We start from the raw sequence: 57,671 nt of genomic DNA, 5'->3' as shown, positions 1-57,671 counted from the left end.
TCCCAATAGGGTGCCCCCATTCCGACAAAAGCGGGTACAAGATAAACCCCGTCGTTCTCCGGTACACTTTCAACGAGTTCCTGCATTTCCCCAAAGGTTGAGAAAAGCCCTAAATTATCCTGCATCCATTTGATGCTGTCGCCTGTGGTCCGGATGACGGCTTCAAGCGCATACGTAACCTTTCCCCCGGCACCCCAGGCGATAGCAGTTACAAGCCCGTCACCGCCATCGATCGGATGGTCGCCTACATTCATCAACACAGAGGTACCGGTACCAAAGGTGGCCTTGGCAGTTCCTGGCATAAAGCAGAGATGCCCGTACAACGCGCCCTGGGAATCCCCGATCACACCTGAGATCGGCACCCTTTCCTCAAAAAGGCTGCTGTCCGCCGTATATCCGAATATGGCATCGGACGGCTTAACCTCGGGCAGCAGGGAAGAAGGGACGGCGAACATCCGGGCCAGCTCTTCATCCCATTCCAGGGTATGGATATTGAACAGCGAGGTGCGGCTGGCGTTCGTATAGTCGGTAGCATGTGTGCCGCCGCCGGTCAGCTTCCAGATCAGCCAGCTGTCCATGGTTCCTGCGAGCAGCTTTCCTTCGGCCAGCAGCTCTGCAGCTCCTTTGGCATGCCTAATAATCCAGCCCCATTTGGCGGCGGAGAAATAAGGATCGAGCATAAGTCCTGTTTTGGCGCGGATGGTGTTTTCGTGACCCGCTTGCTTCAGCCCGGCGCATAGGTCCGCAGTACGCTGGCATTGCCAGACGATGGCATTATAAACCGGCTGGCCGGTTGTCTTATCCCACATCAGCGCGGTTTCCCGCTGATTGGTAAGGGTCAGGGCGGCCAGCTCCGCCGGGTGGATGCCGGTTTGCTCCAGCACGCTGCGGGCCGCCTTTATGACATTATCATAAATTTCGAGCGGATCATGCTCTACCCAGCCGGGCTGGGGGAAGTGCTGTTGATGCGCCATTCCGCTGCGGGCGATGACTGCTCCTTCAGAGTTTACCAGGAGTGCTTTGGTGCCTGAAGTGCTCTGGTCAATGGCCAAGATATATTTCTGGTTGTGGTCCATATGCTTCGCCCTTTACTTGTTGATCAATTCGAGCGCAACCTGCTTGATATTGTCGCCCGTAAGGCCATAGTGGCGGAAGACCTCCGCTGTTGTGCCGGCAATGGCCGGTTCATCCGGGATGCCGATTACCTTCATCGGAACGGGATGATGCTGTACGACAACCTCAGCCACGGCAGCGCCAAGACCGCCGTAAATGCTGTGCTCTTCAACCGTAATAATGCGCCTCGTCTCCCGTGCCGCAGCAATAATGGCCTCTTCATCCAAAGGTTTAATCGTATGCATGTTGATGACCCGTGCGGATACGCCATGTTCGGCCAGCGCCTTGGCGGCATCGAGGGCAACACGTACGGTTTCACCGGCGGCAATGATCGTAATGTCGGAACCTTCCTGTACAATTACAGCCTTGCCTATTTCAAACGGATAATCGTCGGATTCGTATACGTCCTCGACCGGGTTGCGTCCGATCCGCACATATACGCCGCCGTCATATTTAACCAGCGCTTCGGTCAGCTTCTTCGTTTCGTGGCGGTCGGCAGGAAGCACAATGGCCAGTCCCGGTATGGCACGGGCCACCGCGATGTCCTGTACGGAGTGATGGGACATGCCGAGCGCACCGTAGCTTACGCCGCCGCTGATCCCGATCAGCTTCACATTGGTCCGCGAATAAGCGACGTCAACCTTGATTTGTTCAATGCTGCGCATGCTCAGGAAGCAGGCAGGTGAAGTGACAAAAGGTTTCTTGCCGCTATGTGCCAATCCGGCGGACATGCCTACAATGTTCTGCTCAGCAATACCGACCTCGACGAATTGCTCCGGAAATGTATCGGCAAAAGGAGCCATCGCGGCGGAACCGCGTGAATCACTGGCCAGTACCATAATATCGCGGTCGTCTTTGGCCAATTCCAGCAGTGTGTCACAGATGACTTGGCGGTTAGGAATCTTGTTCATTGTTATTGCACCTGACCTTCCTGTGTCAATTCCTCAATGGACGCGCTCAGCTCAGCCAGCGCCAGCGCCAGTTGCTCATCGTTCGGCACATGGTGGTGCCAGGCAGGAACATTCTCGGCGAAGGATACGCCCTTGCCCTTGGTCGTATTGGCCATAATCAGCGTGGGTTTGCCGGTTACTTCCGGGACGGCGCGGAATGCCTGCAGCAGTTCTTCCATATCGTTGCCGTTGATGGAAACAACGTTCCAGCCGAAGGCGGCCCATTTCTCTTCCAGCGGTTCCAGGCCCATGACTTCTTCGGTAGTTCCGCTGATTTGAAGCCGGTTGCGGTCGATAATGCCGACCAGATTATCCAGTTTATAATGGGCGCCAGCCATGGCGGCTTCCCAGTTGGAGCCTTCGGCCTGCTCACCGTCTCCCATCAGACAGAACACCCGGTAAGACCGTCCGTCCCGTTTGGCCGCCAGTGCCATGCCGACGGAAATGGGCAGACCATGGCCTAGGGCACCGGTATTCATCTCGATGCCGGGAACCTTGTTGTTCGGGTGGCCGATGAGCCGGGTGCCGAACTGGCTGTAGGTTTCCAGTTCTTCTTTGGGGAAGAAACCACGGTCGGCCAGAACACACCATAGTGATTCTACCGAATGGCCTTTGCTGGCAATGAAGCGGTCACGGTCTTCCCATTTCGAATTAGCGGGATCAATATTCATAATTTCATAATATAAAGCCGTTAAAATGTCAGTGTTACTCAAAGATCCCCCTGTATGGCCTGTTTTGGCACGGTGAATAATGGTCAGCAGATCCATCCGGATTTGTGCGGCTTTGACTTTCAATTCCTGGATTCCCATAATATCCTCCTCTGATAGATGTTAATAGAGTAGATCTATTCTTTACACTTGAAGACCTGACTGTTTAGTGCGGGCAAGATCAGAACCCCTGAGCCAGCTTTGGATTTCCTGTTCCGTAGGATCTACGGGGTCCGGCGTCAGCCCGGGGATATAATTGCAGGCCTCGTAGATGGCCGGAATAACATTGGCATGGATGCCTACGGAGTGGTGAACATAAGGACCTTTGACAAGCTTTTCTTCCCACAGCGGCCAGTCGTTCACTTCCACCCATACATAGGAGCCGCGGGTATAAGGGCCTTCGATGCCACGGGCCTTGCCAAGGAACATGGAGTATTCACCATGGTCGCCGTCGAACCGGGCAATGGTCATGCCGCCGCCGCGGATTTCGCCTTCATGGGTTCCTGGAGCGTGGTCGTCAAAGAGGAAATGCTTACGCAGCTTCGGCTTCTGCTCTACAGAAAGCGAGACAGGGAAATTTCCGCAGTGGAAAAGCAGCTCCCCGTTATCGTTTTCAGGATGGCGGATCGTAATATCCGCAAAAAAGGTTGGCAATTCATTCATTGCGGCCGCCTGCACCATAATGGAGGTAATGGCTCCATGGATGTCCGTTTCGCAGGTGACCGGAATTTGTTCATCCGTCAGAATCGCATTGGCCAGACACGGCATGATCGACATGGCCTCCTGCAGCGAAGACCAGCACTGGATAGCGATGGCGCTGCTTCCCGTCTCACGGGCAAAGGACTTCATAGCAACCTTTAAAGCGGCGATCCGTCTGATGTCATCTTCGGTCACTTCGCTGTAGTCGAGTTTTTCTTTAATGTAATCTATCGTATCCAGCAGCTCGGCGCTGCTGCCGGCAGCGATTTTCCGGGTACGGAGCTGAATATCGACAAGGGTAATCGGATGAATCTCAATGCCGAAGCGTTCAAGCAGCTCGCCCTCATTGCACATCATGGTCCAGAATGAAGCGGGACGCGGGCCGATCTGGAGAATGCGCAGGCTCTTGAACTGGCGCACGACGTTGGCTGCAGCGACAAAGTTGGTGAAGCCCCGCTCGAATACCGGATCATTCACCCGGCTGTTGGTTACATAAGTGAAGGGGACGTTGAATCTGCGCAGCACTTTGCCTGTGGCGAAAATACCGCATTGAGTGTCGCGAAGGCGCATGCCGTCCGCAAGCGGCGCTTCATCCCGCGGCCCCCAGAGCAGAACAGGCTTGCCTAGCGCTTTGCCGACCCGGGCTACCGTGTCTTCGGTACCGAAATTGCAGTGTGGAAAAAATACGGCATCGACTTCTTCTTCCTTGAACCGCTTGGCAATCAGATCCGCATTAATGTGGTCGTCGTACAGCAGACCTTCCTCGTTTAGGCCTTCGAGATCCACAATGTCAATATCCATACCAAAACTCTCAATTTGCTTGCGGATTTCTACTTTGTACTTAAAGGCATCTTCGGCGCTGAACGTAAACCGGCGCGTTGGAGCATAACCAAGCTTTAGCTTCTTCATCATCATATCTCCTCGGATTGGAATAATTCTGTCTTGCTGGAATGAGAGTGAATGCTAAACTAACAACTTTCCGTTCAGTTAAATGAACTAAACAGTAATATGATTTTCTATTACGAGGCCATAGTAACATTGGATTAAGGCAGTGTCAATGAGATATTTAGTTATTTTTAGTTAAAATTAATGAATGTTTAACTAAACTAAATGGGGTTTGTTTATAAAATTATTGCATCAAATTCTAATACGGTGTAAACTTCACGTATTCACATCGCTGTGTTTGTATCTAATTAAGAAATGGAGAATCAAGGCATGAAGATGGAGGATATCGCCAACCTGGCCAACGTATCCAAATCCGCCGTTTCGTTGGCCTTCAGCGGCAAGCCGGGAGTTGGCCCAGATACACGCGAACGTATTCTCCAGGTAGCCTATGAAGCGGGATACAGCCCCAAGAGCAGGGCGGCGGCGGTTACAAAAGCAGATAAATCGTTGCTGTTTCTTGTATGTACAAATTCGGGGATTGTCCTTGAAGAATATTATCAGCAGCCGTTTTTCAAAGAGTTGATTCAATTTATTGAAGAACGCTGCCGGCAGAAGGGGTATTCCCTGATTTTCTCGTCGGTTGATATAGAGTTTTTCCAGAGAGGTATCCAGGGGGTCGCCGATGAGAAACGCAGTACCGGAACTATTGTGCTCGGAACCAATCTGACCCGGGAGCAAATCAGGGATATTCATGCCAAGCTGCCGAATCTGATCGTGCTCGATACCTGTTTTGAGACGCTGCCTGTACAATTCATTCAGATTAATAATGTAATGGGTGCTTATAAGGCAGGGGCCTATTTGTGTGACAATGGACACACCTCGATTGGCTATGTCGCTTCCAATGTGCGGATTCATAATTTTGAGGAACGTAAACGCGGCTTTATGGCGGCACTTACGGAGCGGGGACTGAAGGTACCGGTGACAAGACAATTCTCCGTAGCGCCAACCATTCTTTCCTCTCAGGACGATCTGAAGAGGCAGCTGACCGCCTATCTGGAGAGCGGACACATTTTGCCTACGGCCTGGTTCTGCGAATGTGACTACATGGCTATCAGTGCCATGAAGACAATGAACGAGCTGGGCATCCGGGTGCCGCAAGATACTTCAGTCATCGGCTTTGATAATATTACGGAATCGCTGATTGTTACTCCGGAGCTAACGACTGTTCACGTGGATAAAGAAAAAATGGCTATTCTGGCAGTAGATCTGCTGACAGATACATTGGAGCAGGGTTCGCAGGGGACAACCAAAATTATAGTGGACACCATTTTTGTGGAACGGAATTCCTGCGCGGCAAATAGGGGGGACCTTGAATGAATTCACGCATGGTTTCGATTTTACAGCATCTGCTGGCTGCGGACACCCCTGTCAAGAGCGAGCATCTGGCAAAATTGATCCAGGTTACTTCACGCACCGTACGCAGTGACATCAGAGAGCTGGATGAGTTCCTGGCCAAGCATGGAGCATCGGTTCAACCTGTTCGCTCAAGAGGGTATGAACTGAAGATTACAGACGACAGCAGCTTTCGTATGCTGTTACAGCAATTGTTTATGAACAATGAACCGGAAGATTCGGGATCACCTGATTACCGGCAGCTTTATTTAATCAGGCGCCTTTTGCTTGCCGGAGAGTATTTGAAGCTGGAGGAGCTGGCAGATGAGCTTTATGTCAGCAAATCCACTGTTCAGAACGATTTCAAGGAGGTCAAGCAGACGTTGCTTGCCTGCGGGATTGGCATCGACAAGCGCCCGAACTATGGAGTTAAGCTGAGGGGCGATGAAGTCCGGCTACGTTTTTGCATGTCTGAATTTATCGTGAACCGCTCGGATGAAGAACGCGCCGGAGGCATAAACGATGCGCCGCGTATTGTCTCTCCCCGCGAGATGACGCTGATACGCAGCATTATTCTGGAACAGATTCAGAAGCTTGGCGTAAGCCTGTCGGATGTCGCCTTCAGCAATCTGTCCATTCACATCGCGATTGCCTGCAAGCGAATTCGTGACGGGAACCGGGTCGCGCTGCTTTCGGATGAGAAGGAAGAATTCCGGGCCGCCGGGGAATTCCGGGCCGCTGAACAGATTGTCGCGCGGATTGAACGAGAGCTGGATTTATCTTTTCCCGAAGATGAGGTGGCCTATATAGCCATGCATCTGGCCGGCAATAAGTGGTTTGCGGGGATAACCGGGGAAGAGACGGAAGAAACGGGTCCCGAGAAGCTGCTGGACCGCGGGATTTATGAGCTGGGGAAGGAGATCCTTGCTGAAATTGACAGAGGCCTGAACCTGAGAATCAGCAGGGATCAAGAGCTGTTGATGGGGATTTGCCTCCATTTGAAGCCGGCGCTGAACCGTGTCAGATACGGGATGAGTATCCGCAACCCGATGCTGGAGCATGTGAAGGGCAACTATCCCCTGGCTTTTCAGGCAGGGGTCATCGGAGCTAAGCTGATTGAGAGTAAACTCAATATTGTGATTCCCGAGGCGGAAATGGGGTACCTGGCTATTCATATCGGCGCAGCTATGGAAAGACAGCAGATGGATACCAGGCCCAAACGTTGCCTGGTCGTATGCACTTCGGGTGTAGGCAGCGCGCGTCTGCTTTATTACAAGCTAAGGAGCAAATTCGGCGAGAGACTGGAGGTTGTGGGGACGACCGAGTTTTACAAGCTGCAGCAGGTCCCCTTGCATAACATTGATTTTGTAGTAAGCACCGTCCCCATCCCACAGCCGTTGTCTGTTCCGGTGGTTGTCGTGCAGACACTCCTGGGCAGCGGGGATATGGATAACATTGATGCTTTGCTGAACGGCGAGAAGCCGTATTCCTTCCGCTACATTATGGAAGAACTTGTGTTTCTGAGACAGAGCTTCACCACGAAGGAAGAGATCATTACTTTTCTCGGGGACAAAATGTCTGAATTCGGGTTGATCCGTTCTTCCGAAGGTTTCATCGGCCTGGTTCTGGAACGGGAAAATGCCGCACCGACAGCCTATGGGAATCTGGTGGCCATTCCCCATCCGATCATTCCGCAGAGCAACCGTACGGTATGGGCGATATGTACACTGAAGTCTCCGATTGACTGGTCCGGCCGGCCGGTGCAATTTGTCTGCCTGCTCAGTATTGATAAGAGCGGCGAAGAACCACAGGCGAAAATGTATCAACATCTGATGGGGCTGGTCGACAATTCCGAGATTATCCAGCAAATGCTGGAATGCAAAACGTATGGGGAGTTTGCCCAAATTATTGTCAGACATAAGCTGTATTGATAGAACAAGGCTCTGCACCGACGATTGCCCGGATTTTCGGCCAGGCGGCGGTGCGGAGCCTTATTATTTTCCCCGGGGAATATTGGATTCTGCTGTGGGTGTTGAATACGTGCGGATGTAAGCATTTCCGCTTGTAGCGGAAAAGGATTGCGTTTAGATGTGAGTTGTAATCGTATACACTGATCTTGTAAGACAAAGAAATGAAATGTAAGAGGTGAACGTTATGGATGAGTATCAGGAAATTATTATGGGAATTATAACCAATGCAGGGTTCGCCAAGAGCAAGGCTATGGAAGCTATTGCCCTTGCCCAGAAAGGGCATTCAGAGCAGGCAGCAGAATGTCTCGAGGAATGCAAAAAGGAGCTGGTGGATGCGCATAAATCGCAAACACGGCTGATCCAGCAGGAAGCGGGCGGAACCGCACATGAAGTGACATTGCTGATGGTGCATGCACAGGATCATCTGATGTCGGCCATTACGACAAAAGACTTGGCAGGACACATTGTGGAGCTATATAGCAGATTGAACCGTTATGAAGCAGCGGTTGTCCAAAACACTACAAATAGGGAGGACTAAGAATGAAACAAATTACTTTGGTATGCGCAGCGGGAATGTCTACAAGTATGCTGGTACAGAAAATGCAGAAGGCTGCCCAGGCCCAAAATGTTGAGGTAGAGATCAGGGCCACCTCCGAAAGCTCCTTCAAGGAGTACGCGGACAAGACGGATGTGCTGCTGATTGGGCCGCAGGTCGGCTATCTGGAAGATGATTTTAAAAGCAAATATGAACCTAAGGGCATTAAAGTGAGCGTAATCGACCGAATGGACTATGGCATGATGAACGGCGAGAAAGTGCTTGCTGATGCTTTAAGCCTGTAAGTGCAGGGGCTGATGACATACCCTTTGCCAGAAGAAAAAGGAGATTAACATGAAGCATAACCACTTGAAGGGCTTTGAGCCGGATTTTAAATGGGGCGGATCAACCTCGGCTTATCAGTTTGAAGGAGCATGGGACGAGGACGGGAAAGGGCCATCTGTCATAGACAGCCGCCCCCCACGGGAAGGGATCACCGATTACAAGGTCGCAAGCGGCCATTACTATCACTATAAAGAAGATGTTGCATTGCTGGCGGAAATGGGCTTCAAGGCTTACCGCTTCTCGATTGCCTGGACCCGCATATACCCGCTGGGAACCGGGGAATTGAATCCGAAAGGCATACAATTTTACAGCCATTTGATTGATGAGCTGCTAAAATACGGGATCGAGCCTATCGTGACCATGTACCATTTTGATCTTCCGGCGGCTCTGGAGAAGGAGGGCGGTTGGTCAAACCGGCATACAATTGCCGCTTTTGAAGCGTATGCGAAGACCTTGTTCGAGCATTTTGGCGACCGGGTGAAGTATTGGCTGACCATCAACGAGCAGAATATGATGATTCTTCACGGCTCTGCCCTGGGAACACTGGACCCGAACCTGAAAGACCCGAAGAAGGAACTGTACCAGCAAAATCACCATATGCTGCTGGCTCAAGCCAAGGCGATGATTCTGTGCAAGGAACTGCTTCCGGGGGCAAAAATCGCACCGGCACCCAATATCTCCTGTGTGTACCCGGCCTCATCGCGGCCGGAAGATGTGGTGGCCGCGGACAATTTTGCGGCAATCCGGAATTGGCTATATCTCGATATAGCGGTATTCGGCCGCTACAATACGCTGGTCTGGAGCTACTTCGAAGAGAAAGGTTATACACCGGACATCCAGGAAGGGGACATGGAAATACTCGCCGCTGCGAAGCCGGACTTTATTGCTTTTAATTACTACAGTTCCGCCACCGTCAAAGCAAGCACCGGGGATTCGGCGGAAAAAGGCGGAATGGGCGATCAGCAAATTTCGGTTGGCGAAGCCGGGGTGTTTGCGGGCAGCGGGAACGAATATCTGGAACGGACGGAATTTGGCTGGGGCATTGATCCGGCAGGCCTGCGCGTAACCTTGCGGAGCATTTATGACCGTTATCAGCTGCCGATGATCATTACAGAGAATGGGCTGGGAGCTTTTGATGTGCTGGAAGAAGGAGATGTTGTAAGAGATGAATACCGCATCGATTACTTGCGCAAGCACATTGAACAATGCCGGTTGGCGATTACGGATGGCGTAGAATTGTTTGGTTACTGTCCATGGTCGGCAATCGATTTGATCAGCACACATCAGGGAATCAGCAAGCGTTACGGTTTCGTGTATGTTGACCGGGACGAGTACGATCTGAAGCAGCTACGGCGGATTCGCAAGAACAGCTTTTATTGGTACAAAAACGTAATTTCATCAAATGGAAGCGTTATCTAGATGATGGTTTATCAGATGAAATTCTAAAGCAGGAGTTGAACGGATATGGCAAATGAAAAAAAGCTATCCCACAAGCTGCAAAGATACGCAGGTAAAATTCAGCAAAACCGCTACATGAGCGCTATTTCGAACGGTCTGATGTCAACCCTCCCTTTTCTGATTGTCGGGGCGTTCTCGACGCTGTTCTCCGCGCTTGCCTGGGAGCCTTATCAGAACTTTATTGCACCGGTAAAGGGAATTATCGGATTGGCATCAACCATGACTACGGGGGTTATCGCCCTATATGCCGTATTCTTCATTGCTTACAGACTGGCACAGGCCTTTGACAAGGACCCGTTGGTCCCCGCTGCGACTGCGCTGCTCTCGTTCCTTATCCTCACGCCGGTAGAGACCTTCGACAAGGTACGGGCCTTGCCGCTCCAATGGCTTGGCGCACAGGGGTTGTTTGTAGCCATGTTTGTCGGCCTGATCGCCTCAAGATTGTATATATGGATTGTTGACCGCAACTGGACTATTAAAATGCCGGAGGGAGTTCCGCCTACGGTTGTCAAAACCTTTTCGGGTCTGATTCCGGCCATACTTGTAGCCGTCCTTTTCGTCGTAATCTCCGGATTGTTCATGCAGACCTCTTTCGTTACAGTTCATGAGTTTATTTATACCTATCTGCAAGTGCCGCTGGAAGGGCTTGGCGGATCGTTAGGGGCCATGATTATTGCCCTGATCATTATGCAGGCGCTCTGGATGTTCGGGATTCACGGAGCTATCGTGACTCTGGCTATTGTGAAGCCCATCTGGATGAGTCTGGATCTTGCGAACCTTGAAGCCTTTCAGGCCGGTGCACCGTTGCCGAACATTATTGGACTGGCGTTCTGGTACATCTTTGCCAATTATGCACCTATGCTCGGCTTCGCACTGCTGCTGGTCTTTCTGGCCAAGAGCAAGCAGCTGCGTACGATTGGGAAACTGGGCCTTCCGGGAACGTTCTTCTCGATACACGAGCCCCTGAACTTCGGCATACCGGTCGTTCTGAATCCGCTGCTGGCGGTTCCGTTTATCGCCTCCCCTATCGTTTGCGCGGTGCTGGGCTATTTTGCGACAACCATCGGTTTGCTGCCGGCACCGATCGGGATTTATCCTGCCTTTGGAACTCCGATCTTTGCTTTGGGATTCATTGAGGGCAGTTGGAGGCTTGCTGCTGCACAGCTTGTGCTCATTCCTGTTTGTATGCTGATCTATTATCCATTCTTTAGAATCCTCGACAGACAGGCGCTGGAGAGGGAACGCGAAGCACAGGAGAATTCGGAACAGGAGGGGACAGCCGGGATTAATGCCGGCGCAGTCACCTCATAAGCGGACCATAAACCCGGAAAACGGCGTATTCAGCGCCGTTTTCTTCATTATTCGAGAGGGAGGACACATTCTATGATCAAGCTTGGCATAGCGGAGAACAAACGTTATTTCGTCAGCGAAGGGGCTCCGTTTTTCTATCTGGCCGATACGGTCTGGAGCGCATTTACCAATATCCCGCTGGAGGAATGGAACTATTATCTGGACTACAGGAAAAGCCAGGGCTTTAATGTTCTGCAGATCAATCTGCTGCGGCAGTGGGATGCCAGCGGCAGTGATTTGAATCAGGAGCCGTTTGCCCGCTGTGAAGACGGTACGTATGATTTTTATACGCTAAATGAAGAGTATTTCGCAAGAGCCGAGCAAATGGTGGAAATAGCGGTGGGCAAAGGGTTTGTGCCGGCGCTGGTTCTGCTCTGGTGCAATTATATTCCGGATACCTGGGCGTCCAGAATCCGGGAAGATAAGAAGATGCCGCTGGATGCAGTGGAACCATACGTGCGTTATGCAGCGGACCGCTTCTCCAAATACTGCCCGATCTATGTCGTGAGCGGAGACACCGACTTTCCATCCGAACGGGCGAATGAATACTACCGGACTGCACTTCATGTTGTGAAAAGGCATAGCCCGGAGTGCTTGACCACCCTGCATATTCAAGGACGACTTGCGGAAGTGCCGGACGAATTCATAAACGATCCCGACCTGGACTTCTACATGTACCAGTCCGGCCACAACTCACAGTTTCAGCCTACGGCCTACACCTTAGCTATGGATTTCAGCAGCAAGCCGGTAACACGGCCGGTGTTGAACTCGGAGCCTTGCTACGAAATGATGGGGTACAGCCGCCAGGTTTACGGCCGGTTCAGCCGTGCCGATGTGCGCAAGGCTGCCTGGCAAAGTCTTTTATCCGGAGCGGCTGCCGGTGTAACCTACGGAGCGCATGGAATCTGGAGCTGGCATAAGAAAGGCAAGCGGTTCGGAGTTACCGGCGAAGGCTTTGACAGCCCTTATGATTGGCAGACCGCCCTCAAATTTGAGGGGGCGTGGGATTACGGATTTGCCAAATGGCTGTTTCAGATGTACGGGCTGACCGATTTGCGGCCGTGGGACATTGTGCTTAAGAACACGGAAGAGATCCGGGCGGCGGCAACCGCCAGCTTGTCCAAGGTTGCCATTTATGTCCCAGTCAATACAGTTCTGAGGTTAAATGCGGACCTTGGTGAATACGAGTTTACCCTCATCGACCTTGAACACCACAGATTTGCAGCGGCTTCATTAACTGTTCAAGAGGGGATAACGGTCATTGCTATGCATGATTTTGAAAGCGATGTTCTTTTGATCGGTGTGAAAAAAATTCATTTCTTCTAGAAGTAGCCAATGAATAATAGGAACGGATACCGTCTTCAATGGGCGGTATCCGTTTCTTTTGTTTGCAGCAGTCTGTCTGCTGCCTGCTGCTGCCGGTATTGTCCGGGTGTAAGCCCTGTCCGGGCTTTGAATAACTTATTGAAGTAGCTTACATTCGCATATCCGATTTCCCGGCAGATCTCTTCGGTGGAGAGGTCAAGCTGCTGGAGCAGCTCCATAGCCCGCTTAATCCGGAGCTGGATCAAATAATCATTGACGGTCATCCCCGTTGATTCCTTGAAGATCCGGCTTAAGTAAGATGAGCTGCGCTGCACGTTTTCGGCTACTGTGTCCACAGAAATATTTTTATTGAAGTTCGCATCCATATAATCGGTCGCCAGCTGCAGGGTCACATCCGTCATCTTGGAACGTTTCTCCTTGTGGTAGGCGATGATCCTGCTGCACATGTCCAGCAGGCACTCTTCCATATCCGGCAGCGTCTCGGCACGCGACAGTACTTCCGGATAAGCCGGTCTGTCCCCGAACACCGCGGACATATCGCCCCCAGTCTGGACAAGCGTCTTCATAATTTCCCCGCTCAGCTGGAAAAATTGCTGCTGAATATTTGCCTTCCCCAGCTTCTTATCGATTACGGTCCGCGTGATCTGCCGAATGGCCTTGAAGCATTCCTCCTTGTCCGTCTGCAGCAGCGCCTGCAGCAGCTTCGTTTCCAGTTCATAGGGATAATAATAAGCTTTTTCCTCCGACTTCCAGTCGCCGAGGATGTCATAGGGCAGAATTTCGCCTTTACCGATATACATCTTCAGATTCAGAGCTTCCAACGTATCCTCGTAGGCCAAGCGGACTGTTTCTACGCTCCCGTGGATCCGGCTGACGGCGATGGTTACGTTCATGCTGTACCGGGTTAGCAATAGCAACTTCAGCTTTTTGGCTTGCTCTAACGGGAAGTCGTCCTCTCCTGGAGGAACGGAAAGGAGGATCACCGTCCTTTTGTCATCCTTGGCGAAAATCTCACCATCGATATCGGCCCCGAGCTCCTCCATAAGCCCGTAACGGAACAGGTAGAATTGGAGGGTACCGTCCGGTCCCTTCACCGGATAAGGCTCCTCCAGCTCAAGGGTCAGCACGGCAAACCGGGCAAAGTCCAGCCGGATCCCCAGCAGCTCCGCCGCCTGGTCCGTTCCGCCGCCTTGGATGAGATCGTTCAAATATTTCTCCTTTATGGCTGTACGGTTATCGGTAAGAAGGGAATCTACCCTCCGCTTCTCTTTCACTAGTGTCTCCCAGTTGCGGACCAATTGATCGAAGATATGTCGAATGAAGCCGGCTTCGTCACCTGCGGGCAGGGGGCCGTTTGTTCCGTCCTGCTGACCGGCTTCGGAGCCGCCGATATAGGAGATCACGCTTTGGAGCGGCCGGTACAATCTTCTGGACAAATAAAAGGATATCCCGAAGGCGGCAGTCAGGTAGGTGGCTGCAACAGTGATGACAATGAATTTGATGCGGTCCATCCCTTGCAGGAGGGCGTGACGTTTGGTGATGTCTACGAATCTCCAGCCGGTCAGCTCCGAGGTTGTATAGGAGACGATCCGGTCGGAATCATCGATGTAGTAGCCGCTTCCACCGGTCAGCCGGACGGGGTCCAACTCTTGCAGCAAGGACTCTCCGGCGGCAGTATCGGAATAGAGCAGATCGGAACCCGGCCCCAATACAAGGGTGGCGCCTTTTTTATTATGGTAATGGCTCAAATAGTCATCGAACAGCAGCTCCAGCTTCAAATTCATAACGATGGCGCCGTCGACTTGGCCGATTAATGGCATCTTCTGAAGCAGACTGGCGGCGGAATGATCCGGAGCGAAGCCGTCTTGCCTTCCGGTAATCCAGATCGTACGGCTGTCCGATTGCAGCTTCCAGACTTCCAGCCAGGACCTGTCCGCAAACGTGGAGATGGGGGACGTCTTGATCTCGGGATGCGATGTCAGGACAAGCTCCAAAGGGGCGTAATACAAATAGATGGAATCGATGTAGGGACTGATCTTGTTCTGCTCTTCCACGAAGCCGGATAAATCAATCAGGGAGCTGACGCTTAACTTGCCGCCTTTCGTATGGTACAGGTACGATTGGGTCGTGATCATGCCGGCGGCGGCAGATTTGATGGCGGTCAGCTCCTTGTGGATGAGCTCCTGCTGCTGCGTCAAGATGGATTCGTTGTACGCGATGGCGTTCTGAATACTGTTGTCCGCCGAAATGGAGTAAGTGATCGTGGCGATGAGAATGACGGTGATTACAGCAATGGCGGTCAAAGAAAGGAGCAGCTTGACGAACATCGTGTTGTGTTTGATCGAACGGTATCCAAGCAAGGTATTCACTCCACTTCTCAATATGGTTGCGCTTACATATCCAGGCGGCGAACACGACGCATCAATAGAGGGATTATATCACAGTTGGGTCTTCCGGGAAGGGAAAGCCCGAAAAACATACAAAAAAAAGAAAAACATAATCCGGTCCAAACGGCTGAAGTGGCCAAAAACATAAAAAAGAATGGAAAGAAAGGATTGTGCGGCTTGCTGTAGAAAGCTATCGTAAAAGTTGTAACCGCTCCCATAACCCGGCCGGGAGCCAAAGTCAGGATGCGGTCCAACATACAGTTTCAAGTAAGGGGAGATTCTTGTGTGGATTAAACTTAAGAAAGTAGCGAATGCCATTCTGCCGGCCATTGTAGCAGCAGGCCTGCTCGCCGGCTGCGGCAACGGAGGGAACAACACGGCTGCACCGGATGCCGGCACAAGCACTGACTCCGGCAAATCAGCAACAAGTCCGGTGGAAATTACATGGGGCGTCCACTTTCAGGCTACCGGAGTGGTGGCAGACTCCCCGGTCCAAAAGTGGCTTGAAGAGAAATTCAATGTAAAGATCAAGCCGGTGAAAGTGACCGATGCCAGCATCGCCTCCGGAGAAATACCGGACATCTTCATGCTGGGCGATCCTGCCAATGTGGCGGCGTATCAGAACCAGGGCGTCCTGATGAACCTTGATCCGAACCTGCTGAAGGAAAAAATGCCTGAGTATTATAAGGATATTGAAAAAAACAGTGCGCTGTTCCAAACAGTGACTTACGACGATAAGCTATGGGCCATCCCTATGTTTATCGACCTGAAGCCGTATGATCTGGCGATGCTGTGGCGCAAGGATTGGCTGGACCGTGTTGGCATAACGAAAGCTCCCGAGACGCTGGAGGAGTTCGAGCAGGCCGTCTATGCATTCGCACAGAAGGACCCTGACGGCAATGGCAAAAAAGATACCTACGGCTTGACGGGTACAGCAACGTCCACCTGGTCATCCGGCTTCTATTCCATCTTCGGTGCATTCGGCGTGCAGCCGACCATGTGGCATGAGAAGAACGGGGAAATCATGAACGGCTCCATCATGCCGGAGACGAAGGAAGCGCTGGCCAAACTCCGGCAGTGGTATGCCGACGGGGTGATTGACCCTGAATTCATTACCGATACGCAGGATTCATACCGCAAGAAGCTCTACAATAACCGGATCGGCGTCATCGAGGAGCAGATTGCCAAGGGCGCGCTCCCGGAATCGGCGACCGTGACGGAAATGAAAGCCTTGAATCCCGATTCGGAGCTGGTATTTGCGAGGAATCCGAAAGGCCCGGGCGGCGACGGTTCCTGGGATTGGGGAGTGAAGAGCAACTTTGTTGTCATCAGCAGCAAAGTGCAGGACCAGCCGGAGAAACTCGAAAAGCTGTTCGAGATACTAAGGGCACAAAGCAGTGATGAGGAGACCATCAACATGACCAACCTCGGGGTGAAGGGGACCCATTGGGACTTCACGGAGAGCGGGGCGACCGCCGGAGCCACCGAGTTTATGGCTGGCTTCGAGAAGCAGGAAGCGCGTGATCAGGATGGCGTCCGGCTCTTCTCGCTCGGCAACATCACGACGCAAGCGTACCGTCAGAAGTACTCCAATCCGGATTTAAATGAAGCGATCCGAACCTATTCATCCGCTCCAAGGTTGACGGATGCGCTGTTCTTCTCGGCACTGCCTTCGGACGGGAAATACAAAAGCGACTTGACTTCGCTGATGCAGAAATATTTTGCCCAAATCATCAGTGGAGAAATTCCGCTTGAAGATTTTGATAAATTCGTTGCAGAGTGGAAGGCCGGAGGCGGTGACGAACTAACCAAAGAAGCCAATGAGATGTACCAGGCTCAATTCAGTAAATCATGAAGATCATAAGCAAGCATGGAGAGCTAATGGCGTTGTTTCTGTTTTCCTTTGTCTTTTTCTTCATCTTTAAATACGGTCCGCTGTACGGCGTGATTATTGCCTTTAAGGATTTCCGGGTGGTGGACGGAATATGGGGGAGTCCGTGGGTCGGGCTCCAGCACTTTCAAGAGCTGTTTCAGAATGGAGATTTTTATCGTCTGCTAAAAAATACCTTGCTCCTGAACTTTTATCTGCTGATTTTTGCTTTTCCCGCTCCGATCATTCTGGCACTTTTGCTGAATGAAGTCCGGTCCCGCTTCTTCCAGAAATTTGTTCAGACGACGATGTATTTGCCCCATTTCGTATCCTGGGTAATCATGTCGGGTCTTATCATCTATTTTCTATCACCGACTACCGGGGTTGTGGCCGAAATCGTGGGCTGGTTTGGGGCGGAACCCGTCTTCTACATGGGCAAAAAGGAATATTTCCGGAGCATTATCGTGGCCTCCGCTATTCTGAAGGATCTGGGCTGGGGTTCGATCATCTATTTCGCCGCTTTGTCGGGAATTAATCCGGAGATGCAGGAATCGGCCATCATTGACGGAGCGAACCGCTGGCAACGGATCCTCCGGATTAATATTCCTTCAATCATGCCTACCGTGGCGATCATGTTCATCCTCAGTCTCGGCGGTTTCTTAAGTGCAAATTTTGAACAAATCATAAATCTGCTTAATCCGGTCACCTATGAAACGGGGGACGTCATCGATACTTACGTCTACCGGGTCGGTCTGCAGCAGTTCCAGTACAGCTATACGGCAGCGATCGGCCTGTTCAAGTCGCTCGTGGGACTTCTGCTCATTCTGGGTGCCAATCTGACGGTGAGAAAGCTGAGCCGGGGGGAGAACGGGTTATGGTAGAAGTAGGAGGAAGTCAGTCATGAAGGCCAAAAAATGGCAGGATCTTATTGCCCCCTTTATCATCTACCTTGTCTTATCGTTGCTTGCGCTCATCGTTGTATATCCGTTCATCCATGTAACGGAGGTGTCCTTCAGTGCACGCGGGGAGGCGCTCCGGAGCGGATTCCATTTTGTCCCGCTCGACTTTGAATGGGGGGCTTACCGGGAGCTGCTGGAGTATCCGTTCATCTGGTCAGGCTATGCGAATACGCTGTTCCGCATGGTGGTGGGAACGATCTTGACGCTGCTGGTCACCGTCTGCGCTGCTTATCCGCTGTCGCGTCCCGATTTTCCCATGAAACGCGTCCTGGTGCTGCTTCTGTTGTTCACCATGATCTTCGACGGGGGCATCGTGCCGAATTATCTGCTGATGAAGGAACTGCACCTGCTGAATTCACGCTGGGTTTATGTGCTGCCGTCAGCAGCTAACGCCTTTCAGGTTCTGGTCATGCTCTCGTTCTTCCGCTCCATTCCGGATGCACTGATCGAAGCAGCCCGCATTGACGGAGCCAGGGACCTGCGGATTTTGTTCCGCATTGTGCTGCCGCTCTCGATCCCGTCCCTGGTGACGATCGGACTCTGGTCGCTGGTGCACCATATCAACGCGTTCATGGATAATCTGCTGTATGTCACCGACCAATCGAAGTTCGTGCTGCAGCAGGTCGTCCGGCAGATTCTCATTGAGAACAAACTGGACCCGTTCACTACGGCAACGAATCTGACGCCTCCCGCGCCGGAGAGCCTGAAGATGGCGTCGGTGATCGTATGCTCTTTGCCTGTGCTCGTCCTGTATCCTTTTTTGCTGAAGTACTTTGAGAAAGGAACGATGATCGGATCGGTGAAAGGGTAAGCTCCGGGGAGCCTCGTTGGTCCCTTTCAGATACTCCAATCGATAAGGAGGCTTTACAATAAAATGAAAAGAAGAATGTTCATTGTCTTATCGATCATTGTCTTGATAGTAGGATGTTTCCCGGCGGCGGCGATCCAAGCAGAGGAGTCACAAAGTTCCGAAGCAGTCTATTATATATCTGAAAGTGGAAGCGATTCCAATATGGGGACAAAGGAGGCTCCTTTCCTTACCCTGGAAAAAGCCAGAGACACCATCCGTCAGCTGAAGCAGACCACGGGGTTGCCTGACGGCGGAATTACGGTTTACCTAAGGGGCGGCATATACAACCGGACCGGAAGTTTCCTGCTGGAGGAACAGGATTCGGGGACGGCTGACAAACCGATCCTCTACCGGGCTTATCCGGGTGAATCGGTGCGGCTGAACGGCGGCCGGGAACTGGAGAAGGACTGGTTCTCCCCGGTGACAGACGAATCGGTTCTGAACCGGATCATCAGCACCGATGCAAGATCCAAAGTTCTGCAGGTGGACCTCATGGGACACGGCATTGCCGATTATGGAGTCATGAGCCGTCATGGCTACTACAAAGCCAACGATGTCAGCCAGACTCCCCCCATGGAGCTGTATCTCGAAGGGGAAGGCATGACCCTTGCCAGATGGCCGAATAAGGGTACGGTCCAGATGGGGAATATCCTGGACGCCGGACCCACCCGCAAGGACCCCGATCTGCAGACCCGGGGAGGCACCTTCACCTACACCTATGAACGGCCTGAACTCTGGACCCAGGCTGATGATATTTGGCTTGACGGGATCTTCGGCTACAGCTGGGAATGGTCATACAACAAAGTCGCTTCGATTGATACGCAGAACAAGTCTATCACGTTAGCTTACGGGGAAATGAGCGGTATTTTTAAAAACTGGTACCCGGACTTCCATTTCGCCCAGAACTTGCTGGAAGAGATCGACATGCCGGGGGAGTATTATATTGACCGGAGCCAAGGGATCCTGTATTTCATGCCGACGGCCGCTTTCCAGGCGGATCATCCGGAAATTACCGTGTCCATGCTGAAGACCCCCATGATCAATACCCTCAATACGTCGTATGTAACCTTCGAGGACCTGATTCTGGAGAACGGACGGGATTCAGGAGCGGTCATCATGGGCGGCAGCCATATCCGGCTGGTGCATTGCGAGATCCGCAATTTCACCGAAGGAGGTGTGCGGATCAATACCCAGAGCCGCTGGTTATACGACGACTTCGCCAAGGCGTCCGGGGTGAACCATGCCGTCGTCAGCTCGCATATTCATCATGTCGGGGGAACGGGAGTCATCCTGAACGGCGGAGACAGACTGACGCTTACGCCAGGCAACAATGTGGTGGAGAACAGCCACATCCATGACTTTGCCTATTACCATAAAGCCTATAACCCCGCTGTGATTCTGACGGGAGCAGGGAACCGCATCTCCCACAATGAAATTCATGATGCCCCGCATCCCGGTATCCTGATCTTCGGCAACGACCATCTTGTGGAGTACAATGACATCTATGATGTCTGCAAAACGTTCTCGGATCTCGGGGCCATCTATATGAATCTGGGCGCTGCGCCGCAGGAGCGGGGTTCGGTAATCCGGAGGAATTACTTCCATCACATCGGGGAAGGCAAAGCCGGGGTGCAGGGCGTATATCCGGACAACTTCACGATGGGAATTACGATTGAAGAAAATATTTTCTACAAGATGGGCAATTCGGCCGTTCTGAACAACGGAGGTGCGCATATCCGCACCCGGAACAATCTTTTTATCGACGCCAAGGTTCCTTATGATTACTCGGATATGTACTTGGGCGACGGACCGGAGCAGCAAATCTCCAAAAACTACATGCAGCCGTGGCATGCTTTGTTCGAGAAATACAACAACTTCGTCGGGATGCCGCATCTGGCCAAATACCCGGAGCTGGCGGACTTCTTTACAGAGAACCGGTATTATCCTGACACAAACACGTTCCAGAACAATGTCATCTATAATCCGACCAAGACGAGAAGCAGCACAACGAATGCGAATGGAGCTTACGATAAGTTGAATCTCGTTCAATACGCGAACAACTGGGTAACAGAAAGAGATCCGGGGTTCGTGAATCTGGCGGGCGGCGATCTGAATCTGAAGGCGGATGCCGAGGTGTTCGCACAGATCCCTGGCTTCCAGTCGGTTCCCTTTAGCGAGATGGGAATCACAGGCAAAGCCGGCCCTTATCTGGCACCGGATGTAATCCCGGTCCAAGGAGTCGTGCTCTATGAGGATGCCATTACCCTCGGTATTGGGAAATCGCATACTCTGTACTCGGCGGTTCTTCCGTGGAACGCCACCAATAATAAACTGGAGTATACCTCAAGCGACCCCTCCGTGGTAAAAGTGGATGCGGACGGCAAGCTGAAGGGGGTTAATCTGGGGAACGCGGTCGTCACGGCGGTCTCTGCGGAGAACCCGCTTTTGAGGGACGAAGTCCAGGTAACAGTCGAGGTCGGCGACGGGATTATGGAGGATACGAATTTCGAGAACGGCCGGAACGGCTGGCCGAGCGATGCGAACCGGAGCATTGTGGAGGTTGAGGGCGGCAACCACATGTATAAGCTGCTCAAAGGGGCGACAACGCTGAATGAGAACGACTTCAGCAATTACGAATTGACCTTCAAGCTGAAGACCCCCCCGGCGATTCCGGAATTGGCCACTCTCTATGTGTTCGACCGGCTGAACCCGGCCGGCAGCGGAGGCCGGATCGGGTACAAGAAGTATGCCGACGGAACGTCTTCGTGGATTCTCTATAATGCGGCCTGGGGTACGGTTAAGCAGAATATGCTGGCCACTCAGGACCTGCTGCCGGATACCGTCTACAACATGAAGATCATCGTCAAGGGGAAGGAGATCAGCGTCTACGCCGATGGCAAACTCAAGCTGAAAGCCAGTGATCCGACCTTTAATCCTTCCGGCAAAGTCGGATTCTATGCCGGGGGCTTTGATTATCTCTTGTTCGACGATATTAAATTCACGGTACCGACAACAGATGTGGCCGGTCTGCTGCTGGATAAGAGCAGCATCAACATGGTGTTAGATGAGCAGCAGCCGCTGCAGGTCCAGTTCGACCCCTCGGATGCCTTGAACCGTGACGTGGTCTGGGAGTCCACACATCCGGAGATTGCCTCTGTCGATGAGAACGGAACGGTTACGGCGCTCTCCAAAGGGGAGACCGTGGTCACTGTCACCTCCGTGGCCAACCCGGCAGCCACGGCCTCTGTCACCATCCAGGTTTCGGATGTCCTTCACTACACAGATTACGATTCGGGAGCGAACGGCTGGCCGGTGGATCCGAACCGCAGCATCACGACTGTGAACGGGAACAAAATGTACAGAATTCTGAAGGGCGCTTCCGCGCTTCATCCGAAGCTGTTTACGGACTACGATCTGACCTTCAAGCTGAGAACACCTGCCGTGATGCCGGATCTGGGTACATTCTATGTGTATGACCGTTCCGCCTCCGGCACCTCCGGCAAGATCGCGTACAAGAAATTGGCGGACGGCACCTCACAGTGGATTCTCTACAGCCCGACTTGGGCGGTGCTGCAGACGAAGAACATTCCCGCTATGGATTTGCAGCCAAATACGGAATACAACCTTCGTATCCTGGCCGACGGCACCAGTATCCGCGTCTATGTGAACGATGAACTGAAGCTTGCGGGTTCCGATCCCCAACATCATCCAACAGGAACGGTTGGATTCTATGTCGGCGGTTTCAGTGAATTATGGATCGATAACGTCAAGTTCTCACGGATTGATGAGGCCGCACCCGTAACTACGGCCGCCACGACCCCGGCGCTGCCTGACGGTTTGGACGGCTGGTATACTCACCCCGTTACGGTTCAGTTGAGTGCCACTGATTCGGGTACCGGTGTAACGGACACTGTATATAGCACGAATGGCGGAGAGACATGGCTGCCTTACCAGGGACCTGTGACTTTCAGCCAGGACGGCCATTATTCGGTAGCCTACCGTTCTGTTGACTCGGCCGGAAACAGGGAGGAGACTCAAACCTTGAGTTTCAAGCTGGATAGCAGCGCCCCTGAGCTATCCGTTACAGAGCCGGGCGCCAGAGCCTATACGGGCACGGAAACCCTGACACTGCTGTGGACAGCCGTTGATGCGATGTCCGGGGTGGATTCCGGCAAGACCGTTGCCCGGCTGGATGAGCAAGCCGTAGAACCGGGAACGCCGGTTCCGCTGTATACACTGAACCCCGGCTCCCACAACTTCGCCGTAACCGTCAGCGACGGCGCGGGGAATACGCAGGAGAGCACAGTGACCTTCTCAACGTATGCCGATGTCAGCTCGCTGAAGGCACTCGTCAACCTGTTCAGGGAGAAGTCCTGGATAGACAACCACGGAATTGCGAACAGTCTGCTTATGAAACTGGATAAGGGTCAAGTGGAAGCGTTCCTTCATCAGGTTCAAGCGCAAAGCGGCAAGCATATCCAGGCGGAAGCCGCCTCCTATCTGCTGCGGAATGCGGGCGATATTCTGCAAAGGGCGGAGGAGCAAGACTAAACTAGCGAGGGGTGTCCCAAGCAGCCGTTTTATGGCTTGGGACACCCCCTTCGTATGTGCTGAACCATAAGTGATGAAATAATCGGTTTAAGATGCTTGTTCGAATTGGCTATTGTAAAGCTCCGCATAGAAGCCATTTTTGGCAAGCAGTTCATGATGGCTGCCGCTTTCCAAGATATCGCCATCCTTCAGAACCAGAATCACATCGGCATTCTTAATTGTTGAGAGTCTATGTGCAATCACGAAGGAGGTTCTTCCTTCCATGAGCTTATCCATCGCCTGCTGAATCAACAGTTCCGTTCTTGTATCGACCGAGCTTGTTGCTTCATCGAGGATGAGCATCGGCGCATCCTTGAGCATCGCGCGGGCGATCGTAAGCTGTTGCTTTTGCCCGGTAGATAAATTGACTTTGTCGTTTAGCACGGTATCGTATCCGGCACTCAAGGTCTGTATGAAATGGTGCAAGCCCACTGACTTACAAGCCTCTTCGATTTCTTTATCGGTTACGCCCGTTTTGTTGTACACTAAGTTTTCCCTGATAGTACCCTCAAAAAGCCAGGTGTCCTGCAGAACCATACAGAATAAATCATGGATGTTTTCTCTGGTTAAACTGCTGATCGGGGTACCATCAATATAAATTTCCCCGCCCTTTATTTCATTAAACCGGATTAGAAGGTTTACAAGCGTTGTTTTCCCTGCGCCGGTTGGACCGACTATAGCGATTTTTTGCCCAGGCTCAACCTCGGTAGAGAAATCTTTAATAATAAGCTGGTCTGAATTCTCATAAGCAAATTTCACATGTTCAAATTTCACTTTACCCGCAGCGGTTTCAAGGTGCCTTTCCTTATGGCTCTCATTGTCCATTTCATCAGCTTCCAGGAATTCAAAGATACGTTTGCTTGCCGCGGACGCCGATTGTAAACTTTGTGCGGCTTGCGCAATCTGTGAGAGCGGCTGTGTAAAGTAACGGACATACAGGATGAAGGCCACAATAACCCCAAAGGATATCGTCCCGTTCATAGCAAGTACAGCCCCTGCGACACAAACGGCCACAAACCCAAGATTTCCTATAAACATCATAATTGGCATCATGAGACCGGAGAGGAACTGTGCTTTAAATGCACTATCTTTTAGATTCATATTCAGGGATTCAAATGTACTACGCATTTGCGCTTCGCCATTGTAGGCCTTCACTACAGTATGTCCTGAATAGACTTCCTCTACATGGCCATTGATTTTTCCTAAATATTCTTGCTGGCTTTGAAAATATTTTTGAGATTTTTTCATAATTGCCGCCATGAGGCCAAAGCCAATTACAGTGGCAACAATCGCTGTAATGGTCATAATCACATTCGTTTTGAACATCATGATGAGAGACCCGACAAACAGGGCGAGGGCGGTTACCAGTGTACCGACGCTCTGATTTAAGGCTTGCCCGATGGTATCCACGTCGTTTGTAACCCGGGACAGGATGTCACCGGTTGTAGACTTATTATAATAAGAGATCGGAAGCCTGTTCATTTTACGGGAGAGATCGGTTCTTAAGCTTTTGGAAACCCTTTGTGTAACTACGGACATAATTAATCCTTGTGCCAAAGACAATACAGAGCTAAGGAGATAGATAAATACAAGGAAGAGTCCAATGGTAGTTACGGCTTCCATATCAATGCCGGTGACGATGCCCTCGGTGATCAAGTCAGTCATCTCCGATAGCTTATCCGGCCCGAGCAAAGTCAGTACCGTGCCGATTGCCGCACTGATAATTGCAATAAGAACTACGGGAATATATTTTCTGCCATAGCGGAGAAGTTTGCTCCAGGTGTTGAGTTGCTTTTTGCTCTTGTTCATTAGGCCAGCTCCTCCTTGGAAAGTTGTGAGTAGGCAATTTCCTGGTAGATACTGCAGGACTGCATTAATTCATCATGTGTCCCCATGCCTGCAATACATCCGGCTTCCAGTACAATAATTTTGTCCGCGTCTTTGATAGTACCAATTCGTTGGGCAACAATCAGCATCGTTGTGCCGCGGGATTCTTTCTTCAGCTCACTGCGCAATTTGCGGTCTGTCTTATAATCAAGTGCTGAGAAGGAATCGTCGAAGATCAATATTTCGGGACGGCGCGCAATGGCCCGGGCAATAGAAAGACGTTGTTTCTGCCCGCCGGACAGGTTCGAGCCACCTTGGGCGACATGGGCCTCGTAGCTGCCGTCCATCTTTTCCACAAAATCCGAAGCTTGAGAGGTATAAACGGCATCAACGACATCCGATGTCAGATTACTGCCATTATCGCCAAAGGCAACATTGGAGCTTACCGTGCCGCCAAACAAAATCGCTTTCTGGGATACGTATCCCATTTTGTTGCGCAGCGCACTTTGTTCGTATTGGTTGACATTGATACCATCCACCAGGACTTCTCCTGCTGTAGCATCATAAAAGCGGGGGATCAGATTAACTAGGGTACTTTTTCCGCATCCGGTTGAACCGATGAATGCTACGGTTTCTCCTTTTTTCACCGTAAAACTGATGTCCTGAACGACGTTTTCATCTGCATCCGGATATTTGAAGCTGACATTTCTAAATTCGACTTCGCCAACCCGATCCGCCCTGGAGTAGGTAAGCGATCCGTTCTGTAAGCTTGGTTTAGTATCCAACACTTCGTTGATTCTTTTGGCAGAGACATGGGCACGGGGCATAAGAATAAAAATCATGATCAACATTATGAATGCCATAACCACCTGCATCGCATAGGATGAGAAGACAATCATATCTGAAAATAAGCCCATCTTTGCGGTACTATCGGCATTTTGAATCAACACAGCACCTATCCAATAGATAGCGAGACTTAAACCGCTCATAATGAGAGAAATACTTGGCATCAGCATGGACAATACATTGTTGGCGAAGAGATTCGTCCGGGTAAGCTCGTTGTTGGCTACTCCAAATTTATCTTCCTGATAGCTTTCCGCATTATACGCGCGAATGACACGCAGTCCGGTGAGGTTCTCTCTTGCAACACGATTAAGGTTGTCCGTCAGTTGCTGCAATCTTTGGAATTTCGGCAGCACGAGCACGATACATATGCCGACAATCAGAATTAACACGCCAATAGCGACACCGGTAGAGAGCGACCACTGCCAACTCTTGCCCGTGATCTTGAGCAACGCCCAGACTGCAAGGATAGGAGCCTTCAACAGCATCTGCAGACCAATGACAATCAGCATCTGCACTTGCGTTATGTCATTCGTTGACCGGGTAATTAGACTGGCTGTAGAGAAGTTGTTGATTTCTTCCATGGAGAACGACTGTACCTTATCGAACAATTTGGAGCGTAATCTTGAAGAGAAGTTAGCCGCGGTTCTGGCGGCAATGCCTGCCACAATAATGGAGGTGGCTAAGCTGCCGAGGGCACAGAGCAGCATCCAGACTCCGGCTGCAATAATTTCGCTCATTTCACTTCCCGGTGTCTGTATAAGACGGGTAATATCGCTCATATAACCGGGCAATTCTAAATCCAGCCATACCTGTGCAATAATGAAGAGAAGGCTGATACTGACTAGAGCCCATTCCTTCGGTTTCAAGTATTTAAGTATAGTGACCATATCTTTGACTCCTTTATGTGGTGTTGCATACATGATAACGAAACAAGATAAACTGAAAATTAACTTTTCTGAAAAAAGAAAAAGCCCTGAAAGAACCATTCAGTTCTTTCAAGACTTGAGTCAAAGTCCATTCGGTATTGTAATTGTAAACGTGGTCCCTTGTGATGGGGTGCTGCTGCAAGCAATCGTTCCTTCGTGCAGATGAATGATCTTGTTCACGATCGCTAATCCAAGACCATTGCCTGCAGTCGAGTGGGAAGTGTCCTGCTGATAAAACTTATCGAATATCCTGGGAAGAGCCTCCGGATGAATGCCGCTTCCGTTGTCACGGAATAGAATCACAATGCTATCTTCATTTTTCTCCATGCTAACTTTAATTTCGCCATGCTCTGGAGTGAATTTGATCGCGTTGTCCAACAAATTCAGCCAGACTTGATTTAACAGCTCTTTGTTGCCGGAGAGTTCATAATCCTGAATATTAACGTTCAGTGACAGGTTCTTCTTCTCAAATTTGGCAGCAAGCAGCAGCACACATTGGCGAATTTGCTCCCCGACATTAAACCACCCTTTGTTCGTCAGAATCGATTGTGTCTCAATTTTGGACAGCTCCAGGACATTCGAGGCGAGGGAGGCAAGTCTGGCCGATTCCTCAATGACAATGTCTAGATATTCCTCCCGTTCCTCTTTGGTAAGATCATCATTCTTTAAGACTTCGGCAAATCCTTTGATAGATACAATCGGTGTTTTGAATTCATGGGAAAAATTGTTTACAAAATCGGTTCGCAGAATCTCGATACCCCCAAGCTCTTCAGCCATGCGGTTAAAGTTCTCCGACAGAATTTTAAACTCCGGGGGGCTTTTGAGCTGAAGACGCATGGAGAAGTCACCGCTGGCAAGCCGATCCGTGGCTTCTATAAACATCCGGATGGATTTTACCATTTTCCGGCTTGTGACAGCCGATATCGTGGTACCGATAATTGTGCAGGCAATTAATGTCATTACGGGAAGCAAGGTGCCATCTTGGGCAATGTGTTCATTCAACAAGCCAAAAATACGCGCAAAATAGAACAGCAGCCCTGTAATCACAACAGTAATGAGAAAGATGAAGAATACGGCAAGGGAGAAATAGATGGGAAGAGAGATTCTGTTGTTGAGTTTGTTACTCATTTTGCTCATGGTTTTCTCACCGCCTTGTATCCCAGACCCCGAACGGAAACCAGTTCAAACTCCGGATAAGCTTCAAACCGTTTCCGTAGACGATTGATGTGCACATTAACGGTGGTATCCGTACTTTCATTCTCCATGCCCCATATTTCGTCCATGATCTGGATACGGGTGAAAATACGGTCCGGGTAGGATAATAGCTTATACAACAAATAGAATTCTTTTTGCGGAAGGGTTTGCTTCTCGTCCTCCCGGGTTACCGTCAAAGCGTCATAATCAAGAATGACTTTACCAACTACCAGTTTACGGGCACTTGCAATTTGGGAACGGCGAAGCAGAGCTTGGATTCTAAGAAGCATTTCTTCGGTATCAAGGGGCTTGGTCATATAATCATCGGTTCCAAGCCGGAACCCCTTTTTCTTATCTTCCGGGAGATGTTTGGCTGTGGCCATAAGAATGGGGATCAAGCTATTGGCATCTCTTATTTCCTTAGCGAATTCATAACCATCCATATTAGGCATCATGATATCCAGTATGATTAGATCAATATGCTGCGAATCAAGGATCTCCAGAGCTTTAACTCCGTCTTCGGCAGTAACAACAGAATATCCTTCGCGTTTTAGCACAGCTTCAAGAAGTCTTCTTACATGTTTATCATCTTCTACGACGAGTATCTTGATCAATAGTTTCACTCCAATTCTTTTTATACATTATGGCTAAGTGGTCTTGCTGCTTATTGTGGTATCAGGGCCATAATATCATCTTTCTTTTGCAATGAACAAACTCTTCGATGCCAATCCCACAGTAAGGATGAGCTAAGAGAGGCTTCAAACGAAGTACCTGAACAGCATATTAATGAAACGGCTTTGCGCATAGATCGCCTGGAAAAACGGGGGTAACCCCCAGTTTTCTCGATTCTAGATACGCTAAAATCTAAAAAGAAACCCGAGGTCTCCAAAAGACCTGGGTTTCTCGACAATCTGACGGTGCAGATAGCGTTCCTGCAAGCAGTGCGACCCCAACAAACAACGGTTCGTTAGCGGATGTTCACATAAGCGATCACCTGTAGGCTACTTCAAAAACAAATGCAGCTCCGGAAAAATCCAGGCGTAGGATTGATAATACCCGCTGTTTATGTTTAGATTGCCGGTTATCGGGCGGTAGGGAGAGACCAAACGTTCATATTCGGGATCCTTGTAAACCTTGGACATGGCTTCAAATAAATCCAGCGGCCACGTATCGGCTGCCAGCGGTGCGGGGAAGCTCTGCTCTTTGTCGTACGGCCACTCCTCTACGCGCCCATCGGCATAATAAAATAAGGTATCGAGTGCCGTTTTGATGTTTTTTCCACCGGGAGAGGTCCAGTCGAACAGATTTTCGCCAGTAGTGTCATGGATCACCTTCATGGCTGCCGTAAGGGGAGCCAGAGCGAAATAGTGGTACCAGATGGATTTTTGTCCTCGCGTTGTTTCCTCTGGAAGAAATCCGGAAGCCGCAACAGAATCGTCAATATGTTCCTTGAGATGGGTGACTTCTTCCGCAAAACGGGCTTTGTCGTCCATGAAGCGAAAAAGGAACAATTGGGCGTACAAGCTCCAGCTCCACCAATTGTTACGGAGCGGAATACGATCCCATTCGGGCAGGCACACCCCGGTCATCCAACAGTCGAATAGATGTTTGTCCTCCTTGCGCCAGCCCGGATAGTTGTTGATAAGCTCAGCCGCTTGAATCAGGCCTACGCCCAAATAGGCAGAGACAAGGGGGCCGTCATCACCGGCCAATTCCTTATTGACGGTTGCCCAGCCGTGGAGCAGTTCGATCGCCTTGTCCGCATATCCGGGTTCGCCGGTGTACCGGTAGGCTAGCGCAGTTGTATAAGCGGCCTGGGCATCCGCCTCCATGAGACGTTTGGCCGCCAGATGTCCGGCCGCATCGAAATAATAGCCGGGAATCTGCCATGTCGGAACAGCATGGCAGCTAACCGCCATGCTCTCACCCGCAACTTGCAGGAGCTGGTTGAGTGCAGTTGAGTTGTTCATAGGCGTACATCTGTCCTTTCCTGTTAGGGTTCCGCAGCCAGAATGTCATTCCCGCTCGTACCAATAGCCGGGTACTCCACGTTCCAAGCGCATCAAGGCCTCCAGATAGAAATAATCACCCCAGATTACATAATCGTCGGGAGACATATCAAGCCGGACCGCGTAGGAACCCCGGTTCAGCAGGCCTTGCGCATCGGGCTCTCCTTTCGTGGAATAGCCAGTAACAAGGGAGGCAACGATTCGCCCGGCAGCGGTTGACAGCCATTCCCGATCGATGTCTCCCTCCGGAAGCAAAGTGGCCAGCTCGAGCATTCCCGATGCGGCGATGGCTGCTGCGGAACTGTCCCGTTTGGTCTCCTTCGTTTGCGGCACGTCAAAATCCCAGTACACCACACCGTCCTCGGGGAGCCGGTCTACAAAATAGCGGGCGAGCCGCTTGGAGGTATCCAGCAGCTCGGGTTGCCGGATATAGCGATAAGCAAGCGCAAACCCGTAGATGCCCCAGGCTTGCCCTCTAGTCCAGGTGGAGCCGTCCCGGCTGCCTTGGTGGGTGCCGCCGCGGATGGAGTCCCCGGTCACCGGATCGAAGTAGAAGGTATGGTACGTGGAATCATCTCCGCGGACCAGAAATCGGCGGCTTACGGCCGTTTGCTTCTCGGCGGCCTGACGGTACACCTCTCGTCCGGTTTGCTGATAAGCCCAATGCAGCAGAGGCAGATTCATCAGGCAATCGATGATAATGCGCCCGCCGTTCTCGGGATCATCCCTTTGACCCCACGCCTGGAGAATTCCCGGGGTGTCGCGCCATCTTTCCAGCAGAACATCCGCAGCCTGCAAGGCGGTAGACCGGGAGGTTTCGTCCCGTTCCAGGATCCAATGGGCTTTGGTGGAGAGGGAGTATAGAAATCCGATGTCGTGGTGATCCAGGTTCACCCGGTGCCCGAGACGTTCTCGAAAGTTGTCCAACGTTTGTAAGGCGGCAGTCCGAAAACGGGGATCCTTGGAGTATTCATAAGACAGCCAAAGCAGCCCGGTCCAGAAGCCTTCGGTCCAATCGTTACCCGTGGTTAGCCGGTAGATCCGGTTTCCCTGGGTGCTGGTAAGGGGGAACTCGTCTCCAAACCGGTCAATATTTTGTGAAACCACACGCAAGGCCTCTTCGATGGCTTGTGCCCACATGGCGGCATCCTCCATTTCTTGGTATCATGCTGCCTCTATTATATAACCGGACGAATGATTCTCTGTTGTGCTAAAATATAACCAAATTGCGATTATGGCGATGTGGGGGCGGGAGAGTTGGTGGCTCATATTGAACATATGGATCCCGGTCAAAGCAGCTTTTTTCTTGCTTTCCGGGATGAGTGGCTGGATGATCATTTTCTTAAATTTCATGCGCATCAGGGTCTGGAGTTGTTGTTTATCCATGAAGGGCAAGGGGCAGTGGAGGTGGAGGGCCGCTCCTACGAACTGGAAGGAGGCACGCTCTTCTGCTTTCAGCCTTACCAACTGCACAAGTTGGAGGTGCCCGGCGGAAATGAAGCCCGCTATATCCGCACAAATCTGACCTTCGATCCCCGGTACCTGGAGCCGTTTCTGGTCCCTTATCCCAAGCTTCAGGCGTTTCTCCGTTTTCTGTCCAAGGGATCTTTGTCTTCGCCCAGGTTCACCTTCGCGCAAAACCGGCTGATGGGAGTGATGGAGAGCCATGTTCAGGCGGTACTTATACCCGGCGAGGAGCAGGAAGAAGCCCGCATCTTGTTTCTGATATCCTTGCTGCGTCATCTTCAACTGGCGGTCATTCCCCATACAGAGCTTTCACCGGAAGGCTGGTCCGTCAAAAAAACCGCTCATATCGAATCCATTATGGATTGGATTGAAGGCCATTTCCGGGAGCCCTTTAGTCTGGAGCTGTTGGCCGGGAAACTGCATCTTTCATCCTACTACGTGCCCCATCTGTTCAAGCAATACACGGGGGTATCTCTAACAGATTACGTCACAGCCAGAAGAATCCGCGAAGCCTGCGTGTTATTGGGGAACTCCAACAAATCGGTGCAGCAAATCGCTTTCGAGGTCGGAAGGCTAAGCCCCGCTTATTTTTGCAAACTGTTCAAAAAAAACAAGGGAATGACGCCTCTGGACTACCGGTCGGCGCTTCACCATACTGCCAAGTAACGGGCAAACATCTGTACCCGCCAGGCAAGAAGGTCGAAAATGTGCTACTAAAAGTCGTTTCAGAATCTGTCCGTTCCAGGGGGAACTAGATATACTTATATAGAATGAACTGAAAAATGAAAAAAGAAGGTGAGAGTAACGGAGGGGGATTTTGGAACTGTAGGAGCGGATAGCGCCGGCCCCGAAGCTTTCCATAGGAAAGCTCGCCTCGTAAGTATAAGCTGTCCCCGGATTTCCACTGCGAATAGCGGTATACATCAAGAAATTCTTACGACAACAGCGGCCGGAAGTCCAAACATTCACCGCAAATCTCAAGTTCATTCTATATAGGGTATATGAATATTAACATAAAGGATGGCGAATCATGGACTTTAAGCCTCTATCTTCATTTATCGACCACATCACCTCCTGGCGTATTCCGTGGGCCGAGGTGCTTGTTAGGTATCGCAACGAAACGGTTTTTCGTTACCGTAACGGCTACGTCAACCTGGAAGAGAAGACTCCAATCGATGAAGGGCGGATCATTAATATCTACTCGATGACGAAGATCATGACGTGTACAGCGGCACTTCGGCTCGTTGAGAAGGGAGCGCTTCTGCTGAATGATCCGCTGTCGGCCTATCTGCCCGAATACGCGGAAATGACCGTGAGCAAGACGCTGCCGGGCGGCCGGACCGAACTTGAGAGGGCGATTAGGCCAATCACGGTGCGCGACCTGTTTACCATGACGGCCGGGTTCTCCTATGACATCGGATCGCCTTCTATCCAGGAAGTAGTGAAAAGCACCAACGGCAAGGTGCCGACACGGGCCTTCGCGAAGGCACTCGCCAAGGAGCCGTTACTATTCGAGCCGGGTACCCGGTGGAGTTATAGTATGTGCCATGATGTTCTCGCAGCTCTCGTCGAGGTTGTGGACGGCAGATCATTCGGAACCTATATCCGGGATGAAATTACAGGGCCGCTGGGCATGCATGATACAGGCTTCGACCTCTCGGATGAGCAACGAAACCGTCTGGCCCCGCAGTACGAATATAACGAAGAATTGAACAGGGCTGTCCGGAGGGACGGGAACGGTTTCCGGATTGGAACGGAATTTGAGAGCGGCGGGGCGGGGCTGCTGTCCACCGTAAGTGACTACGTCCTGTTCCTGAATGCGCTTACCCATCAGGGAACAAGCCAGGACGGTGTGCGCATTCTGTCACCGGCGTCGGTGGAGCTGATGCGGACGGATCATTTGACTGAGAAGATGCGCAGCGATTTCTCCTGGGAGCAACTGAAAGGTTATGGCTATGGCCTAGGCGTCAGAACCCATGTCTACAAAGCAAACAGCGGCTCGCTGAGCCCGCTCGGCGAATTTGGCTGGAGCGGCGCAGCCGGATGTCTGGCTATCATTGATCCGGCTTCGCAGCTTACGGTCATGTATGCGCAGCATTTGCTGAACAATCAGGAACCTTTCGTACATCCGCGTTTAAGAAATATCGTGTACGCCTGCTTGTAAAGCCAACGCGTCGAATTGCTTCCGCTTCTCTCACTAGGAGAAACAAAAAGGAATAGATTAAAAGTAATAACTCTTCTGAAACGCTCCTTAAAGGGGCGTTTTTTTAGTGGGAAGCTGAAAGGTCTATTGTGGCAGACCAAATGGACCGGAGAAACGTTATTTCGCGAAAACAGCTCATTTATCTGGTCAAACGGACTCAGGAGCCGCTAAATGATCCATGGTCGCCGGGCCCAAGTCAACCGTTGATTATGGATTTGAGCCTTGGTTTCATTCTTTTTGTCCTAACGAAGTAGTTTTGGCCATCCTGAGTTTATCTGCAAAAGTGTTAACAAATCCCACTCATCATTATGTCGAACCGTGTCGATATATAACCATAAGCTGTTAATTTTAATATGGAAATGAGGCAATTTAGATGCAAATAAGGAGCATTAAAGCCAAAACACTATTTCTCATTATGCCGCTTCTTCTTGTAATTGTTATTGGAGTCTCTTCGGTCGTTATCCTTAAATCCCATAGTCTTTTGCTTGAGCAGACGGAGAACAGCATGCAGGAGCAGCTGGCAAATACCAACCAAAGTATTCAGAACCGGATAACCTCTCATGGCAGAGTACCGGAAACGATAGCGAAATCAATTCAAAGCCACTACACCAAGCTGACTCTGGAGGATTATGATGCGATTCTCAAGAACACGCTTGACGTGAACAAGGATACTTTCGGCGTAGGTGTTTATTTTGAACCCCATGTATATAACAACAATATCAAGTATGTATCCTCCTATGCCTATCATGAGCAGAATCAAATTATTGTTACCCATGACTATAATGATCCCAGCTACAACTACCCAGCGAAAGAATGGTATAAAACTGCAGTCAACCAAAAAGAGACACAATACACTGACCCTTTCTACGACGAAATCACCAAGTCAATCATGGTTACGGCGTCTGTTCCTGTGTATGATGATCAACAACGTTTCATCGGAGTGACAGCCGGAGACATTAATTTGGATACTGTGCAAACAATTGTCTCAGAGACCGAGGTAGGTGTCAGCGGATGGGCGTTTATGCTCGATAAAAACGGTACCTATCTGGCAGGACCCCAGACGGAAAAAATTATGAAGGTGAAACTTCAGGAGGATAAGGATCCCGCCCTGTCGACTTTAGCGAATACTATTTTGCAAGAAGGAAAAGGCGCTGCAACATATACGTCCTCTGAAGGGCTCGTCCATGTCTATTTCTCCAAGCTGGAGCAGACAGACTGGATCGTAGCCGTAGCTTTGCCGGATCAAGAGCTTAAAGAAAAGATAAATGCATTGCTGCTGCAAGCTGCAATGTTTCTAATCATTGGAATGGCTCTGATTGTAGTGGTTATTCTACTCTACACCCGTAACTTGACAGCTCATACAACACGTGTTAATTCTATGGCCGAACACCTGGCTCAAGGGGATTTCACCTATTCCATTGAGGTGAAAACGAAAGATGAGTTTGGCAAGATGGCGGAAAATTTAAATGATACAAGTGACCTTCTGAATACAATGATGGCTAAAGTAACCGAACATTCCTTGCATGTCGCGTCCACCTCGGAAGAGCTGACGGCAAGTGCAGACCAGACAAGTACGGTGGCTGAGGATATTGCCAATACCATTCAAGAGGTGGCAATTGGAGCGGAAACTCAGCTTGTGGGGACTCAAGAAAGCGCCAGGTCGCTTGAGGAGCTGGCTATTGGCATTCAGCGGATTTCTGAGTCTTCGTCCAGTTTATATGACGCTTCGCAGAATACCTCACGGCAGGCGGAGCAGGGGAATGAGATCATTCAGCAGGCAGTCCGTGATATGAACGAAGCCAATCGTTCTGTCTTGGTTACGGCCGTGCATATGAATCAGCTCAGAGACCGTTCCGTCGATATAGGCAATATCATCAATGTGATCAGCGGGATTAGCACACAGACTAACCTGCTGTCACTGAATGCCGGGATTGAAGCAGCACGTGCGGGTGAGCACGGCAAGGGATTTGCTGTAGTCGCTACGGAAATTCGCAAGCTTTCCGAACAAACCAAACTTTCCGCTGAGAAGGTTCGGGAAATTATCGAAGAAATGCAGGGCGAGACGGAAGCCGCGGTACAATCGGTTGAAATCGGAACAAAAGCAGTGCATTCCAGCACAGTACTTGTGGAACACGCCGGAGAGGCATTCACCGGCATTGTAAAGGAAATTCAACAAATCGTTAACCAAATTCAGGAGGTATCTTCGGTCTCCGAGCAAATGTCTGCCGGCTCCCAGCAAATAAGCGCTACAATGGAGGATCTTGCCCGAATTTCCGGAGAAGCGTCAGACGCGACTCAAAGTGTTGCGGCAGCCAGTGAACAACAGCTGGCTTCCATGGAAGAAGTTTCAGCCTCCGCCAAATCATTAAGTTCAATGGTTCAGGAACTGCAGAATTTGCTTGAGCAATTCAAAATGAAATAAACGAAGTTAAGATCCGGCGAGCAAACTAGAAGTATCTACACTCAAATGCTACTATATAAGGAAGCCGCCCTGAAATGGGGCAGCTGACACTATTCGCAAAGTAGGTAGGTAATTCATGAGTGAAATCAATATTCGTGATGCTGCATTAATACACTTTGCCCGCAACGGTTATGAGGGGGCTTCCCTGGCGAATATTGCCGAGGATGTCGGCATCAAAAAACCTTCAATTTATGCCCATTATAAGGGGAAAGATGACTTGTTCATGTCCGTCGCCAATTATGCCTGCACTTCTATCCGTAAACGTATTGTTGAGTACTTTGTAATTAATCAACATCTGGGGCTCCAAGTTAAGCTCGAAGGATTTTTTGACTGGATCCAAACAGAATATGAAACGGATGAAACGATGAAGTTTTTGCTGCGGGTGATGTTTTTCCCCCCTGCCAAGCTGGAACAGGAGATTCTGGGTCTGCTGAACCCCTTCGTCCAGGATATGCAGCGCATCCTCATTCGTATGCTTAGGAATCAGGTCAAGAAGCCGGAAGAAGTGGGAATCGGCTATTTAACCATCGTAGATGGATGCATGGTGGAGTTGATCTATGCGGGAGCGGACCCTTATCAGAGGCGTTTGCAGGCGATCCTTCCGATTTTTTGGAGAGGGATTCAGTAACAGCATTTCAAAGGTGAAAAATAGTAAAGTTATAAGCCCCTTCGCTGTAGCGAGGGGGTTTTTTGTAAAGACTATTGACAATATCATTATTTTAAAACATAATCTAACTAACGACCGTTAGGTAATGAAAGGAGGGTTAGAAGATGAACCGCAATTGGCTGTACGTATTTCTATCGGGGATTTTGGAAATATTTTGGGTGTCCGGTTTGAAGCATTCTGAGACGATAGTCGGATGGAGCATTACAGTGGTGGCTTTGGCGCTTAGCTTTTTGTTGATTGTACTGGCGTCGCGGCAACTTCCGGTGGGAACAGTGTACGCAGTGTTTGCCGGTATTGGAACCGGAGGAACTGTTTTGGCGGAGAGCATCGTATTTGGAGAACCCTTCCAACTATCAAAGATCATTCTCATCGCAGTGCTGCTGATCGGCGTTATCGGCTTGAAGATGGTAACTGGCGATCAAGAGAAACATAAAGAGAAGACTGTGCATTAAGGAGGATAATGATTATGGCTTGGCTGGCGCTTGTAGGAGCGGGTTGTATGGAAGTATTTGGAGTTATCAATATTAAACGCTTATCCGAGAAAAAGTGGGATGCGCTGCTGTATATGCTCTTCACCTTTGGTTTGAGTTTTATTCTGCTCACGTATGCAATGCAGACCATTCCGATGGGGACAGCCTATGCCATTTGGACCGGAATCGGTACGGTTGGTGCGGCGTTCATAGGGATGTTTATATATGGGGAAGCCAGGGATTGGAAGCGGCTTGTTTTTGTCGCTATGATCTTGGGGGCGTCTCTTGGCTTGAAACTCGTGTCATAGTTTGAATAAAGAGTGGACCACAGAGACTTTTCTCTGTGGTTTTTATTTGCTCAGGCTGAGGAAGATGGGTTATACTACATTCAAATGATTAAAAGCTTAAACATTTAATCGATAGCTTTTTTAGAAAAGGATGGTTGTTATGGCGGAGGCACAAGGAACCGGGGACAATAGCACATTGCTGCAAAAAAAACAGGCGCTGCTGAATGAGCTTCGCCAATCCACAGACATCTTAAAGGCGATAGCCGATCCGGTCAGACAGGATATTCTTATGATGTTCATGATCGCCAAACGGCTGAACGTGTCACAGATCGTTGAACAATCACCCATGTCCAGACCCACGATTTCTCATCATCTGAAAATCCTGAAGCAGGCCGGAATTGTGGACTCCAGGAAGGAAGCGACGGAGGTTCATTACTGGCTGACAAGCGAGAATTCGGTCGTAACGCAGCTCAAAAGAATTATTCAAGCTGTAGAAGAAATCGAAAATGATCCTGCCAAGCCGCTGGACAAGGGACAGCATTAGAGCCAGGCCATCACTTGATAGGAGCCGCAGCATACCGGCAGCTTTTTTTCGGCGGTGCTCGGCTCCAATAGCTTCTTGAGCAAAGACTTTTTATCCTTTTAGTCGAAATGTTTGAGTTTTTAGCGGATTGGTGATCAATATTGCTTCTATGACCGCCTTCCAGCCCGTTCCCTTTATGGCTGTCTATGTAATAACTACATGCTGGCACAATTGCCCCGTTTTCTGCCGCGTCGCCTGATATTGAATTACACCAAGCGTATACTCCGCCCCTTGCTTTAACACAGAGAGGAAGGTTGAAGAAGAGAATGCTCACAGGTAGTTGTGTAATAATTTCATTAGCAGTTATTGTTTATCTCATACTTAGATATTATCCTCCGCTCGGGGCCAGTCAGACTAGAGAACAGAGGCGACAGCTAAGCCAGTCAAGGAACTTTGTCAAAAATAAATTTATCAACCTGATCCCTACAGCGATGGATACGACTACGGGGGAGAAGGTTGGAATGCTCGTCGATTTCATGAGAAAAAATCCGCACGCGCGGCCCAGCCAACCGGTTGTGATGGAGCCGCTGCGCGTAGATTCCTGGGACCAAGATTCCCAGCCGAAGCTTGCCTGGCTCGGTCATTCCGCTGTAGTGCTGCAGCTTGACGGAACAACGCTGCTGCTTGACCCGATGTTTGGCAGAGCGCCCTCTCCTTTTCCGGTCTTCAGCCGCAAGCGATACAGCGGCAAGCTGCCCTTTGATATCGGGCAGCTGCCGCCTGTCGATGTGGTGCTGCTCTCCCATGACCACTATGATCATCTGGATTACGGCTCCATTGTGAGGCTGAAGGACAAAGTGAAACGATTTATTGTCCCGCTGGGCGTGTCCCGGCATCTGATCAGGTGGGGAGTAGACCCTGCTAACATTGAAGAGCATGATTGGTGGGATGAGTTCGACTGCGAAGGACTCCGGCTGGCCTGTACGCCGGCGCGGCATTTCTCCGGAAGAAGTCTGACGGACAGAGATGCGACATTATGGTGCTCATGGGTCGTAAAGGGACATTCGGCCAACTTGTTTTTTAGCGGAGACAGCGGTTATGGTCCTCATTTTCAGGAAATCGGTGCGAAGTATGGCCCCTTTGATCTAACCTTAATGGAATGTGGCCAATACGATGAACGCTGGGCAGCTATCCACATGTTCCCTGAGCAGACCGTCCAGGCTCACCTGGATGTACGGGGCAAAGTAATGATTCCCATTCATTGGGGCGCCTTCACTTTGGCCTTGCATGATTGGACAGATCCGATTGAACGCGTTGTGAGAGCGGGGAGTGAGCAACACATCACGATCTCCACTCCAAAAATTGGCGAGACCGTTAGGATTAAGGGAGAGACTTACCCGATCATGCCATGGTGGCGCCATGAAATACTATAAAAACACAAAAAATGCCTTAGGATGAGCGACTGAGGCGGAAAAGGCTCGGATGAAAGGCAAAAATGCCTTAGGATGAGCAGTTGAGGCTGAAAAAGCCCGGATGAAAGGCAAAAATGCCTTAGGATGAGCAGTTGAGGCTGAAAAAGCCCGGATGAAAGGCAAAAATGCCTTAGGATGAGCGGATGAGGCGGAAAAGGCCCGGATGAAAGGCAAAAATGCCTTAGGATGAGCAGTTGAGGCTGAAAAAGCCCGGATGAAAGGCAAAAATGCCTTAGGATGAGCGGCTGAGGCGGAAAAGGCTCGGATGAAAGGCAAAAATGCCATAGGATGAGGGGCTGAGGCGGAAAAAGCTCGGACAAAATGCCCTAGGATGAGCAGTTGAGGCGGAAAAACCCGGATGTAAGGCAAAAATGACATAGGATAAGCGGCTGCCTTGACGCCAGACTCCAAAAAAAGGGCTATCCCAAGCCGCCACATCGTGGCTTCTGGAATAGCCTCTTTAGGTTTGAAGTAGAATGAAACCCTTCTATTATTACTGCACACTCAGGTTATCCCAGTTGATCTGGAACTCCTCCAACATACTTTCTTTGGACAGCTTGCCCCCCAGGTAGCCCTGGATGCTGCTGGACAACTCCTGCGGCATACCGTTCGGGAGCCGTGACCAATTCCAGGTCAGGGCCTGATCCTTATCGGTATAAGCCAATACTTCGGCGCCGAGTGATCCCAGGTCTTTTTCGGTTCCCTTGATGCTGTCGAGGGCGGGGATGAACTGGAACTCTTTGGTGATATAGTTTTTGCCGGCCTCGGAGGTGACGAGCCAATCCAGAAAGATTTTGGCTTCTTCCTTGACGGGCGAGAATTTGTTGACGACCCAGTTGCTGGGGACTCCGACGTAGAGCTTATCATTGTCTTCCGCAGTATCATCGATGGGCATGGGGAGAATGCCCAGGTTCAGGTCGGGATCAATCCCGTCGATCTGGCCTTGGGTCCAGTTCCCTTGCTGGATCATCGCCGCTTCTCCGCTCGCCAGCATGGTGACCTGGGTATTATAGTCGGTGGAGAGCGGGTTGCTGTTGCCGTATTCTACCGTCAGGTCAAGCAGGTCGATCCACTTCGAGAAAATCGGGTCCCCCGCAAAAGTTCTGGAGCCGTCCGTCAGACCGGCAATGAAGGCTACCGGGTCAGGCTGCTGGGCGAAAGGCACGTTCACATTGTGGTTGCCGAGTACGAACCATTCCTGATATCCGTTGGCAAAAGGAGTTATGCCCGCAGCCTTCAGCTTCTCTGCTGCTTCCCGCAGAGCGGTCAGCGTGAGCGGCTTCTCGGTGATTCCGGCTTGTGCAAACAGGTCCTTGTTATAGATAAAGCCGTAGCCTTCCAGATTCATCGGCATGCCGTAGAGCTTGCCGTCTACAGTCATCTGTTCGGCGGCCAGCGGCTTCACATCTTTGGCCCAGGTTTCGCCGGACAAATCCTCCAGATACTCCAGCCACATGTCGCGTTCATTATTGCCGCCGATTGTAAAAATATCCGGCTCATCCCCTGACGAGAACTTTGCGCGCAGGGAGGCGCCGTAATCACTGCCGCCGCCAACGCTTTGAATCTCCAGCCGGATCTGCGGGTGTTCTTGTTCAAACTTGGTCTTCAGGGATTGCAGGGCTTCGGATATTTCCACTTTGAACTGGTAGATATGCACGGTTTTGATTCCATCCGCATTGCCGCTGCTGCGCCCGCATCCGGCCGTCAGCACGGCCAACAGCAGGCATAACGGGAGCAGAATTCCTCGCGCTTTTCTCATCTTGATTCATCCTCTCTGCCTGATAGAGTTACACCTGTGACGCTCAGCCTTTGACGGAGCCCTGGGCAATGCCTTCAATAATGTACTTCTGCATCATCAGGAAAAAAATGACGACAGGGGTGATCCCGAGAACCAGCCCGGGAAGCGCCAGATCCCACTGCTTGGTATATTGTCCGAAGAAGGCATAGGTGGCAATTGGAATAGTGCGCAGTAAAGGGTCCTGCAGAATAAGTGAAGGCATCAGGTAATCGTTCCAGATCCACAGCGTGTTCAGGATGATGACGGTGACGATAATCGGCTGCATGAGCGGGAGCACGATGCGGAAAAAGGTTCCATACGCACTGCTCCCATCCACCCGGGAGGCCTCTTCAATATCAATCGGCACGGATTTGACAAATCCGTGAAAAAGAAATATGGTCATCGGCGCACCGAATCCGAGGTAGGCGAGAATCAGACCTGCGGTGGAATCCATGATGCCCAGGCCGCTGACCACCTGGACCAGCGGAATCATTATGGCCTGGAAGGGAATAACCATAGCCGCTACCAGAGCAATGTAGAGCAGACGGTTGTACCGGCTGCTGTTGCGGACCATTTTGTAAGCACACATGGAGCAGAGCAAAGCCAGCAGGATATTGCTGAGTACCGTCACAACAAAGGAATTCAGAAAAGCCCGCGGGAAATCGGTGGCTTTCCAGGCCTCGGCGTAATTGCTCCACTGGAAGACCGTTGGCAGGGCTGCGGAATCCGAGAGAATCTCACTGTAGCTTTTTACCGAGTTCGCCAGTAAAAAATAAAACGGCACCAGAAACAACAGGCCCAGCAGAATCACGATCAGTTCGGTGAGCAGCATGGATACGCTAAACTTTTTGGCTTTAGTCTCCATCTACAACTCCACCTCTCTTTTCTTGGTTGCTCTAACCTGCAGCAGCGAAATGTTGGCCACGACCACAAAAAATACCATGGCTTTCGCGGAGCCCATCCCGAACCGGCTGATCGCATACGCTTCATTATAGATATTAAGAGCGACGGATTCCGTGGCCTTAAAAGGCCCTCCTTTGGTCAAAGACAGGTTCAGATCGAACAGCTTGAAGGACCAGGAGATGGACAGGAACAGGCATACGGTCACAGCCGGCATAACCAGCGGAATCGTGACATGGCGCAAGGCCTGAAGGCGGCTGGCCCCATCGACTTTGGAAGCTTCGAGCAGGCTTTGCGGCACATTATTGATCGCCGAGATGTAGATAACCATCAGGTACCCGGCATTTTGCCAGACAAATACGATGACAATAGACCAGAAAGCGGTAGCCTCGGTGCCGAGCCAGGGAAGATTGAAGAAAGACCAGCCGGTGGCCTGCCCTATGGAGGAGAACCCTCTGACAAAAATAAATTGCCAAATGAACCCAAGCAGCAGACCGCCAATGACATGAGGCACAAAAAATACCGTTCTTAGCAAATTGCGCGTGAACAGCTTGCGTGTGAGCACATAAGCCAAGGTAAAGCCCAGCAGATTCGTCAGCACCAGTCCAAACAAGGTGAACTTCGCGGTGAACCAGAACGAATTCAGGAAGGAAGGGTCTTTGGTGAAAATATGTAGATAGTTGCGCAGTCCGGTCCATTCGATATGCCGCGAAATCCCGTTCCAGCTGGTGAATGAATAATAAAGCCCCAGGAAAAATGGAATGAGCACTATCACAAAGAAAAACAGGGAAGTAGGTCCAACAAAAATGAACTGCTGCATCCGTCTTGATCTTTTACTGTCCATCGTTCCTCACCCCTTTTAGGGCGTGTATTCAAACCCCAACCGAAGGAGAACAGAGGGCAGAAAGGGAGAGAGACGCCGAGCCTGCCTATTCTCCCTGCGTTTGCACCTCTCATTCCTCCCCATTTCCCGGGTTTGAATACACTGCCTAGTAAAGTAAATATTCAATTTAATAACCGGATGAATGAATAAGGAATCAATAAATCTATAATTTACCAAAAAGTCAATCCATAAAAACAAGAAAAGACGGCGCAGGGATGAGTCCTCTGTGCCGTCTTTTCTTAAGCTATCCGCCAAGCTTCAGCTCAGGGATTGAACTACTGACCCAAACCCGTTGCAGGCCATATGCGGATATTGCATACAGATAGTGTTGTATTCCGCGATAATGCGGCTGTGCAGCGGATGCTGAACCGGAATGCCGAGCTCCCCGGCCACTACGTTCCCGAGTCCGGTACAACGGATGGCGTCTTGCAGACGTTGCGCTTCCGGATCATTTCTGTGGTCGAAGAAAAGCGCGGAAGTAATCGCCGCCACCAGGTGGCGGGTGGGCAGACCCAGAGCATAGGCTTGCATGGCAGGCAGGACAAGGCGGTCACCCGGTGCTAGCTTGCGGAGCGGGGAACGGCCCACTCTGGATATTTGATCTTTAAAATTAGGGTTGCTGAAACGGTTCAGCATCTTCTGAATGTACTGTTCGTGCACGGCAGGCTCGAATCCATGCCGTTCAATCAGCAGTTTCCCCGTCTCCTGTAGTACACCGTGCACCCGGGCTTTGAGTAGAGGATCGGACATGGCCTCTTGAATCGTGGAGTATCCCTCCAGATAGCCGAAGTAGGCAGCACTGCAATGGCCCGTATTGACCGTGAACAGTTTCCGTTCCAGATAAGGGTCCAGCGAGTCTACGTAGCGAACCCCTTTGATGTCTGTATAATTCCCGATCATTCCACTCCTAGGAATCACCCATTCACTGAACGGCTCGACCAGAATAGCGAGCGGATCGGTATGTTTCTGGACAGGGACAATCCGGTCGACCATGACGTTGGGGAAAGCAATGCTGCGGTCTGCCCGTTCCTGAAAAGCAGGCTCCAGTTGGCGGTAGACGGACCTCTTTAATTGCTGGCTGCTGCCGATTCCGTTCTCACAGGCGAGGATATGAAGCGGGTGCGAGGGTTCTTTGCTGCTTAACCGTAGTTCTATGCCCCGGGCAATACTGGAGGCAATATCCTTCAATGCGGAAATCCCGACAGCCGTAGTTACAATCTCGGCCCCTGCGATGGCTTCCGCCACTTCTTGCGTATCCTTCAGGTTAATCGCAGTCACATTGTCTACCATGAAGCTGTCCCGGTCCTCGTTGGCGAGGGTAACGGGATACTGCCTTCTTGTCTGCAGTTCCTGAATCTTTCTCTTATTTCTGCCGACGAAACAAACTTCATAACCTGAACCGGACAGCATTGGACCGATAAACCCTCTTCCAATGTTCCCGGCTCCGAAATGAACGGCTCTCAATATAGCGTCCCCCTTTAATTCGTGTTCTTGTTTAAGGCTTGGAGGAACAGGACATTGGAGCTTTAATCTAAGAGGCTATCCCTGCCTGCTCCTCAACTGATAAGTTCGGTTTAATCAGTCTGTACGACTCTGTCGGAATAAACGGGCAACTGTGTACTATGAAAGCAGCGGCGGGTAAGAACATGGTTGAAATCGAGGTTGTTTAAGCTGTCGGTCCGGTGATGCGGAGTGTCAAATTCAAGAAAACTCGTAATATCATTGGGAATAACAACACAGTGTATGCCTGCGGCTGCGGCTGCTTTGGACCCGTTCGGAGAGTCTTCAATGGCCACCGCTTCTTCAGGCTGCAGACCAAGACAGGAAAGGGCTTGACGGTATAACTCCGGGTCCGGTTTGACTTTCTCTACATGATCCGAGGTGCGTATACAATCGAAATAATCGCGGATATCTAGCTGATCCAGATACTTCTCCACCCATTCGAGGGAAGAGCTTGAGGCCAGCCCCATACGCAGGCCGGCTTTTTTGGCCGAATCCAGATAGTGCTGAATACCCGGCCGGATGGCCTCCAGCTCCATGAGCTTGCTGTGACGTTCTTGAACAGCCGTGCGGAATTCCTGCTTGTTAATGGGGAGCTTGAGGTCAGTCATTAGATATTCATACGGGTTAAAACCGTTCAGGCTCGTTCCGATACAGGTGGAATACTGTTCCAGGGTCAGTTCTACCCCATGCTGCTCGTAGGCCTCGTTAAATGCGGTGTACCAAGCAGTCTCTGTGTCGATAATTGTTCCGTCAAAATCAAAAATGATTCCTTTGATCAAATCAACCATACCCCTTCTTAGTTCCGTTTTAGACAGTGATCGGTTAGAATATCTCACATGAAAAGGATGAATATTCTACGAATTGCTGTTTTCAACTCGCATTTGTCTATAAAAACCGTAACAAACATCAAGTTTGGCGTCAAGCATGGAAGCTTATCTACTATGTTTAGAACCCGCTTACAAAAGGAAGTTTTGTACGCTGCGTATAGCGTGTCTTTCTGGACTCCGCGCCCCTGATATTGGCATGAACGAAAACAGCAACAATCCCTTGAGCCTCGTGGGATTGCAGCTGTTAAGTTTACGCAGGGGAAGGGCGTGTCCCATGGATTTTCCAACAAGCCCAAAAATGCAGCTGAAACTTTTATTAAAAAAAATTTCTTGAAGCACAAATGTATGCTTTATAAAGCGGTTTCCGTGAAATTACACGATGACCCGGATTTGATGTGTTATAGTATGAAAAAGAAAAATACAAAATATTACCTTAAAGTAAGGAGGATGAAGGTGGGCTTGTACCGATTCAAGTCACAAGAAGGAAAACATGTCCTATACGATTCCTATCAAAAGCTGCTGGCCGGATGGGATGTGGCGGTGGAAGAAGCGGATATTCCGACCACTTGGGGGGAAACCCATGTGATTACAGCGGGCAGCCGCCACCGGCCGCCATTAATGTTGTTCCATGGTGTGGCGGACAATTCGGCATTAATGTGGATATTTAATGCGGCCGAGCTGTCCCGGCATTTTTTTGTGATTGCGGTAGATACGCTGGGCGGACCGGGAAAAAGCGAGCCAAACGCCGGTTATGCCAAAGGTTTTGAACAAGCGCCCTGGATCCATGAGCTGGTAAACTGGTTCGGCTTCAAACGCCTTTATGTTGCGGGTGTTTCCAATGGGGCTTATCTGGCGAGCTGTTACACCATCGCTTATCCTGAGTACGTTGAGAAGATGATCGGCATGGCGGGCGGTATTAAACCAAGTATGCTGCGTATGGCTAGGCTGTTTCTGCCGGAAGCCTTGCTTCCTGCCTCCGGGACAACGACCCGGAAGCTGCTGCGCAAGCTGACTGCGCCCGGATCCACTGTATTCGAGAGCCATCCGGAGATCATGCGCCATTGGACGTATCTGCTGCGGTATTTTAATAACCGTTCGATGATGGTTCATACCTACAAGAAATTTCTGGATCCGGAAATTGCCTTGCTGCGGGAAAAAGGGATATTTTATATCGGAGAACATGACCGGTTGTCCTATTACCCTGCTGCGATTCGGACTCTGGACCACCATCAGGTTCCTTATGTGATTATTCCGGGTGCCGGGCATGGGCTTAACCATGAGCAGGCGGAGCGGATGAACCGGGAGATCATTGGTTTTTTACAAGGTGAGCTCTAAGTGCAATCTATAGAATCTCTAATTGTGACCTGATTTTTCTTTCAATTTGAGTGGTGTTGCCATGCTCAGGAATCTTCTACAATGATGTAAATGGGATGCGTTTACATTATTTAAGTACGGATCCTTGATGCAAGATGAAACCGCTATCACGGAGAATGAAGGAGCGATAATTATGGGAACAGCTACATATCCATTTCAGCAGATTGATTTGCCTGTAAAGGAACGGGTTCAGGATTTGCTTACCAGACTCACCCTGGAGGAAAAAGTCACCCTGATGCCGCAGTATCAAGCTGCGATAGAGCGTCTCGGCGTTGGGGCGTACAAACATGGCACGGAAGGTGCGCACGGCATTTCCTGGCTGGGCAAAGCAACGTCATTTCCACAGCCCAGCGGGCTGGCCTGCACCTGGAACCCGGAGCTGATGAAGGAAGTAGGAGCAGCGATTGGGGAAGAAGCACGGGCTTTTTACAAAAAGAATCCGGCTGTCAACGGTCTGACGCTGTGGGCGCCTACCGTAGATATGGAACGTGACCCGCGCTGGGGCAGAACCGAAGAAGCCTACGGCGAAGACCCGGAGCTGACCGGGCGGCTCAGCACTTCCCTGGTGAAGGGTATTCAAGGTGATCATCCGGTATATTTGCAAGCGGTTGCTACACTGAAGCATTTCCTGGGCAACAACAATGAGATTGACCGCGGAAGCTGTTCGGCCAGCATTGATCCGCGCAATATGCGCGAGTATTATTTGGAGGCATTCAAACCTGCCTTCCTTGAAGGCGGAGCGCAGTCGATGATGACCGCATATAACTCCGTGAACGGCGTGCCGGTTATTCTGCATCCGTCCGTTATGGAGGTGGTCAAAGGCGAATGGAATATGGATGGCTTTATTGTCAGCGATGCCGGCGATTTGTTCGGGATTGTCAAAGACCATAAGTATTACGAGTCGTTCGCAGAGTCGATGGCGGAATCCATCAAAAACGGGATTGACAGTGTGACCGAGGAAACAGATGAGACGATTAAAGTGATTCACGAGGCGCTGGAGCAAGGGCTGCTTACCGAGGAAGACCTGGACCGTGCGCTGCTGAACACGTTCAGCGTCCGTTTCCGTCTGGGGGAATTTGATCCGGAGGAACTTAATCCATACACGTCTATCGACGATTCCGCCATTCTCAGCCACAAACATGGTGAGATTTCGCTGGAAGCGGCCAAGCAGTCCATTGTACTTTTGAAGAATGAGAACCATACCCTGCCCTTGAATCCGAAAAAGCTCTCCAAAGCAGCCGTCATCGGCCCGCTTGGCGACGAAGCCTTCAGAGACTGGTACTCGGGAACGCTGCCATATGGCGTGACACCCCTGCAGGGTGTAAGAAAGAAGCTGGCCGGCAAGCAGGTAACTTTTGAAAGCGGGGCCGACCAGATCATCCTTACTTCGGCTGCAAACGGCAAAGCCCTGGGACTAACCGGCGAAGACGGCAGACTGGCTGTTATGCACGACCAGGCAGAACGCGGGGAATTATTCACCCATACCGCATGGGGCTGGAACAGCAACACCCTCAAATCCACAAGCCGGAATCAATATGTGACGCTGACGGAAGAAGAGACGCTGACCGCTTCCTCCGCTGAAATCTACGGCTGGTATGTGAAGGAACACTTGAGATTCAAACCGGAGGCTGAGGGTGCGGTGTCTCTGCGGACCTGGAATGACAAACCGATCTCAGTGAAAGTCGAGGACGGCACGCTGCACGCAGCAGTAGAGGAGGACGCTGCACCGGTAGCTATGTTCAACAGACAGGTGATCGTAAACGGTCTGGAGGCTGCAGTGGAAGCGGCCAAGGCTGCCGAAGTCGCAGTTGTCTTCGTGGGCAATCATCCGCTGCTGAACGGCAAGGAAGAAATCGACAGACCGGATATTGTGCTGGCCGAGGAGCAGGAGGCGCTGGTCAAAGCCGTATATGAAGCGAACCCCAATACGGTGGTTGTGATTGTCGGAAGTTATCCGATCTCTTCTTCATGGATCGACGAGCATATTCCGGCGGTGCTGTACACTTCCCACAGCGGACAAGAGCTGGGCAATGCGGTGGCGGAGGTGCTGTTCGGCGGGTACAGCCCGTCCGGCAAGCTGAACATGACCTGGTACCGGTCGGTGGAACAGCTACCCGATCTGCTGGACTATGACATTATCAAAGGCAAACGGACGTATATGTATTTTGACGGCGAGCCGCTCTATCCGTTCGGGCACGGACTCAGTTATGCGGATATGACTTACAGCAGCCTGAGACTGGTTTCCAAAGAGCTGGAGCAGGAAGGGTTGATCCAGGTTTCTGTTCAAGTGGATAATACCGGTACCGTGGATGGCGACGAAGTAGTTCAATTGTATGTACAGGCGCTCAGTTCACGGGTGAAACGTCCGCTCAAGCAGCTGAAGGGCTTTGAGAAAGTCCGCATCGCTGCCGGACACACACAGACGGTCGAATTTACGCTGCCGGTGGCCGAGTTGGCTTTCTGGGACGTTACCCGTGAACAGTATTGTGTAGAGAGCGGGGAATACTCCATTATGATCGGCCGGTCCTCTGCGGATATCCTGGTCTCGGAGCAAATAACGGTCAAGGGCGATACGGTTCCGGCCCGGAATCTGTACCTCTCGACCAAGGCGGAGAATTATGATGATTACGAAGCTGTCTATCTGGACGAATGCAAGGCGGGTGGCGCGTCAGTTCATCCGGTAAAAGCAGGAGCCTGGATAACGTTCAACGATGTCCGGTTTGAGGACGGAGCAGCAGGCATTGAGGCGCTGGTCTCCTCGGCAAAAGGCGGCAGCATCGAGGTCAGAACAGGCAGTCCTGACGGAGAATTGGCCGGTACCATCACCGTACCTTCGGGCGGAGAACTTCAAGCGTGGACAAGTGTTGCTGCCGAGGTGGCTGTCCCTGCCGGAACGGCCAGGTTATATTTGGTCTTTAACGGCGAGGTATTGCTCAGCCGGTTCCATTTCACGAAATAGCACCAATGATCCAAAGGGGGTAACCCTTATTATAACCCGTACTTTCTGCAGGTCAGGAAGTACGGGTTATTTTTGCAGCACGATAGCCTGTTTTTTAACAAGTCGGTTTAGACTCTGTTGCAGCCGGAGAAGGGCTGGAGCCTGGTGACTGCACTTTGTACATCAGGCTGCGGGTCATTTCGGCTAATTTTCGATTTGACTGCATTTGCTGCATTGGGAAAAGTAGAATTGGCCCAAACAGGCCTGTTTTCTAAATTTTCAGTGTACAAAATACATCAAAATTGACTTTTGAGCCTATTCAGAGCGATTTTGCTGCACTAAATACATTACGTTCGTGCTCACTCAATGCAAGGAGGACGCGGTAGTTCCCCGTTTATCGTTCAAGTTCATGGGCGGGCCTGTTGTTGTCAGAGCGGTTAGTGTAATAGTTCATATAGGGAAATACACCCGCTAATGTATAGAGGAAGGCTCGATTCAGGCGTTTTGGCGAAAATAACGGGTGCGATTCCCTCTAAAGTGATGGAAAGGCGCCAATCTGCGGATTTAACGGGCGGATCTCCCTATAGGGGGAGTACCGGCCAGCCTGTGGTGTAGCACGTAAGCACCCTGTTGTTGAATGCAATTGCGCCGCTTGATAAGGTCGGGGAATTAGGAACAACAATCAAGAAAAAGGCCACCTCCTTTAAGCCGGGGCGCCTGTTTCTTGTGGGGGATCCAAAGACTCACACCCGGGACTCGCTCGTTTCTTCGCCTTCTACCCGGACGGCAATCGGCGCACAGGACAACCGCTCCTTAAAAGAAGTGTCGACCAGCGTCTTGATGCCGGAGAACTGATTCTCCTGGACGGAATCGGTCAGCAGGTCTACGGCTGTGCGGGCGAGCAGTTCTTTTTCCACATGGATGGTGGTCAGCTCCGGCGTGACGACGATGGACTCCCGGATGTTGTCAAAGCCGATAACGGAAATATCTTCGGGCACGCCAAGCCCAAGCTCGGCGAGGGTTTTTATGACGCTGATCGCAATATAGTCATTCTCGCAAAACAAGGCGGTAGGGTAACTTCCCTTGGCCTGCTTATAAGCAGACAGCTGTGTTTTGAACGAATCCTGAACGGTCAGGACGGTAGGGGCAACCGTAAACAGCGAAGGTTCCGGCAGGTCAGTGCCGAGCTCCTGCAAAGCCTGGCTGAACCCCCGCTTGCGCGCTTCAAAATTATGAATCCGCACGGAGGAAGCGACATATCCAATATCCCGGTGCCCAAGCCCGTGCAGATGGGAGGCAGCCTGATAAGCGCCCATCGTGTTGTTAATCTCCACAAACGGCAGGGGCAGTGTCTCATACATGGTGTCCAGTACCACGAGGTTCGGCATCTTCCCGGCAATCAGAGAAATCTGCTCCCGGCTGAGGTTAGTGCCCAGCAGGATGACTGCACTGGTGGCATTCTCTTCAGCGATTAGTTCGATCTCCTGTTCGAAAGACCCCATATCTACAGAAGAGAACAGCATCGAATACCCTTTGGAGCGGGCGCGTTCCTCGGTATGCTGGATCAATTCCCGGAAAAAAGGCTGCTGATAATAATCCTCAAGCACGATGCCCGAGTTGGTAAACGCCAGGAACAGCAGGGTTTTGGCCTGCTTGCCCGGAGCGGGTGGTTTGACTTTGGCGGCATATCCGGCGTCCTTGGCAATGCGCAGAATACGTTCGCGTGTATCCTGGCCAATGCCCGGTTTTCCGTTTAAGGCCAGGGACACCGCCGCTTTCGAGACGTTGGCCATTTTTGCTATATCTTCCATTTTCATATATGGCTCTCCAATTCTTGTCGAAATTCATGTAAACAAATTAATTTTACTACTAAAATTAAGTGAAGTGCAAGAAGTGACATAAAGGCTTTTCAACTAAATTTTACATTATATTAAGTTGAAAACACTAAATTTAGTCCTTTGAATCAATTGACGGCCCTAGAAGAGGGTGGTGATATAGGTCGAAAGAGAGGTTTAGTCTAATATATATTCAATTTTGTTTAGTTAAGTTAATACAGTCAGACAATGAGAGGTTTGGGTTAGCTGGAGGAGCAGGAATAGGGGACAACAACACGCTGGATTACAGGCGGAGTGTCAGCGTGAACCTTAAGGATGGAGGACTTGTGATGTCTATTTTGGTTACGGACTGCAGGACTGGATATTTGAAGAACCCGCTGGGGCTGGATGTGCAGCATCCCAGGCTGTTCTGGAAGCTGGACACCGTAGAAACATCCGTGTGGCAGACGGCTTATCAGATACTGGATATCTGAGCGGGCAGACCAACGCGGCGAACAATGCCGAGCTGGTCGCGCGAATAGCAGGCCTGATCCAGGCCATGGACCTGGAGGTCGCCGGCCCGCAGGAAACCAGAAGAATGCTGAACGTTCATTAGAAGGGTGTCGTCCTGGATCTGATCGATCCGTTAACCCGGAAGGGGCTGGCGGGTTGTTTTTTTGCCCTTTTAATCCCCGCCACCACCGCCGCCGCCGTCACCGCCACCACCACCTGAATCTCCACCACCGGAGTCACCGCCGCTGTACCCGCTGTCACCGCCCCAGTTGTGGCCCCCGTCATGCCCGGAATGATGTGAGCCTCCATGATGATGCCCATCCTCGTTGTAATTCTTGTGATGATGTTTATCCGAATAATCGAGGCCGGAGGAGCCTGCGAAATAATTGGCGCCCGAGGTGTCATCCGAGTAGGTTCGTCTGGTGCGTGTGCGTTTTTTGCGGTCATCCCGCATAATCAGCTGAATAACAATAATTACTATAAATACTACAAACAGGAGTATGCCCATGGTGATTCCTCCTTAGAATATGGGTTTGCACAAGGGAACTTGCCTCGATTGTACCATAATATTGAAGAGCTGGGGTTCAATTATACATCCCTTGTCTGTTTCTGAATTGTTTAGGCGTGGCACCGGTGTACTTCTTGAATACTTTGGTGAAATAGCTCTGGTCATTAAAATGAAGCCGGGAGGCAATGTCCGACAGGGTGATGGATGAGCTGTCCATCAGACGTTTGGCTTCCTCAATCCGTTCGCGCTGGATATAATCGCTGATGGTGAATCCGGTCTCTTTTTTGAACAGCTGTGAGAGGTAACTCCCGTTAAGTCCGGCTACCTCGGCCAGCCTGTCCAGTGAAAGCTCCTCATAGAGATGATTAAAAATATAGTTCTGGCATAACGCAGCCGTACGGGACAGCCTCGATCTGCGGTTGTCCCTGACATGGTCGGCAAAGTCGCAGAGGGCCATCATCTGCGCATTCTCTACCGCCGGAATATCCCGCAGTTCCTCAATATGCTGGATATGCCAGTCGCTCAGAGTATAGGCTATCTCCCAGAACAGTCCTCCGTCTATGGCCGCCCTGGTGGCCAGGGTAATGGAGGAGATTGCGAGGTTTTTTTTGCTGCGGAGCTGGCTCTTGCGGGACAACAGCCCAAACTGCTCTTCGGAAAAAGACATATGCGCCTGCAGCAGCGCCGCCTTATCCCCATTGCGGATATGCAGGAACAGGCTTTTCTCCAGCATGGGATCGTGATGCAGCCAGGTCTGCTCCCGCCGGTAGGAGACGTCCAAATCCGGGCTTGTGTCAGTCTCCGGCAGGGCGTTCATCGTGCGGGTATCCATGAGCAGCTCATTTATGGAGAGAGCCTGACCGGTAACCAATGTATAGAGCAGAATAGCGGCATGATACAGCCGTATACGGCTGAGCACGGGCAGAGTGGAGTAATAGTTCAGCCACTGCTCGTGCCTGGTTGCCGGAATGTCATGATCCCGCAGCAGACTGGCCGTATTCTCCGGGGTAAGGGAAGCGGACATGGAGGGCCCCGCGATAAGGATTCCGGCTGTGTGTAGTCCCGGCGGCAGCCGCCAAATCATGAAGTTCTCCAGATAACGGGTGGTATATATGAACGGCAGTGAGGCAGCGTCCGGGTACACCGTCTCCTTCGTTTCCCCGGCATGGCGTAGGGTCGCCGCCAGCATGGACCCGGTGTCTTTGGCTGAAGGAGGGGCGGAGAAGTTGGCCGGCAGTGCATATTCCAGGCCGCCGCTTGCGTCCAGATGAAATACCGGAATCCGGAAGGCTTCATAGATCAAGGTGCAGATATAGGGGATTTCCAGAGGTATCTTCAGGTCTTCGGTCATTTTTTCACCTCGCAATCTTCGGATACTGCCAATAATACAATTAAAATACCATAACGTCCGCATTAAGTATATTAGAATGGGAATTACTAAATATTCAGAGGAGGCTGTTTATGACAACTGCTATCGAGCACCTCATATCACAAATGACATTGGAGGAGAAGGCGGGGCTATGTTCAGGACTTGATTTCTGGCATACCAAAGGAATTGAGCGCCTGGGCATCCCATCCTTGATGATGACGGACGGGCCTCACGGCCTGCGTAAGCAACAAGGCAGCGCCGACCATCTGGGACTGCACAACAGTGTACCGGCGACTTGTTTCCCGTCTGCGGCGGGTCTGGCTTCTTCCTGGAACCGTGAATTGATCGGGCGTGTGGGTGTGGCCCTGGGTCAGGAATGCCAGGCGGAGGATGTGGCTGTGCTGCTCGGCCCCGGGGCCAACATCAAACGCTCTCCGCTGAACGGACGGAATTTTGAATATTTCTCGGAGGACCCGTATCTGTCTTCCGAAATGGCTGCTTTTCATATTCAGGGTGTGCAGAGCCAGGGGGTGGGTACGTCACTCAAGCATTTTGCCGCCAATAACCAGGAGCACCGCCGGATGTCAACGAATGCTGTAATCGATGAGCGCACGCTGCGGGAGATATATCTCGCCAGTTTTGAAGGCGCTGTCTTAAAAAGCCAGCCATGGAGCGTCATGTGCTCCTACAACCGGGTGAACGGTGAATATGCGTCTGAAAGTGAAACCTTGCTGACCCGTATTCTTCGGGACGAATGGGGCTTTGAGGGGGTTGTGGTCTCTGACTGGGGCGCAGTCAATGAATGTGTGCTGGCGCTGCAAGCGGGGCTGGAGCTGGAGATGCCGTCCAGCGGAGGCATTGGGGACGCCAAAATCATCGCAGCGGTCAACAGTGGGGAGCTGTCGATGGAAACGCTGGATCTGGCGGTGGAGCGGATGCTCTCGTTTATTTTCAAATATACGGAGAACCGCAAGGAACAGGCCACGTTCAGCGCAGCAGAGCACCATCGCCTGGCCCGCGAAGTTGCCCGGGAGAGCATGGTGCTGCTCCGCAATGAAGACGGCATTCTGCCGTTGTCCAGGGAAAGCAGGCTCGCGATTATCGGCGAGTTCGCGCGGAAGCCGCGTTATCAGGGCGGAGGCAGCTCGCATGTGAACCCGACGCAGCTGGATGATGCTTTTGCCGAAATTAAAGGTTACTGTGGTGCGGACAAGCTGCTGTATGCCAAGGGTTATGAGCTGGAGCATGATGAGATCAATGAGGCGCTGCTGCAAGAAGCGCGCGATATCGCAGCTAAGGTGGATACAGCCGTGTTGTTCCTCGGACTTCCTGACCGTTATGAGTCGGAAGGTTATGACCGCAGCCACCTGTCTCTTCCCGAGAGCCACAAAGCGTTAATTGCAGCGGTAGCCGAAGTACAGTGCAATATTGTTGTAATCTTGAGTAACGGTTCACCGGTGGAAATGCCCTGGATCGGCAAAACCAAGGGGATTCTGGAAGGGTATCTCGGCGGCCAGGCTTTTGGCGGCGCGGTTGCCGACCTGCTGTTTGGTGAGGTTAGCCCCAGCGGCAAACTGGCTGAGACCTTTCCGCTTAAGCTGAGCGACAACCCGTCTTTCCTGAACTTCCCGGGGGAAGGCGACCTTGTGGAGTACAAGGAAGGGGTATTCGTAGGCTACCGTTATTATGATAAAAAAGAAATCGAGCCGCTTTTCCCGTTTGGCTTCGGGCTGAGTTATACACAGTTTGAGTACAGCGGCCTGAAGCTGTCGAAGCACAGCATATTGGATACGGAATCTGTACAGGTCCGTGTGACGGTGAAAAATACGGGGACGCGTGCCGGGAAGGAGATCGTTCAGCTGTATGTAAGCGATGTGGACAGCAGTGTGATCCGTCCGCTGCAGGAGCTGAAGGGCTTCGGCAAAGTGGAGCTGCAGCCCGGCGAAGCGCAGGAGATTGCTTTTGAGCTGGATAAACGCTCCTTTGCTTACTACAATACGTCGATTGGCGATTGGCATGTGGAAAGTGGCCTGTTCCGGATCAGCATCGGCGCTTCTTCCAGGGATATTCGCCTGAGTGCCCAGCTTGAAGTGGAATCGACCACTCCACTCACGGTTACCTTCAACCGCAACACTACCGTCGGCGACCTGCTGGACAATCCATTCACCGCTGAGAAAGCCAAAGGTTATGGCAGTATTTTCGGACTGGAAGGCGCCATGGATGATAATCCGGAGATGTACCTGGCCATGATGAAATATATGCCGCTGCGGGCGCTGATCGGCTTTGGCGGAGGCAAATACACCGAAGCGGATCTGGCCCGGGATCTGCGGGAGTTAAATGCGCTGGTGGCTGGGGAATAGCGGGTGTACGTGAAGGGTTTAAGCAGGAATCTTATCCTTGGAACCAACCCTAAAGTCATTGACAGCTGAAGAAATAGAGACCTATACTTTTGATAAATCGGACGAAGAACGTCCCGTACTCCAAGCTGTTATTGGGGTGCGGGATTTTTTTGTGCAGGGGGAGTGTAGGAGATGGGGTTTGCAGAAGAACACCGCAGATGGCTGGATTATCATTTGAAACAAAGAAAGGGCGAACGTCTGGACCGCTTGAAGCGTGGTCATGGCCATGGTGAACAGATGTTTGCCGAGCGGGTGTGGTGGCCAATCTTTGGTCACTTCGATCATCTGCACCCGGAGTACGAAGTTTCGGATTGGCGTGGGCGTCCTTACTTTGTTGATTTTGTTTGGAATCCGGGAAGGGTCAAGTTTGCTATTGAGGTAAAAGGGTATGGGCCGCATGTACAGAATTCGGACAGGACCAAATACCGCCAGGAATTAAACCGGGAAATTTGTCTTCAGATTGGCGGATATCGGGTGGTTGCGGTTCCCTATGATGATCTGGAGACGACGCCCGGCCTTACGATCTCGTTGTTGAGGTCCTTGTTCATGCCGTATCTCACCGTGAGTGAGGAGGAGAAGGCGCATTATTCCCGGCTGGAGCGTGAGATCCTGCAGATTGCTCTTCGTACCGGTGGAGGCATCCGTCCCGCTGATTTGGTGCAAGAGCTGCAAATCCATCCGCGTACGGCCGTAAAGAGGCTGCGTTCTTTATGCGACAAGGGCAAATTCCAGCCGATTATGGTGAACGGCAGCAGCCGGGTCAACCGATATGAATATATCCACTCGATTGCAGATAGCCACATTTGGTAAAAGGGCAACACAATACCTATTGATTCGCCCGCGGGTGCGGATCGTGCTGAATGAAAGGCAAAAATGCCTTAGGATTGGCCCGTGGGTACGGATCGGGCCGAATGAAAGGCAAAAATGCCTTAGGATTCGCCCGCGGGTGCGGATCGGGCTGAATGAAAGGCAAAAATGCCTTAGGATTCGCCCGCGGGTGCGGATCGGGCTGAATGAAAGGCAAAAATGCCTTAGGATTCGCCCGCGGGTGCAGATCGGGCTGAATGAAAGGCAAAAACTATTTAGCCCCCTTATCCACTTGGACACTTTAACCCACTTCAGATACAC

Annotated in this window: 45 protein-coding genes (1 of these 45 running past the window's edge); 25 read left to right on the top strand and 20 right to left on the bottom strand. The window is 51.0% G+C overall.

Annotated elements, in window-relative coordinates:
- The 4 genes in view from glpK to IEY53_RS23895 are tightly spaced (at most 42 nt apart) and all read right to left on the bottom strand, a layout consistent with a single transcriptional unit that may run on beyond the window.
- On the bottom strand, window positions 1-1,076 hold the 5' portion of the coding sequence (gene glpK / locus IEY53_RS23910; RefSeq protein ID WP_189029520.1) for a glycerol kinase GlpK. It extends 445 nt beyond the left edge of the window; only the first 1,076 of its 1,521 coding nucleotides appear in the window; the start codon lies at window positions 1,074-1,076; its stop codon lies beyond the left edge, outside the window.
- Between the two features lie 12 nt (window positions 1,077-1,088).
- A complete protein-coding gene (locus tag IEY53_RS23905) occupies window positions 1,089-2,024 on the bottom strand; it encodes a transketolase family protein (protein WP_189029517.1) in 936 nt (311 codons plus the stop codon).
- Between the two features lie 2 nt (window positions 2,025-2,026).
- Window positions 2,027-2,872, bottom strand: coding sequence for a transketolase (locus IEY53_RS23900; RefSeq protein ID WP_189029516.1), 846 nt, complete (start codon window positions 2,870-2,872; stop codon window positions 2,027-2,029).
- Between the two features lie 42 nt (window positions 2,873-2,914).
- On the bottom strand, window positions 2,915-4,378 hold the full coding sequence (locus IEY53_RS23895; RefSeq protein WP_189029515.1) for an L-fucose/L-arabinose isomerase family protein: 1,464 nt from the start codon (window positions 4,376-4,378) through the stop codon (window positions 2,915-2,917).
- Between the two features lie 306 nt (window positions 4,379-4,684).
- On the opposite strand from IEY53_RS23895, the gene IEY53_RS23890 reads away from it, so the two are divergent.
- The 7 genes from IEY53_RS23890 to IEY53_RS23860 all read left to right on the top strand — a co-directional run bounded on the left by IEY53_RS23890 (window position 4,685) and on the right by IEY53_RS23860 (window position 12,730).
- Window positions 4,685-5,731 (top strand): LacI family DNA-binding transcriptional regulator, encoded by a 1,047-nt coding sequence (locus IEY53_RS23890; RefSeq protein ID WP_189029514.1) that lies wholly within the window; start codon window positions 4,685-4,687, stop codon window positions 5,729-5,731.
- Entirely contained in the window at window positions 5,728-7,677 is a 1,950-nt protein-coding gene (locus tag IEY53_RS23885; RefSeq protein ID WP_189029513.1) for a BglG family transcription antiterminator, read from the top strand. The genes IEY53_RS23890 and IEY53_RS23885 overlap by 4 nt, the downstream gene beginning before the upstream one ends.
- 223 nt (window positions 7,678-7,900) lie before the next feature.
- On the top strand, window positions 7,901-8,254 hold the full coding sequence (locus IEY53_RS23880) for a PTS sugar transporter subunit IIA (RefSeq protein WP_189029512.1): 354 nt from the start codon (window positions 7,901-7,903) through the stop codon (window positions 8,252-8,254).
- A gap of 2 nt (window positions 8,255-8,256) precedes the next feature.
- Window positions 8,257-8,556, top strand: a complete 300-nt coding sequence (locus IEY53_RS23875; RefSeq protein WP_189029511.1) for a PTS sugar transporter subunit IIB — start codon at window positions 8,257-8,259, stop codon at window positions 8,554-8,556.
- A gap of 49 nt (window positions 8,557-8,605) precedes the next feature.
- Window positions 8,606-10,015, top strand: coding sequence for a glycoside hydrolase family 1 protein (locus IEY53_RS23870; RefSeq protein ID WP_189029510.1), 1,410 nt, complete (start codon window positions 8,606-8,608; stop codon window positions 10,013-10,015).
- A gap of 45 nt (window positions 10,016-10,060) precedes the next feature.
- A complete protein-coding gene (locus IEY53_RS23865) occupies window positions 10,061-11,365 on the top strand; it encodes a PTS sugar transporter subunit IIC (RefSeq protein ID WP_189029509.1) in 1,305 nt (434 codons plus the stop codon).
- 72 nt (window positions 11,366-11,437) lie between these two features.
- Window positions 11,438-12,730 carry a glycoside hydrolase family 140 protein gene (locus IEY53_RS23860; RefSeq protein WP_189029508.1) on the top strand — a complete coding sequence of 431 codons (1,293 nt, stop codon included), beginning with the start codon at window positions 11,438-11,440 and terminating at the stop codon, window positions 12,728-12,730.
- 35 nt (window positions 12,731-12,765) lie between these two features.
- On the opposite strand, the gene IEY53_RS23855 is transcribed toward IEY53_RS23860, so the two are convergent.
- Entirely contained in the window at window positions 12,766-15,111 is a 2,346-nt protein-coding gene (locus IEY53_RS23855; RefSeq protein WP_189029506.1) for a helix-turn-helix domain-containing protein, read from the bottom strand.
- Between the two features lie 289 nt (window positions 15,112-15,400).
- Between IEY53_RS23855 and IEY53_RS23850 the strand changes: the two genes are divergently transcribed.
- The 4 genes from IEY53_RS23850 to IEY53_RS23835 all read left to right on the top strand — a co-directional run bounded on the left by IEY53_RS23850 (window position 15,401) and on the right by IEY53_RS23835 (window position 23,347).
- On the top strand, window positions 15,401-16,972 hold the full coding sequence (locus IEY53_RS23850; RefSeq protein ID WP_189029504.1) for an extracellular solute-binding protein: 1,572 nt from the start codon (window positions 15,401-15,403) through the stop codon (window positions 16,970-16,972).
- Entirely contained in the window at window positions 16,969-17,868 is a 900-nt protein-coding gene (locus tag IEY53_RS23845) for an ABC transporter permease (protein WP_189029502.1), read from the top strand. Before IEY53_RS23850 ends, IEY53_RS23845 begins: the two co-directional genes overlap by 4 nt.
- Before the next feature lie 19 nt (window positions 17,869-17,887).
- On the top strand, window positions 17,888-18,757 hold the full coding sequence (locus IEY53_RS23840; protein WP_189029500.1) for a carbohydrate ABC transporter permease: 870 nt from the start codon (window positions 17,888-17,890) through the stop codon (window positions 18,755-18,757).
- Window positions 18,758-18,820: 63 nt separating this feature from the next.
- A complete protein-coding gene (locus tag IEY53_RS23835; protein WP_189029498.1) occupies window positions 18,821-23,347 on the top strand; it encodes an OmpL47-type beta-barrel domain-containing protein in 4,527 nt (1,508 codons plus the stop codon).
- An 87-nt stretch (window positions 23,348-23,434) separates the two neighbouring features.
- Here IEY53_RS23835 and IEY53_RS23830 read toward each other — a convergent pair whose 3' ends face one another.
- From IEY53_RS23830 to IEY53_RS23805, 6 genes are all read right to left on the bottom strand, one after another.
- A complete protein-coding gene (locus IEY53_RS23830; RefSeq protein WP_189029496.1) occupies window positions 23,435-25,195 on the bottom strand; it encodes an ABC transporter ATP-binding protein in 1,761 nt (586 codons plus the stop codon).
- Entirely contained in the window at window positions 25,195-26,946 is a 1,752-nt protein-coding gene (locus IEY53_RS23825; RefSeq protein ID WP_189029494.1) for an ABC transporter ATP-binding protein, read from the bottom strand. Before IEY53_RS23825 ends, IEY53_RS23830 begins: the two co-directional genes overlap by 1 nt.
- A gap of 120 nt (window positions 26,947-27,066) precedes the next feature.
- A complete protein-coding gene (locus tag IEY53_RS23820) occupies window positions 27,067-28,122 on the bottom strand; it encodes a HAMP domain-containing sensor histidine kinase (protein WP_189029492.1) in 1,056 nt (351 codons plus the stop codon).
- Window positions 28,119-28,793, bottom strand: a complete 675-nt coding sequence (locus IEY53_RS23815; protein WP_189029490.1) for a response regulator transcription factor — start codon at window positions 28,791-28,793, stop codon at window positions 28,119-28,121. The genes IEY53_RS23820 and IEY53_RS23815 overlap by 4 nt, the downstream gene beginning before the upstream one ends.
- Before the next feature lie 387 nt (window positions 28,794-29,180).
- On the bottom strand, window positions 29,181-30,149 hold the full coding sequence (locus IEY53_RS23810; RefSeq protein ID WP_189029488.1) for an alginate lyase family protein: 969 nt from the start codon (window positions 30,147-30,149) through the stop codon (window positions 29,181-29,183).
- 45 nt (window positions 30,150-30,194) lie between these two features.
- Window positions 30,195-31,328: a glycoside hydrolase family 88 protein gene (locus IEY53_RS23805; RefSeq protein ID WP_189029486.1), complete on the bottom strand. Its 1,134-nt coding sequence runs from the start codon at window positions 31,326-31,328 to the stop codon at window positions 30,195-30,197.
- A gap of 138 nt (window positions 31,329-31,466) precedes the next feature.
- Here IEY53_RS23805 and IEY53_RS23800 point away from each other — a divergent pair, with 138 nt between their 5' ends.
- The 8 genes from IEY53_RS23800 (at window position 31,467) to IEY53_RS23765 (ending at window position 39,699) form a co-directional block, all read left to right on the top strand.
- The gene (locus IEY53_RS23800; RefSeq protein WP_189029484.1) at window positions 31,467-32,321 is read left to right on the top strand and encodes a helix-turn-helix transcriptional regulator; all 855 of its coding nucleotides are present in this window, start codon (window positions 31,467-31,469) and stop codon (window positions 32,319-32,321) included.
- Window positions 32,322-32,685: 364 nt separating this feature from the next.
- Window positions 32,686-33,819: a serine hydrolase domain-containing protein gene (locus IEY53_RS23795; protein ID WP_189029482.1), complete on the top strand. Its 1,134-nt coding sequence runs from the start codon at window positions 32,686-32,688 to the stop codon at window positions 33,817-33,819.
- Window positions 33,820-34,231: 412 nt separating this feature from the next.
- Window positions 34,232-36,280: a methyl-accepting chemotaxis protein gene (locus tag IEY53_RS23790; protein WP_189029480.1), complete on the top strand. Its 2,049-nt coding sequence runs from the start codon at window positions 34,232-34,234 to the stop codon at window positions 36,278-36,280.
- 115 nt (window positions 36,281-36,395) lie between these two features.
- The gene (locus IEY53_RS23785; protein WP_189029478.1) at window positions 36,396-36,947 is read left to right on the top strand and encodes a TetR/AcrR family transcriptional regulator; all 552 of its coding nucleotides are present in this window, start codon (window positions 36,396-36,398) and stop codon (window positions 36,945-36,947) included.
- Window positions 36,948-37,090: 143 nt separating this feature from the next.
- Entirely contained in the window at window positions 37,091-37,438 is a 348-nt protein-coding gene (locus IEY53_RS23780) for a DMT family transporter (protein WP_189029476.1), read from the top strand.
- A gap of 14 nt (window positions 37,439-37,452) precedes the next feature.
- A complete protein-coding gene (locus IEY53_RS23775; protein ID WP_189029474.1) occupies window positions 37,453-37,764 on the top strand; it encodes a DMT family transporter in 312 nt (103 codons plus the stop codon).
- Between the two features lie 139 nt (window positions 37,765-37,903).
- Window positions 37,904-38,287, top strand: coding sequence for an ArsR/SmtB family transcription factor (locus tag IEY53_RS23770; protein WP_189029472.1), 384 nt, complete (start codon window positions 37,904-37,906; stop codon window positions 38,285-38,287).
- A 470-nt stretch (window positions 38,288-38,757) separates the two neighbouring features.
- Window positions 38,758-39,699 (top strand): MBL fold metallo-hydrolase, encoded by a 942-nt coding sequence (locus IEY53_RS23765; RefSeq protein ID WP_373293915.1) that lies wholly within the window; start codon window positions 38,758-38,760, stop codon window positions 39,697-39,699.
- Here the strand turns inward: IEY53_RS23765 and IEY53_RS23760 are convergent.
- The 6 genes from IEY53_RS23760 to IEY53_RS23735 all read right to left on the bottom strand — a co-directional run bounded on the left by IEY53_RS23760 (window position 39,694) and on the right by IEY53_RS23735 (window position 45,580).
- Window positions 39,694-40,242, bottom strand: coding sequence for a hypothetical protein (locus IEY53_RS23760; RefSeq protein WP_189029468.1), 549 nt, complete (start codon window positions 40,240-40,242; stop codon window positions 39,694-39,696). The genes IEY53_RS23765 and IEY53_RS23760 overlap by 6 nt on opposite strands.
- Entirely contained in the window at window positions 40,232-41,497 is a 1,266-nt protein-coding gene (locus tag IEY53_RS23755; RefSeq protein ID WP_189029466.1) for an ABC transporter substrate-binding protein, read from the bottom strand. Before IEY53_RS23755 ends, IEY53_RS23760 begins: the two co-directional genes overlap by 11 nt.
- Before the next feature lie 43 nt (window positions 41,498-41,540).
- Entirely contained in the window at window positions 41,541-42,380 is an 840-nt protein-coding gene (locus IEY53_RS23750) for a carbohydrate ABC transporter permease (RefSeq protein ID WP_189029464.1), read from the bottom strand.
- On the bottom strand, window positions 42,381-43,259 hold the full coding sequence (locus IEY53_RS23745) for a carbohydrate ABC transporter permease (protein WP_189029462.1): 879 nt from the start codon (window positions 43,257-43,259) through the stop codon (window positions 42,381-42,383).
- Window positions 43,260-43,556: 297 nt separating this feature from the next.
- Window positions 43,557-44,762 (bottom strand): mannitol-1-phosphate 5-dehydrogenase, encoded by a 1,206-nt coding sequence (locus tag IEY53_RS23740; RefSeq protein WP_189029460.1) that lies wholly within the window; start codon window positions 44,760-44,762, stop codon window positions 43,557-43,559.
- A gap of 110 nt (window positions 44,763-44,872) precedes the next feature.
- Window positions 44,873-45,580, bottom strand: coding sequence for an HAD family hydrolase (locus IEY53_RS23735; RefSeq protein WP_189029458.1), 708 nt, complete (start codon window positions 45,578-45,580; stop codon window positions 44,873-44,875).
- Between the two features lie 501 nt (window positions 45,581-46,081).
- Here IEY53_RS23735 and IEY53_RS23730 point away from each other — a divergent pair.
- Window positions 46,082-46,963, top strand: a complete 882-nt coding sequence (locus IEY53_RS23730) for an alpha/beta fold hydrolase (protein WP_229696309.1) — start codon at window positions 46,082-46,084, stop codon at window positions 46,961-46,963.
- Window positions 46,964-47,135: 172 nt separating this feature from the next.
- Window positions 47,136-49,961, top strand: coding sequence for a glycoside hydrolase family 3 protein (locus IEY53_RS23725; protein ID WP_189029456.1), 2,826 nt, complete (start codon window positions 47,136-47,138; stop codon window positions 49,959-49,961).
- A gap of 722 nt (window positions 49,962-50,683) precedes the next feature.
- Here the strand turns inward: IEY53_RS23725 and IEY53_RS23720 are convergent.
- On the bottom strand, window positions 50,684-51,757 hold the full coding sequence (locus IEY53_RS23720; RefSeq protein WP_189029453.1) for a LacI family DNA-binding transcriptional regulator: 1,074 nt from the start codon (window positions 51,755-51,757) through the stop codon (window positions 50,684-50,686).
- Between the two features lie 347 nt (window positions 51,758-52,104).
- Between IEY53_RS23720 and IEY53_RS23715 the strand changes: the two genes are divergently transcribed.
- Complete coding sequence (locus IEY53_RS23715) at window positions 52,105-52,248, top strand: glycoside hydrolase family 78 protein (protein WP_189029451.1); 144 nt, start codon at window positions 52,105-52,107, stop codon at window positions 52,246-52,248.
- Window positions 52,215-52,370, top strand: coding sequence for a 3-keto-5-aminohexanoate cleavage protein (locus IEY53_RS36135; protein WP_189029449.1), 156 nt, complete (start codon window positions 52,215-52,217; stop codon window positions 52,368-52,370). The genes IEY53_RS23715 and IEY53_RS36135 overlap by 34 nt, the downstream gene beginning before the upstream one ends.
- A gap of 69 nt (window positions 52,371-52,439) precedes the next feature.
- Here the strand turns inward: IEY53_RS36135 and IEY53_RS23705 are convergent, their stop codons facing one another.
- Window positions 52,440-52,775 carry a hypothetical protein gene (locus tag IEY53_RS23705; protein ID WP_189029447.1) on the bottom strand — a complete coding sequence of 112 codons (336 nt, stop codon included), beginning with the start codon at window positions 52,773-52,775 and terminating at the stop codon, window positions 52,440-52,442.
- A gap of 76 nt (window positions 52,776-52,851) precedes the next feature.
- Window positions 52,852-54,126 (bottom strand): AraC family transcriptional regulator, encoded by a 1,275-nt coding sequence (locus IEY53_RS23700; protein ID WP_189029445.1) that lies wholly within the window; start codon window positions 54,124-54,126, stop codon window positions 52,852-52,854.
- 110 nt (window positions 54,127-54,236) lie between these two features.
- Here IEY53_RS23700 and IEY53_RS23695 point away from each other — a divergent pair, with 110 nt between their 5' ends.
- Entirely contained in the window at window positions 54,237-56,504 is a 2,268-nt protein-coding gene (locus IEY53_RS23695) for a glycoside hydrolase family 3 C-terminal domain-containing protein (RefSeq protein WP_189029443.1), read from the top strand.
- 171 nt (window positions 56,505-56,675) lie between these two features.
- Window positions 56,676-57,353: a hypothetical protein gene (locus tag IEY53_RS23690; RefSeq protein ID WP_189029441.1), complete on the top strand. Its 678-nt coding sequence runs from the start codon at window positions 56,676-56,678 to the stop codon at window positions 57,351-57,353.
- Window positions 57,354-57,671 lie beyond the last annotated feature (318 nt).

This window comes from Paenibacillus albidus, from assembly GCF_014644435.1.
GTDB classification, from domain to species: domain Bacteria; phylum Bacillota; class Bacilli; order Paenibacillales; family Paenibacillaceae; genus Paenibacillus_AQ; species Paenibacillus_AQ albidus.
This window is presented reverse-complemented; position numbering and strand designations above follow the sequence as displayed.

What these genes read in the sequence shown, in the direction of transcription:
- IEY53_RS23905 (WP_189029517.1), bottom strand. Translation starts at nt 2,024, where the DNA reads ATGAACAAGATTCCTAACCGCCAAGTCATCTGTGACACACTGCTGGAA.
- IEY53_RS23900 (WP_189029516.1), bottom strand. Translation starts at nt 2,872, where the DNA reads ATGGGAATCCAGGAATTGAAAGTCAAAGCCGCACAAATCCGGATGGAT.
- IEY53_RS23895 (WP_189029515.1), bottom strand. Translation starts at nt 4,378, where the DNA reads ATGAAGAAGCTAAAGCTTGGTTATGCTCCAACGCGCCGGTTTACGTTC.
- IEY53_RS23890 (WP_189029514.1), top strand. Translation starts at nt 4,685, where the DNA reads ATGAAGATGGAGGATATCGCCAACCTGGCCAACGTATCCAAATCCGCC.
- IEY53_RS23885 (WP_189029513.1), top strand. Translation starts at nt 5,728, where the DNA reads ATGAATTCACGCATGGTTTCGATTTTACAGCATCTGCTGGCTGCGGAC.
- IEY53_RS23880 (WP_189029512.1), top strand. Translation starts at nt 7,901, where the DNA reads ATGGATGAGTATCAGGAAATTATTATGGGAATTATAACCAATGCAGGG.
- IEY53_RS23875 (WP_189029511.1), top strand. Translation starts at nt 8,257, where the DNA reads ATGAAACAAATTACTTTGGTATGCGCAGCGGGAATGTCTACAAGTATG.
- IEY53_RS23870 (WP_189029510.1), top strand. Translation starts at nt 8,606, where the DNA reads ATGAAGCATAACCACTTGAAGGGCTTTGAGCCGGATTTTAAATGGGGC.
- IEY53_RS23865 (WP_189029509.1), top strand. Translation starts at nt 10,061, where the DNA reads ATGGCAAATGAAAAAAAGCTATCCCACAAGCTGCAAAGATACGCAGGT.
- IEY53_RS23860 (WP_189029508.1), top strand. Translation starts at nt 11,438, where the DNA reads ATGATCAAGCTTGGCATAGCGGAGAACAAACGTTATTTCGTCAGCGAA.
- IEY53_RS23845 (WP_189029502.1), top strand. Translation starts at nt 16,969, where the DNA reads ATGAAGATCATAAGCAAGCATGGAGAGCTAATGGCGTTGTTTCTGTTT.
- IEY53_RS23840 (WP_189029500.1), top strand. Translation starts at nt 17,888, where the DNA reads ATGAAGGCCAAAAAATGGCAGGATCTTATTGCCCCCTTTATCATCTAC.
- IEY53_RS23835 (WP_189029498.1), top strand. Translation starts at nt 18,821, where the DNA reads ATGAAAAGAAGAATGTTCATTGTCTTATCGATCATTGTCTTGATAGTA.
- IEY53_RS23830 (WP_189029496.1), bottom strand. Translation starts at nt 25,195, where the DNA reads ATGAACAAGAGCAAAAAGCAACTCAACACCTGGAGCAAACTTCTCCGC.
- IEY53_RS23825 (WP_189029494.1), bottom strand. Translation starts at nt 26,946, where the DNA reads ATGGTCACTATACTTAAATACTTGAAACCGAAGGAATGGGCTCTAGTC.
- IEY53_RS23820 (WP_189029492.1), bottom strand. Translation starts at nt 28,122, where the DNA reads ATGAGCAAAATGAGTAACAAACTCAACAACAGAATCTCTCTTCCCATC.
- IEY53_RS23810 (WP_189029488.1), bottom strand. Translation starts at nt 30,149, where the DNA reads ATGAACAACTCAACTGCACTCAACCAGCTCCTGCAAGTTGCGGGTGAG.
- IEY53_RS23805 (WP_189029486.1), bottom strand. Translation starts at nt 31,328, where the DNA reads ATGTGGGCACAAGCCATCGAAGAGGCCTTGCGTGTGGTTTCACAAAAT.
- IEY53_RS23800 (WP_189029484.1), top strand. Translation starts at nt 31,467, where the DNA reads ATGGATCCCGGTCAAAGCAGCTTTTTTCTTGCTTTCCGGGATGAGTGG.
- IEY53_RS23795 (WP_189029482.1), top strand. Translation starts at nt 32,686, where the DNA reads ATGGACTTTAAGCCTCTATCTTCATTTATCGACCACATCACCTCCTGG.
- IEY53_RS23790 (WP_189029480.1), top strand. Translation starts at nt 34,232, where the DNA reads ATGCAAATAAGGAGCATTAAAGCCAAAACACTATTTCTCATTATGCCG.
- IEY53_RS23785 (WP_189029478.1), top strand. Translation starts at nt 36,396, where the DNA reads ATGAGTGAAATCAATATTCGTGATGCTGCATTAATACACTTTGCCCGC.
- IEY53_RS23780 (WP_189029476.1), top strand. Translation starts at nt 37,091, where the DNA reads ATGAACCGCAATTGGCTGTACGTATTTCTATCGGGGATTTTGGAAATA.
- IEY53_RS23775 (WP_189029474.1), top strand. Translation starts at nt 37,453, where the DNA reads ATGGCTTGGCTGGCGCTTGTAGGAGCGGGTTGTATGGAAGTATTTGGA.
- IEY53_RS23770 (WP_189029472.1), top strand. Translation starts at nt 37,904, where the DNA reads ATGGCGGAGGCACAAGGAACCGGGGACAATAGCACATTGCTGCAAAAA.
- IEY53_RS23765 (WP_373293915.1), top strand. Translation starts at nt 38,758, where the DNA reads ATGGATACGACTACGGGGGAGAAGGTTGGAATGCTCGTCGATTTCATG.
- IEY53_RS23755 (WP_189029466.1), bottom strand. Translation starts at nt 41,497, where the DNA reads ATGAGAAAAGCGCGAGGAATTCTGCTCCCGTTATGCCTGCTGTTGGCC.
- IEY53_RS23750 (WP_189029464.1), bottom strand. Translation starts at nt 42,380, where the DNA reads ATGGAGACTAAAGCCAAAAAGTTTAGCGTATCCATGCTGCTCACCGAA.
- IEY53_RS23745 (WP_189029462.1), bottom strand. Translation starts at nt 43,259, where the DNA reads ATGGACAGTAAAAGATCAAGACGGATGCAGCAGTTCATTTTTGTTGGA.
- IEY53_RS23725 (WP_189029456.1), top strand. Translation starts at nt 47,136, where the DNA reads ATGGGAACAGCTACATATCCATTTCAGCAGATTGATTTGCCTGTAAAG.
- IEY53_RS23720 (WP_189029453.1), bottom strand. Translation starts at nt 51,757, where the DNA reads ATGAAAATGGAAGATATAGCAAAAATGGCCAACGTCTCGAAAGCGGCG.
- IEY53_RS23715 (WP_189029451.1), top strand. Translation starts at nt 52,105, where the DNA reads ATGTCTATTTTGGTTACGGACTGCAGGACTGGATATTTGAAGAACCCG.
- IEY53_RS23705 (WP_189029447.1), bottom strand. Translation starts at nt 52,775, where the DNA reads ATGGGCATACTCCTGTTTGTAGTATTTATAGTAATTATTGTTATTCAG.
- IEY53_RS23700 (WP_189029445.1), bottom strand. Translation starts at nt 54,126, where the DNA reads ATGACCGAAGACCTGAAGATACCTCTGGAAATCCCCTATATCTGCACC.
- IEY53_RS23695 (WP_189029443.1), top strand. Translation starts at nt 54,237, where the DNA reads ATGACAACTGCTATCGAGCACCTCATATCACAAATGACATTGGAGGAG.
- IEY53_RS23690 (WP_189029441.1), top strand. Translation starts at nt 56,676, where the DNA reads ATGGGGTTTGCAGAAGAACACCGCAGATGGCTGGATTATCATTTGAAA.